At 61.3% G+C, this 57671-nt stretch carries 50 protein-coding genes (1 of these 50 running past the window's edge); 27 read left to right on the forward strand and 23 right to left on the reverse strand.

Annotated features, from left to right (window positions below):
* The 3 genes from ACP_RS14415 to ACP_RS14425 form a co-directional block, all read right to left on the reverse strand.
* Window positions 1-17 carry the 5' portion of a TolC family protein gene (locus ACP_RS14415; RefSeq protein ID WP_041839617.1) on the reverse strand. The gene continues 1276 nt to the left of window position 1, outside the view, so only the first 17 of its 1293 coding nucleotides appear in the window; it begins with the start codon at window positions 15-17; its stop codon lies off the left edge, out of view.
* Between the two features lie 94 nt (window positions 18-111).
* Window positions 112-1080, reverse strand: coding sequence for a tetratricopeptide repeat protein (locus ACP_RS18375; protein ID WP_015898080.1), 969 nt, complete (start codon window positions 1078-1080; stop codon window positions 112-114).
* Window positions 1077-2327, reverse strand: a complete 1251-nt coding sequence (locus tag ACP_RS14425) for an efflux RND transporter periplasmic adaptor subunit (protein ID WP_015898081.1) — start codon at window positions 2325-2327, stop codon at window positions 1077-1079. Before ACP_RS14425 ends, ACP_RS18375 begins: the two co-directional genes overlap by 4 nt.
* A gap of 119 nt (window positions 2328-2446) precedes the next feature.
* Here ACP_RS14425 and queF point away from each other — a divergent pair, with 119 nt between their 5' ends.
* Genes queF through ACP_RS14440 form a run of 3 tightly spaced genes read left to right on the forward strand, consistent with a single transcriptional unit; the run spans window position 2447 to window position 5312 of the window.
* Window positions 2447-2851 carry a preQ(1) synthase gene (gene queF / locus ACP_RS14430; protein ID WP_015898083.1) on the forward strand — a complete coding sequence of 135 codons (405 nt, stop codon included), beginning with the start codon at window positions 2447-2449 and terminating at the stop codon, window positions 2849-2851.
* A gap of 20 nt (window positions 2852-2871) precedes the next feature.
* A complete protein-coding gene (locus ACP_RS14435; protein WP_238525575.1) occupies window positions 2872-4125 on the forward strand; it encodes a spinster family MFS transporter in 1254 nt (417 codons plus the stop codon).
* Window positions 4122-5312: a glycosyltransferase family 2 protein gene (locus ACP_RS14440; protein WP_015898085.1), complete on the forward strand. Its 1191-nt coding sequence runs from the start codon at window positions 4122-4124 to the stop codon at window positions 5310-5312. Before ACP_RS14435 ends, ACP_RS14440 begins: the two co-directional genes overlap by 4 nt.
* 15 nt (window positions 5313-5327) lie before the next feature.
* Here ACP_RS14440 and ACP_RS14445 read toward each other — a convergent pair whose 3' ends face one another.
* Window positions 5328-5891, reverse strand: coding sequence for a hypothetical protein (locus ACP_RS14445; RefSeq protein WP_015898086.1), 564 nt, complete (start codon window positions 5889-5891; stop codon window positions 5328-5330).
* A gap of 94 nt (window positions 5892-5985) precedes the next feature.
* Window positions 5986-7236 (reverse strand): flavodoxin-dependent (E)-4-hydroxy-3-methylbut-2-enyl-diphosphate synthase, encoded by a 1251-nt coding sequence (gene ispG, locus ACP_RS14450; RefSeq protein ID WP_041839618.1) that lies wholly within the window; start codon window positions 7234-7236, stop codon window positions 5986-5988.
* A 190-nt stretch (window positions 7237-7426) separates the two neighbouring features.
* On the opposite strand from ispG, the gene ACP_RS14455 reads away from it, so the two are divergent.
* The 5 genes from ACP_RS14455 to ahpD all read left to right on the forward strand — a co-directional run bounded on the left by ACP_RS14455 (window position 7427) and on the right by ahpD (window position 11394).
* Window positions 7427-8842: a glycoside hydrolase family 30 protein gene (locus ACP_RS14455; protein ID WP_015898088.1), complete on the forward strand. Its 1416-nt coding sequence runs from the start codon at window positions 7427-7429 to the stop codon at window positions 8840-8842.
* A gap of 74 nt (window positions 8843-8916) precedes the next feature.
* The gene (locus ACP_RS14460; protein ID WP_015898089.1) at window positions 8917-9570 is read left to right on the forward strand and encodes a peroxiredoxin-like family protein; all 654 of its coding nucleotides are present in this window, start codon (window positions 8917-8919) and stop codon (window positions 9568-9570) included.
* Between the two features lie 150 nt (window positions 9571-9720).
* Window positions 9721-10152, forward strand: a complete 432-nt coding sequence (locus ACP_RS14465; protein WP_015898090.1) for a Fur family transcriptional regulator — start codon at window positions 9721-9723, stop codon at window positions 10150-10152.
* A gap of 71 nt (window positions 10153-10223) precedes the next feature.
* Complete coding sequence (locus tag ACP_RS14470; protein ID WP_015898091.1) at window positions 10224-10760, forward strand: peroxiredoxin; 537 nt, start codon at window positions 10224-10226, stop codon at window positions 10758-10760.
* Between the two features lie 82 nt (window positions 10761-10842).
* Window positions 10843-11394, forward strand: coding sequence for an alkylhydroperoxidase, AhpD family (gene ahpD / locus ACP_RS14475; protein WP_015898092.1), 552 nt, complete (start codon window positions 10843-10845; stop codon window positions 11392-11394).
* A gap of 533 nt (window positions 11395-11927) precedes the next feature.
* Here ahpD and ACP_RS18380 read toward each other — a convergent pair.
* The 3 genes from ACP_RS18380 to ACP_RS14480 all read right to left on the reverse strand — a co-directional run bounded on the left by ACP_RS18380 (window position 11928) and on the right by ACP_RS14480 (window position 13559).
* Window positions 11928-12095 carry a hypothetical protein gene (locus ACP_RS18380; protein ID WP_169305988.1) on the reverse strand — a complete coding sequence of 56 codons (168 nt, stop codon included), beginning with the start codon at window positions 12093-12095 and terminating at the stop codon, window positions 11928-11930.
* 119 nt (window positions 12096-12214) lie between these two features.
* Window positions 12215-12388, reverse strand: coding sequence for a hypothetical protein (locus ACP_RS18385; RefSeq protein ID WP_015898095.1), 174 nt, complete (start codon window positions 12386-12388; stop codon window positions 12215-12217).
* 148 nt (window positions 12389-12536) lie between these two features.
* Window positions 12537-13559, reverse strand: coding sequence for a beta-ketoacyl-ACP synthase III (locus ACP_RS14480; RefSeq protein WP_015898096.1), 1023 nt, complete (start codon window positions 13557-13559; stop codon window positions 12537-12539).
* Window positions 13560-13741: 182 nt separating this feature from the next.
* Between ACP_RS14480 and msrP the strand changes: the two genes are divergently transcribed.
* The 8 genes from msrP (at window position 13742) to hypB (ending at window position 22719) form a co-directional block, all read left to right on the forward strand.
* The gene (gene msrP / locus ACP_RS14485; RefSeq protein ID WP_015898097.1) at window positions 13742-14710 is read left to right on the forward strand and encodes a protein-methionine-sulfoxide reductase catalytic subunit MsrP; all 969 of its coding nucleotides are present in this window, start codon (window positions 13742-13744) and stop codon (window positions 14708-14710) included.
* Between the two features lie 16 nt (window positions 14711-14726).
* On the forward strand, window positions 14727-15371 hold the full coding sequence (locus ACP_RS14490; protein WP_041839620.1) for a protein-methionine-sulfoxide reductase heme-binding subunit MsrQ: 645 nt from the start codon (window positions 14727-14729) through the stop codon (window positions 15369-15371).
* A gap of 2143 nt (window positions 15372-17514) precedes the next feature.
* Window positions 17515-18657, forward strand: coding sequence for a hydrogenase small subunit (locus tag ACP_RS14495; protein ID WP_015898100.1), 1143 nt, complete (start codon window positions 17515-17517; stop codon window positions 18655-18657).
* A complete protein-coding gene (locus tag ACP_RS14500) occupies window positions 18657-20393 on the forward strand; it encodes a nickel-dependent hydrogenase large subunit (RefSeq protein WP_015898101.1) in 1737 nt (578 codons plus the stop codon). Before ACP_RS14495 ends, ACP_RS14500 begins: the two co-directional genes overlap by 1 nt.
* 3 nt (window positions 20394-20396) lie before the next feature.
* Window positions 20397-21191 (forward strand): Ni/Fe-hydrogenase, b-type cytochrome subunit, encoded by a 795-nt coding sequence (gene cybH, locus ACP_RS14505; protein WP_015898102.1) that lies wholly within the window; start codon window positions 20397-20399, stop codon window positions 21189-21191.
* On the forward strand, window positions 21178-21690 hold the full coding sequence (locus ACP_RS14510) for a hydrogenase maturation protease (RefSeq protein WP_015898103.1): 513 nt from the start codon (window positions 21178-21180) through the stop codon (window positions 21688-21690). Before cybH ends, ACP_RS14510 begins: the two co-directional genes overlap by 14 nt.
* Window positions 21691-21694: 4 nt before the next feature.
* Complete coding sequence (locus tag ACP_RS14515) at window positions 21695-22042, forward strand: hydrogenase maturation nickel metallochaperone HypA/HybF (protein ID WP_015898104.1); 348 nt, start codon at window positions 21695-21697, stop codon at window positions 22040-22042.
* Complete coding sequence (hypB, locus tag ACP_RS14520) at window positions 22039-22719, forward strand: hydrogenase nickel incorporation protein HypB (RefSeq protein ID WP_015898105.1); 681 nt, start codon at window positions 22039-22041, stop codon at window positions 22717-22719. Before ACP_RS14515 ends, hypB begins: the two co-directional genes overlap by 4 nt.
* 52 nt (window positions 22720-22771) lie before the next feature.
* Here hypB and hypE read toward each other — a convergent pair whose 3' ends face one another.
* The 6 genes from hypE to ACP_RS18490 all read right to left on the reverse strand — a co-directional run bounded on the left by hypE (window position 22772) and on the right by ACP_RS18490 (window position 30526).
* Entirely contained in the window at window positions 22772-23896 is a 1125-nt protein-coding gene (gene hypE, locus ACP_RS14525; RefSeq protein WP_015898106.1) for a hydrogenase expression/formation protein HypE, read from the reverse strand.
* Window positions 23893-25020 (reverse strand): hydrogenase formation protein HypD, encoded by a 1128-nt coding sequence (gene hypD / locus ACP_RS14530; RefSeq protein WP_015898107.1) that lies wholly within the window; start codon window positions 25018-25020, stop codon window positions 23893-23895. The genes hypE and hypD overlap by 4 nt, the downstream gene beginning before the upstream one ends.
* Window positions 25017-25283, reverse strand: a complete 267-nt coding sequence (locus ACP_RS14535; protein WP_015898108.1) for a HypC/HybG/HupF family hydrogenase formation chaperone — start codon at window positions 25281-25283, stop codon at window positions 25017-25019. Before ACP_RS14535 ends, hypD begins: the two co-directional genes overlap by 4 nt.
* Window positions 25284-25288: 5 nt before the next feature.
* A complete protein-coding gene (gene hypF / locus ACP_RS14540; protein WP_015898109.1) occupies window positions 25289-27634 on the reverse strand; it encodes a carbamoyltransferase HypF in 2346 nt (781 codons plus the stop codon).
* 217 nt (window positions 27635-27851) lie between these two features.
* Complete coding sequence (locus ACP_RS14545; RefSeq protein WP_015898111.1) at window positions 27852-29156, reverse strand: mechanosensitive ion channel family protein; 1305 nt, start codon at window positions 29154-29156, stop codon at window positions 27852-27854.
* A 98-nt stretch (window positions 29157-29254) separates the two neighbouring features.
* Window positions 29255-30526, reverse strand: coding sequence for an MFS transporter (locus ACP_RS18490; RefSeq protein ID WP_015898112.1), 1272 nt, complete (start codon window positions 30524-30526; stop codon window positions 29255-29257).
* A gap of 110 nt (window positions 30527-30636) precedes the next feature.
* On the opposite strand from ACP_RS18490, the gene ACP_RS14555 reads away from it, so the two are divergent.
* Window positions 30637-31956, forward strand: a complete 1320-nt coding sequence (locus ACP_RS14555; protein WP_015898113.1) for an MFS transporter — start codon at window positions 30637-30639, stop codon at window positions 31954-31956.
* Window positions 31957-32005: 49 nt separating this feature from the next.
* A complete protein-coding gene (locus ACP_RS14560; RefSeq protein ID WP_052294835.1) occupies window positions 32006-32737 on the forward strand; it encodes a hypothetical protein in 732 nt (243 codons plus the stop codon).
* Between the two features lie 530 nt (window positions 32738-33267).
* On the opposite strand, the gene ACP_RS14565 is transcribed toward ACP_RS14560, so the two are convergent.
* Window positions 33268-34314, reverse strand: a complete 1047-nt coding sequence (locus ACP_RS14565; RefSeq protein WP_015898115.1) for a plasmid mobilization protein — start codon at window positions 34312-34314, stop codon at window positions 33268-33270.
* Between the two features lie 109 nt (window positions 34315-34423).
* A complete protein-coding gene (gene ppc, locus ACP_RS14570; protein ID WP_015898116.1) occupies window positions 34424-37267 on the reverse strand; it encodes a phosphoenolpyruvate carboxylase in 2844 nt (947 codons plus the stop codon).
* 422 nt (window positions 37268-37689) lie between these two features.
* Between ppc and ACP_RS14575 the strand changes: the two genes are divergently transcribed.
* A complete protein-coding gene (locus ACP_RS14575; protein ID WP_238525576.1) occupies window positions 37690-39264 on the forward strand; it encodes a glucuronyl esterase domain-containing protein in 1575 nt (524 codons plus the stop codon).
* 70 nt (window positions 39265-39334) lie between these two features.
* Here the strand turns inward: ACP_RS14575 and abc-f are convergent, their stop codons facing one another.
* A complete protein-coding gene (gene abc-f / locus ACP_RS14580; RefSeq protein WP_015898119.1) occupies window positions 39335-41305 on the reverse strand; it encodes a ribosomal protection-like ABC-F family protein in 1971 nt (656 codons plus the stop codon).
* A 266-nt stretch (window positions 41306-41571) separates the two neighbouring features.
* On the opposite strand from abc-f, the gene ACP_RS14585 reads away from it, so the two are divergent.
* Window positions 41572-42972 (forward strand): DUF5666 domain-containing protein, encoded by a 1401-nt coding sequence (locus ACP_RS14585; protein ID WP_169305989.1) that lies wholly within the window; start codon window positions 41572-41574, stop codon window positions 42970-42972.
* 55 nt (window positions 42973-43027) lie between these two features.
* Here ACP_RS14585 and ACP_RS14590 read toward each other — a convergent pair whose 3' ends face one another.
* Window positions 43028-43408, reverse strand: coding sequence for a DUF4267 domain-containing protein (locus ACP_RS14590; protein ID WP_015898121.1), 381 nt, complete (start codon window positions 43406-43408; stop codon window positions 43028-43030).
* Between the two features lie 112 nt (window positions 43409-43520).
* On the opposite strand from ACP_RS14590, the gene ACP_RS14595 reads away from it, so the two are divergent.
* Complete coding sequence (locus ACP_RS14595) at window positions 43521-44105, forward strand: TetR/AcrR family transcriptional regulator (protein WP_015898122.1); 585 nt, start codon at window positions 43521-43523, stop codon at window positions 44103-44105.
* Window positions 44106-44348: 243 nt separating this feature from the next.
* Window positions 44349-45842, forward strand: a complete 1494-nt coding sequence (locus ACP_RS14600) for a DUF1593 domain-containing protein (RefSeq protein WP_015898123.1) — start codon at window positions 44349-44351, stop codon at window positions 45840-45842.
* An 18-nt stretch (window positions 45843-45860) separates the two neighbouring features.
* Here the strand turns inward: ACP_RS14600 and ACP_RS14605 are convergent, their stop codons facing one another.
* Both ACP_RS14605 and ACP_RS14610 read right to left on the reverse strand, forming a co-directional pair.
* Window positions 45861-46856, reverse strand: coding sequence for a PfkB family carbohydrate kinase (locus tag ACP_RS14605; RefSeq protein WP_015898124.1), 996 nt, complete (start codon window positions 46854-46856; stop codon window positions 45861-45863).
* A gap of 112 nt (window positions 46857-46968) precedes the next feature.
* Window positions 46969-47523 (reverse strand): MarR family winged helix-turn-helix transcriptional regulator, encoded by a 555-nt coding sequence (locus tag ACP_RS14610; RefSeq protein ID WP_148215174.1) that lies wholly within the window; start codon window positions 47521-47523, stop codon window positions 46969-46971.
* 115 nt (window positions 47524-47638) lie between these two features.
* Between ACP_RS14610 and ACP_RS14615 the strand changes: the two genes are divergently transcribed.
* The 3 genes from ACP_RS14615 (at window position 47639) to ACP_RS14625 (ending at window position 51003) form a co-directional block, all read left to right on the forward strand.
* A complete protein-coding gene (locus ACP_RS14615) occupies window positions 47639-48169 on the forward strand; it encodes a YceI family protein (RefSeq protein ID WP_015898126.1) in 531 nt (176 codons plus the stop codon).
* 76 nt (window positions 48170-48245) lie between these two features.
* Window positions 48246-49151: a pirin family protein gene (locus ACP_RS14620; RefSeq protein ID WP_015898127.1), complete on the forward strand. Its 906-nt coding sequence runs from the start codon at window positions 48246-48248 to the stop codon at window positions 49149-49151.
* 250 nt (window positions 49152-49401) lie between these two features.
* The gene (locus tag ACP_RS14625) at window positions 49402-51003 is read left to right on the forward strand and encodes an AsmA family protein (RefSeq protein WP_169305990.1); all 1602 of its coding nucleotides are present in this window, start codon (window positions 49402-49404) and stop codon (window positions 51001-51003) included.
* A gap of 2 nt (window positions 51004-51005) precedes the next feature.
* Here the strand turns inward: ACP_RS14625 and ACP_RS14630 are convergent, their stop codons facing one another.
* The gene (locus ACP_RS14630) at window positions 51006-52688 is read right to left on the reverse strand and encodes a hypothetical protein (RefSeq protein WP_015898129.1); all 1683 of its coding nucleotides are present in this window, start codon (window positions 52686-52688) and stop codon (window positions 51006-51008) included.
* Window positions 52689-52986: 298 nt separating this feature from the next.
* On the opposite strand from ACP_RS14630, the gene rpmE reads away from it, so the two are divergent.
* Together rpmE and dusB are read left to right on the forward strand one after the other, a co-directional pair.
* Window positions 52987-53205 carry a 50S ribosomal protein L31 gene (gene rpmE, locus ACP_RS14635; RefSeq protein WP_015898130.1) on the forward strand — a complete coding sequence of 73 codons (219 nt, stop codon included), beginning with the start codon at window positions 52987-52989 and terminating at the stop codon, window positions 53203-53205.
* 97 nt (window positions 53206-53302) lie between these two features.
* A complete protein-coding gene (dusB, locus tag ACP_RS14640; RefSeq protein ID WP_015898131.1) occupies window positions 53303-54499 on the forward strand; it encodes a tRNA dihydrouridine synthase DusB in 1197 nt (398 codons plus the stop codon).
* Here dusB and ACP_RS14645 read toward each other — a convergent pair.
* Complete coding sequence (locus ACP_RS14645) at window positions 54471-56027, reverse strand: PDDEXK family nuclease (protein ID WP_041839623.1); 1557 nt, start codon at window positions 56025-56027, stop codon at window positions 54471-54473. The genes dusB and ACP_RS14645 overlap by 29 nt on opposite strands.
* Before the next feature lie 150 nt (window positions 56028-56177).
* Window positions 56178-57419, reverse strand: a complete 1242-nt coding sequence (serB, locus tag ACP_RS14650) for a phosphoserine phosphatase SerB (protein WP_041839624.1) — start codon at window positions 57417-57419, stop codon at window positions 56178-56180.
* Between the last annotated feature and the right edge of the window lie 252 nt (window positions 57420-57671).

Raw genomic sequence — 57671 nt, forward strand, 5'->3', positions numbered from 1 at the left:
AGAGCCGCCAGGGCCATCCAGGGAATCCGTTTTGCCTTACGCTTTGGCGACTGAAGCATCAACACTGATTCTATCTTTCGAGTCCTGCGATTCTGGGTACGTGGTTCCTTCTCAGGAACGGGGTTTGTAACCGGGAGCGAGCGATTCCGCCATGGCCATTTGCTCCTGAGCCTCGGCCGTCTGCCCCATACGGTTGAGCAGGGCCGCGAGCTGGGTGTGTATGGCAAAGGCCGGGGCATCTTCTGACTTGTGGCTCGAGGCCAGATATTCGCGCAGCCACTGCGCCGCTTCGGGCAGATTGCGACCGGTCTGGATGAGCAGGTGCGCAGCATCGACGCGTGCGATGGTGTGTTGCTTGTCGATGGCCACTCCAGTTTCGACGGCGCGCACCATGGCGTCGATGTCTCCGCGCCGGTGGTAAAAACCGGCCAGATCCATCCAGGCTTCCGCAGGGTCCTGTGAAGTGGCGATCTCTGCCTTCCACTCCTGCTCCGCGAGGGAGTAGTTTTTCTCGCTTTCAGCGATTCCGGCGGCCAGGGCGTGCGCGGCGGCTGGGCTCAGAGGCCGTAGCTTGTTGACGATCGCGCGGGCCTTGCCGAGGCCTCCACCGGCAATGGCAGGAGCCTGCAGATCAAATTGGCCGAGGGCTTCGTAAGCCGCCAAATTAGAGGGATCGAGCGCGACGGCCTGCTGAAATTCGGCGTCCAGCTTGCGGGCCAGAAGGAACGCGGTGATGCGCGGGGCGCGCTGTGCCTCTTCGCCATAGGCGCGGCCCAGCCAGTAATGGGCTTCGCTGCTCTGCGGCGCCTTTGCTACTGCTGCCTGGCAGGAGCTGACAGCCGCGCTCCACTGCCGCTCCTGTAAGAGCACGCGGCAGCGCAGCTCCAGCGCGACGGCATCCTGGGGGTTCTGCGATAGCACGGAGGTGATGCGATTCAGCGCATCCTGGGCGTGCCCGGTGACCAGATCCTGCTGGATCGAGTCCGCCGAAGTTGCGGACAATCCCTGGGCCAAAAAGCCAGCGGTGGTGATGAGCAGCAGACTCAGCAGTGCTGCCGTCCTGGAAAAGGAAAAGCTCACTGTTGCTCCACATCCACCGGCAGTCCGTTGCTCAACGGCTGGCCATTGGTTGCTTCTGAGCCCAGGGCTACCACGTCTCCGTCTTTGAGTCCGCTCACAATCTGCATGTCAGTCAGGTTCAGGTCACCCACCTTCACGGGGGTCTGACGCAGCTTGCCGCGAACCACACGATACACGTAAGACTTGCCTTGCTCTGCATGCAGAGCGTCGCGGGGCACAATGAGCACGTGCTTCAGGTCAGAAACAGTCACCGTCACTGTGACGTTGGTGTTGGGGATCAGCGCGCCATCCACATCATCAATGCTGACCAGCACTTCGCCGACATTGCGGGTGCCATAGGTGATGATGGACGAGGGCAGGCGCGCTACGTGGCCGTGCCATAGCTCGTTGGGCTTGGCATCCCAGCGGATGGTAATGGGCTGCCCGACCGCGAGACGGCCGATTTCCGGCTCGTCAAAGTAGGCGCGCACCTGCAGATGCTCAAGGTTGGCGACCTCAAGCAGCAGAGAGCCGCCATCGACGTATTCGGTCGCTGAGACGGGAAGCGAATATACCGTGCCATCAAAGGGCGCGCGCACATTGCTCTCGCTGACAAGAGACTGCGCGGCGGCATAGGCCTGTTCGGCCTCCTGCACCCCGGCGCGGGCATGCGCAACGTCCATGGAGTTCACGCTGGCGCTGCGCTGCTGCTCAAGCACCTGCAGAGAAGACTCGTCCGCCTGCACGCGCTCCTGCGCTGAAGCGATCTCGCCCGGCGAGGCTGCCCCGGTCAGCTCCAGCTTTTTGAGAGCCGCGAGGTCATGCTTCGCCTGGTTCAGGTCGATCTGTGCTTTGGCGATCTGCCCCTGAAGCTGGAGGCGGTTCTGCGAGGTGCCGCCGGCTTTGGCCACTTCATAGTTCGCCTGCGCGCCTTTGATGCCGGCATAGGCGGTGGCCAGCTTGGCCTGGGCGTTGCTGTCATCCATGGTGAGCAGCAGTTCGCCCTTGGTCACGTGGTCGCCCGCGTGTACATACACGGCTTTGACTACGCCGGGGAACGGCGCGTGAGCCTCAAAGTTGGCCTGGGGCTCGACCTTGCCATTGGTGGAGACCGTGCTGACGAGGTCGCCATAATGCACTGTTGCCACGCGGATGGGCGGTTGCTCGCGCAGTAAGTAACGCGCGACCAGAAAAATGATAATCAGAGCAACCACAAAACCTACAACCAGGGCTGCCGTATTGGACCTTCGTACCGTAGTAGTCGCCATGCGAATCGTGAGTCAGTATATAGGACTCACTTCAGAGGCCCGGAGGATCAAAAAAGTGCAGAGCAGGTGCATCTTTTTGAAACAGGCCCTGCAATGGCCGCCTGCCATACAATAGCGGTATGTCCACCGGCTACACTGACGACCACGCCAAAGCGGGTCTTGATTTCTCATTTCCTGCCATTGATACCTGGCGGAATCAGTTTCCCGCGTACGAGATTCTGATCGACGATCCTGAGTTCACCTCGGTGTGCCCGAAGACCGGCCTGCCCGACTTCGGCGCGATCACACTGCGGTACATGCCGCGCGAGCGCTGCCTTGAGTTGAAGTCGTGGAAGGAATATCTGTTCACGTACCGCAACCTGGGTATCTTTCAGGAAAACATCGTCAACCAGGTGCTGGAAGACGTGGTGAAGGCCTGCGATCCGGTCTGGGCCGTAGTGCGCGGCGAGTTCCGGCCGCGCGGCGGCATCTCCACCACCGTGGAAGCACGCTGGCCTCGCCCCTCCACCGGGCAGAGCCGCTAGGGTTAAAGGCAGGCCACGGCTTGTCTGGCACGAGCAAGACATCTTCGATGCGTGGCACGGGAGCACGCAGCATGGGCTGGCTGGCGCTGGCTCTGCTGACGGGGCTGAACCTTTTCAATTTCATTGACCGTTACGTGCTGCCGGGCGCGCAGCCGCTCATTCAGAAGCAGTTTCATGCGAATGACGCGCAGATGGGGCTGCTGACCAACGCCTTCTTCTTTGTCTACATGCTGGCTGCGCCGCTGACGGGCTGGCTGGGCGACCGGCTGCCCCGCAAACCGCTGATTGTGGCGGGGGCGGTGCTCTGGTCGGTGGCCACGCTGCTGACCGGAGTGGTGCACAGCTACACGGCGCTGCTGATTCGCCACGCGATTGTGGGCGTGGGCGAGGCGACCTTCAGCGTCTTTGCGCCCGCGCTGCTGGCCGATTATTTTCCAGAGTCCGCGCGCAACCGCGTCTACAGCCTCTTTTACCTCACCATTCCGGTGGGTGGAGCGATCGGCTACATCCTTGGCGGCGTGCTTGGCCAGCATTATGGCTGGCGTGCGCCGTTTTATGTCTCGGCGGCTCCGGGGCTGCTGATTGCGCTGCTGCTCTGGTGGCTCGTGGAGGAGGCTCCTCGCGGGCAGGCGGACCGCTACGCCGCCACGTGGGAGCGCAATACGCTGCGCGGTCTCTTCCGCAATAAGCTCTTCTGGAGCGCGACCCTGGGGCTGGCCACCTGGACGTTTGCCGTGGGCGGTCTCTCGGCCTTTCTGCCGACTTTTTTTGTACGCTTTGGCGGCGATTCGGTCGCCCGCGCGGGCCTGCTGGCCGGGGCCATCACGGTGGTGGCGGGCATCGGCGGCACGGCGCTGGGGGGATGGCTGGGGCAGCTCTGGCTGCGGCGTAATGCGGGCGGGCTCTACCTGATCTCGGCCTGGGGATCGTTGCTGGCGATTCCGGCCGGCATGCTCGTATTTTTCGGCCCGCGCGGGCTGCTTTTTCCGGCGGCGCTGGTGGCTGAGCTGCTGTTGTTTCTCGGCACCGGGCCGTTGAATGCTTCCATCGTCAACTCGGTGGCTGCGCCGGTGCGCTCCACCGCGATTGCTTTGAATCTGCTGACGATTCACCTGCTGGGCGACGCCTTTTCTCCGGCGTTGATCGGCCTGGTGTCTGACCATAGTTCGTTGCGCATTGGCATGTCGATGACTTTGTTTGCCCTGGTACTCTCGGGCGGGTTGCTGTTTCTGGGCGGCCGCCTCATGAACTTGGCCGCGAGGGCGGCCGCATGAAGCTTTTCTGGCTCGCTGTCTCCATCGGCAACTGGATGCTCGCGCTCGGCTGGACATGGCGCGTGTTGACGGCGCTCTACCATCTGCCGCGCGTGCCCGATTTGCGCGAAGACCGCTACGCCGCGCCGCCGCAGCAGGATCGCACGCCACGGCTGACGGTGGTGGTTCCGGCCCGAAACGAAGCCGCCGCCGTGGAAGGCACGCTGCGCTCGCTGCTGGCGCAGGAGATGCCGCTCGACATCATTGCCGTCGATGATCGCTCGGAGGACGCAACGGGTTCTATCATGGACCGGGTGGCCGCCGAGGCTCTGCCCGAAGGCAAGACGCTCAGGGTGATTCACGTCACGGAGCTGCCCGAGGGCTGGCTCGGCAAGAATCATGCGCTCGCCCTGGCCGCGCGGCAGGCCACCACGCCGTGGATGCTGTTCACGGACGGGGACATCTTTTTTTCGCCCGACGCGCTGCCGCGTGCGCTGCACCATGCGGAAAGCGTGCGTGCGGACCACTTCGTACTGCTGCCGACGCCCATTCTGCTCACGAATGGCGAGCGCATGATGATGTCGTTCATTCAGGTGGCCGCGGCTGCGGGAGGACGCTTGTGGCGTGTCTCCGATCCGGCGGCAAAGAGCGAGAGTATCGGGGTGGGCGCTTTCAACATGGTGCGCCGCGAGGCCTATGACGGCATCGGGGGCTTCGAGGCCATGCGCATGGAGGTGCTCGAGGATCTGCGCTTCGGCTACCTGGTGAAGAGCAGCGGTTATCAGCAGGGAGTGGCCTTTGGTCCGGGCATGGTGCGGGTGCACTGGGCGCCGGGCATGGTGGGCATTCTGCACAACCTCACCAAGAACGCCTTTGCGGTGTTTCGCTTTCAACTGCCGCTCATTCTGGCGGCGTGCTTTGGCATGATGCTGGCCTTTCTGCTGCCGGTGGTGGGCTGGTTTGGGCCGCTCGAGTGCCGCGTTGCGAGCGCCATGGTCGCGATCACAATTTTCCTGATCTACCGCTTTCATCGCGGCTTCAACGACTTTCGCTGGTGGGGCTTTCTTACGTTTCCGGTGGCCGGCAGCCTGTTCATCTATGCGGTGCTGCGCTCTACCTTGCTCACGCTCTGGCGCGGAGGCGTGGTGTGGCGGGGCACGTTTTATCCGCTGCGGGAGCTGCGGCAGCAGTTGGGACGCCTGCGTTAGAGACGTTTGCGGTGCTCAGTAGCTGTAGCCGCCGTGGAAGGCGGGGTCGCTGACGGGCGCGCGGTTTTGCTCCGCATTGAAGCTCTTCAGCAGTGTGGGATTGGCGCGGAAGCGGTCCTGCTTGACCCGCCTCTCTCGCGGCCGTGCCGCTGCGACTTCGCGGGCATCGCGGCTGCGCACCTGGCCTGCCTTGCGCAGCAGAATCTCGGCGCGGCCCCGGATGGGCTCCACGGTGCCGAGCACTTCAATGTCGGTGCCCACGAATTGCTTCAGGCTGCCGACGCTCTTGCGGTTGCGGTCCAGACTCACGAGGGCGAACTCACAGTCAGCAGCATCGGGGCCGCAGAGGTCGAGAATGCGCGTGCCATCGTCGAGATTGATTTCGCGATAGACATGAGCCCGGATGCAGGCCTTGTGATGCAGGTGATGCAGCGCCTGCGCCGAGGCGTAGCAACGCCGCGCGGCCTGCGCCGTGATTCCGGAACAGGCGAGAACTCCCGCCAGCAAAAAGCCGCCCATTCGGCCCGCGGTGCGGGCGGAAAAGGCGGCGCTGATGGCGGAGGTTCTTCTCAGGCCCATAAATCCTCTTGGGGGAGGGGTATGTGGGCAGCTTAGGAGCAGGGGCCGCAATCGCGATAGATTACGGCCGTACTCGCGAAGAAGAGGGGAAAACTCAGTGGACCTCGACCAGCTCGGCCTCGGATTGCGAGGAGCCGTAGCGGTTCTTCACATAGTCGTCGAGAATCTTCTGGAAGTCGGAAACGATGGTGTCGCCGCGCAGGGTCGTGAGCAGGCGGCCATCCACATAGACCGGCGCTTTGGGCTCTTCAAAGGTGCCCGGCAGCGAGATGCCGATGTTGGCGTGCTTTGACTCGCCGGGGCCGTTGACGACGCAGCCCATGACGGCGAGCTTGAGTTCTTCGACGCCGGGGTACTGCGCGCGCCACACGGGCATGCTCTCGCGCAGGTAGTCCTGAATCTGCTGGGCGAGCTCCTGGAAGAAGGTGCTGGTGGTGCGTCCGCAGCCGGGGCAGGCCGTGACCTGCGGGGTGAAGCTGCGAATGCCCAGCGACTGCAGAATCTGCTGCGCGGTGAGCACCTCTTCAGTGCGGTCGCCGCCCGGCTTGGGCGTGAGCGAGACGCGGATGGTGTCGCCAATGCCCTGGAGCAGCAGCGGCGCGAGGCCGGCCGTGGAGGCCACGATGCCCTTCATGCCCATGCCGGCTTCGGTGAGGCCGAGGTGCAGCGGATATTCGCAGCGCGCGGCCAGCATCTGGTAGACGTCGATGAGGTCGAGCACGCCGCTGACTTTGCCGCTGATGATGATCTGGTCGCTGCGCAAACCGTACTGCTCGGCGGCGGCGGCGGAATCAAGCGCGCTGCGGCACATGGCTTCCATCATGACGTCGCGGGCCGGCAGGGGATTGGAGAGCTTCGAGTTCTCGTCCATCATGCGCGTGAGCAACGCCTGGTCGAGCGAACCCCAGTTGACGCCAATGCGCACGGGCTTCTGATTCTCAACCGCGCACTCGATCATGGTGCGGAAGTTGTCATCGTCTTTGCGGCCGATGGAGACGTTGCCGGGATTGATGCGGTACTTGGCGAGCGCGCGGGCGCACTCCGGATATTTCTTGAGCAACTGGTGGCCGTTGTAGTGGAAGTCGCCGACGATCGGCACGTCGATGCCGAGCTTGTCGAGGCCCTCCACAATGGCCGGAACGGCTTTGGCGGCTTCGTCGTTGTTGACGGTGACGCGCACCAGTTCAGAACCAGCCGTGGCCAGCGCGGCCACCTGCTGAATGGTCGAGGCCACGTCGGCGGTATCGGTGTTGGTCATCGACTGCACGACGACAGGCGCATCAGAGCCGACGCGCACCTTGCCAATTTTGACCGTATGGGTCTTTCTACGCTGCATCTGCGGCATGGGAATCCTCAGGCTTTAGTTTATCGCGAAGGCCGAAGTTCGAGAGGGTTGGACGGGAGGTGGGGAATTTCTATTGGACAGCTCTCAACGGCTTCATTTACCTATGTAAATGCATTTACTGGGCCGTGCGGGAGCCTTTCTGCCCGGCGCGCCGTGTTCCGATTCCGCTTGCCTTGAGGAGACTCTCATCATGCCTGTGACCCGCCGCGAATTTGTTCGCCATGCTGCCGCGACCGCCGCTGTCGCCGCCAGTGCCCCACGCCTTCTGGCGCAGTCTGTGAATGTTGCAAGCGGCGCGCTGGTCGATGCCGGTATGGAGCACCAGGTGATGGACGGCTTCGGCTTCTCCGAGGCCTTTCACCAGGCGCGCAACCTGCAGGATATGCCGGAGCCGGCGCGCACCCAGTTGCTCGACCTGCTCTATGACCAGAAGAAGGGCCTGGGCTTCTCGATTTTGCGCAACATTATCGGCGACGGCGGAGCGGGGCAGAAGTCGCGCAACGGCTCCTCGGGCACGATCGAGCCCGCGCCCGGCGAGTGGAACTGGAAGGGCGATGAAGACCAGCTTTGGTTAATGGGCGAGGCGAAGAAGCGCGGCTGCGGACGGTTTTTCAGCACGGCGTGGTCGCCGCCGGCGTGGATGAAGACCACGCATCAGGTGAATCGCGGCGGCCAGCTTGCGCCGGATAAGTATCAGGCCTTTGCCGACTATCTGGCCGAGTATGTGCTGGGCTACAAGAAGCACTTCGGCATCGACATTTATGCGCTCTCGCCGGCCAATGAGCCGGACTTTCTGGCGCCGTGGCCCTCGTGCATCTGGAGCGGGGAGCAGATGGCGGTCTTTCTGCGAACGGCGCTGATTCCAACTTTTCAGAAGAAGGGCGTCACCGCGCAGATTGTGGTGAATGAAGATGCCCGCTGGATGGATCTGGCGATCAACACGATTCTGGCCGATCCGGTCTGCGAGAAGGGCGTGAGCATTGTGGCCGCGCATGCTTATGCCGACGACGTGACGCCCTACGTGCCGCTGGCCGAGCGCACCGGCGTCTTTCACCAGGCGCTCAAGGATGGCAAGCGCGTCTGGCAGACCGAGGTAAGCGCCGACGGCAAGAACATCACCAACATCACCGACGGCATCTACTGGGCGCGGCTCGTGCACCGGCACCTGGTGGAAGACCAGGTGAGCGGATGGCTGTGGTGGTGGGGCGCATCGCTCGCGGGCAACTATCGCGGCTCACTTGTCGGGTTGGACCTCAAGACAGGGACCTATCAGCTCACCAAGCGGCTTTACACCATCGGGCAGTATGCCCGGTTCATTCGGCCCGGCGCGCATCGCATTGAGGCGACCCAGACTCCGGCTACGGATGTGGATTTCTCCGCCTATCGCGATGAGGCGAGCGGCAAGACCATTCTGGTGGCCATCAACAAGGGCTATGCGGAGCAGGCTTTTCCGGTGCAGTTGAGCGGCGCGACGGCCACTCGCTGCCAGGCGGTGCGGACCTCGGCGAGCGAAAACCATGCCGCGCTGCCGCCGGTGGAGGTGAAGAATAACCGCATCGTGGCCGTGGCTGCTCCCGAAAGCGTGACCACCTGGGTGCTGGCCTAAGGCCAGCGCCCGGTGGGGCGATGTGATCTGCGTTACGCCAGCGAGTGCGCCGAATCTGCGAAGATAGAAGGAGCATGGCGCACCTGCAGGATCAGCTCGACCTCATTACCGAAAACACCCGTAACCTGGTGCAGCCGGAGCGGCTCGCCATCAGCGACCGCGCGGTCGAGGAGCTGTTCACGACCGGCATTGAGCAGCACATTTTGCCTGTGGGTGCGAAGGCCCCGGAGTTTGAGTTGCCGGATGCGACCGGGCGCACCGTTCGCTCACAGGACTTGCTGGCGCTCGGGCCGCTGGTGATCAACTTCTTTCGCGGGCGCTGGTGCCCCTACTGCGTGACAGAGCTGGAGGCATGGCGTGACCTGTATCCGGTAGTGCGCGAGCAGGGTGGGCTGGTGGTGGCTATTTCGCCGCAGACGCAGCGCCAGAGCGACTTCACGGCGGGGCACCACAAGCTGCCGTTTCCGCTGCTGACCGATTTTGAGTGTCAGTTGGCCAGCCAGTTCGGCCTGATGTACTCCGTGCCCGATTATCAGCGGAATTACTACCGCAGCATTCTGGTCAACATTCCTTTTGTGAATGGGGAAGAGAGCTGGCGGCTGCCGCTGCCGGCCACCTACGTGGTGGGGCAGGATGGCACGGTGGTGTTTGCCGAGGCGTATGCCGATTTTCGCGTGCGGCCCGAGCCGGAAGAGGTGCTGGCACCGTTGCTGGCCCGGCAACGATAGTCCCGGCAACGATAGTCTTCGAGCTCCCGGCCAGTCTTTGCATCCTCGGCGGGCGGGAAGCATCTATTGGGTATATGAGACAGGCGGCCGGACGTTGCCCGGGCGGATTTGTCTCGTTCCAGAACGATAATTACTATTAAACAAGAGAAGATGTTGATGCATGCCGCGGAGCAATTTCGGGCAATTTGTGAAGAAGCCGGCCTGGCGGTGACCCACCAGCGGCTGGTGATCTGGGAGAAGCTGGCCACGATGCCTGGCCATCCCAGCCCGGAAGAGGTGTATGCGCAGGTGAAGGAGGAGATTCCCTCCATTTCGCTGGCGACGGTCTACAAGACGATTCATCTGTTTGTGGATACGGGCATCTTTCGCGAAGCGAGCCCGCACCATGGCTCCATGCGGGTGGAAACCAACCACGAGCCGCATCATCATCTGGTTTGCCGCGTCTGCAAATCAATTACCGACATTCCCTCGGAGCAACTCGGGTTTGGCGGACCGCTGGGGGATGTGCCCGGCGGATTTCTGGTGGAGAGGTACGCCGTCGATGTCCTGGGGATATGCGCCGGGTGCCGAAAACCAGCCTGATACGCAAGTTTTCTCTGTAGTCTTCAAGATCAAAATTTAACCAACCCCAACTCTTCAGGAGAGCACTACCCATGCTTACCGTAGGCGAAAAGTTTCCTTCATTCAGCGTGACGGCGACCGTCAGCACCGACAAGAACAAGGCGTTTGAGACCATCACGGATGAGTCGTATGCCGGCAAGTGGAAGATCTACTTCTTCTGGCCGAAGGACTTCACCTTTGTGTGCCCGACCGAGATTGCCGCGTTCGGCAAGCTGAACGGCGAGTTCCAGGACCGCGACGCGCAGGTGCTGGGCGGCAGCATCGACTCAGAGTTTGTTCACCTGGCGTGGCGCAACAACCACGAAGACCTGAAGGACCTGCCTTTCCCGATGCTGGCCGACGTGAAGCGCGACCTGTGCGGGCAGCTCGGCATTCTGGACGTGAATGCCGGTGTGGCGCAGCGGGCAACCTTCATCGTCGATCCGGAGAACATCATTCGCTTTGTGTACGTGACCGATCTGTCAGTGGGCCGCAATCCGCAGGAAGTGCTGCGCGTGCTGGACGCCCTGCAGACCGACGAGCTTTGCCCCTGCAACTGGCAGAAGGGCGAAGAGACGCTCACCGTCTAAGCCAAAGCAAGCCAACCGCGCGCGGCGTCTGGAGCAGCTCCGGCGCCGCGTGCCTGTCTCACAGAACAGAAGGGATCAGGAAATGCCGATCGATACCGTGATGGAAACACTGCCGGGCTATGCAAAGGACATCAAGCTGAACTACTCCACGCTGGTGCGGCAGAACACTGAACTGACTCCGCAGCAGTTGTGGGGCACGGTGGTGGCGAGCGCGATTGCCACCCGCAATGACACGCTGACAGCGGCGGCGCTGGAAGATGGTGCGCAGCACCTCTCAGAGCAGGCGCTCGAAGCGGCGCGTATTGCGGCGGCGCTGATGAGCATGAACAACATCTTTTACCGATTCCAGCACCTGAGCAGCAATGAGAAGTACGCGACCATGCCGGCGCGGCTGCGCATGAACGGCATGCGGACGCATGGCGTGGAGCCTGTGGACTTTGAGCTGTGGTCGCTGGCCGTTTCGGCCATCAACGGCTGCGGCAAGTGCGTGGACAGCCACGAGAAGGTGCTGCGCGAAAAGGGCGCAGGCGAGGATCTGGTGCTGGCGGCCGTGCGGGTGGCCTCGGTGATTCATGCCATTGGCGCGGTGCTCGATGCCGAGAAGGTACACCAGCCGGAAGCGGCGATGGCGTAAGAGCCGACCCCGAGGGACGGAAGCCTTGTCTGAGGGGAGCCGGATGACCAAAGTACCGGAGGAATGCCGGGAGGCGCGGAGGAATCCGCGCCTTTTGCTTTTGGCGCGCAAAAGAGGGTAAATGTGAATGCGGAATCACATTTCAGCGCGTTTTGGGGTGCAATTGTGGAATGAAGTTGTTGAAAATAAGCTATTTACGGGTAAATGTGAATGCGGATTCACGTTTTTAGCGAATTTTACGGACTTTGGCCGTCTAACTCTTTTGGATTGAGATGCTTGCGTGAATGTGAATGGAGATTCACATTGCGCAGTATTTTTTTTTGCCGGCTTTGCAGGGGCGGCGAGCCGATGGGGAAAACCGGGCGCGACCTAGGGATTCCCCTATCTCCAGCTTACCGGAAAGAGGAGGAATCTCCGGCAGGGCAATTTAGCGTGTGCATGGACGGGACGGCGGTGGCGCGAGCCAGAAGGCCGCTTAAAAGGCGCGAAAATCCCCTCGAACTTGTCGTCTGTAATGCTGCGATGGCCGAGGCTTAATGATGTTTCGCCGGCTTGTGAGGATGCCGGAAAAACGTCTGCCGGAAGCGTTCGCGAAAATCCGCGAAGTGGACCGGCATGCCCAGACCCATCCAGAAAATCACCAAAATCAGGCCGATGACATTGCCTGCAATGATGAGTGCGCCAATGACCTGGAGCGTCATGACACTGCTTGGACGGAGCGGTCGCGTGCCGGGTTGCCTTCGCGCTACGAATCTCCGTGTGGAGGGGAGGCGTGGCCTTGCTCTGGCTGTGAGAGGCAACCCCCGAGGTTGCAGAGGGCTTAACGCAGCGAGTGGGTGGAGCGGGCGCGGGCCGGGAACAGCGCGGCGCGGAAGCGCTGGCGGAAGAGAGTGAGGGTCTTCGGCTTGTTGAGTCCGAACCAGAGGACGATGAGGCCGACCGTCAGCACATGGCTGGTGGCGAGAATGACACCGATGATTTCAATGGCAGTCATAACTCATAGTAGATCGGTTGGCGGGATGAAAAGATGCAGAAAAAATGCGGGCCGGAAAGTCTGGAGAAGAATGACACGTGGAGGGTGACAGGGCGGCTTTTGCCTCCCACGGCTCTGATCGAGACGTGGGAGACTCTGGAGGCTGGAGTTAGAACTCCCAGCGGAGGAGGGCTGCGCCTACGGTGAAGCCGGCGCCGACGCTGGCGATGAGGATCAGATCGTTCTTTTTGAGGCGCCCTTCTTCAAGGGCCGTGCCCATGGCCAGCGGAATGGTGGCGGCGGTGGTGTTGCCGTAGCGGTCGATGTTGATGACGACCTTTTCCGCGGGCAGGCCGAGGCGTTCGGCGCTGGCGTCGATGATGCGGCGGTTGGCCTGGTGGGGGATGAAGCAGCCGAGGTCCGCGCCGGTGATGCCGTTGCGCTCAAGCACGCGGGTGGTGGCCTCGGTCATCTTGCGCACGGCGAACTTGTAGACGGCCTGGCCGTCCTGATGGACGTAGTGCATGCGCTTGTCGATGGTTTCATGGGTGGGCGGGTTGAGGCTGCCGCCGGCCGGCATGTAGAGGGAGCATCCGCCGGAGCCGTCAATTTCATGCACGAAGTCGATCATGCCGGTCTCGCCCTCTTCGGCGGGTTCGATGAGGACCGCGCCGGCTCCGTCACCGAAGAGCACGCAGGTGGTGCGGTCGGTGTAGTCGAGGATGGAAGACATGGTGTCAGCGCCGATGACGAGCACGCGGGAGTGTGCGCCGGACTCGACCAGCTTGCAGCCCATTTGCAGGGCATAGACGAAGCCGGAGCAGGCGGCCGAGAGGTCAAAGCCCCAGGCGCCTTTGGCACCGAGCTTGTCTTGCACGAGGCAGGCCGTGGCGGGGAAGAGCATGTCTGGCGTGACGGTGGCGACGATGATGACTTCCACATCGGTAGCGGCGAGGCCGCGCTTTTCGAGGCAGATGCGGGCGGCCTCGACGGCCATGTCACTGGTGCCCTTGCCTTTTTCGAGAATGTGGCGCTCGCGGATGCCAACGCGGGTGGTGATCCATTCGTCGGTGGTGTCGACCATCTTTTCCAGATCGGCATTGGTCAGCACGCGGGGCGGGACGTAGGTTCCGAGCGAGCTGATTTTGGCGCGGCGCGAGGCAGATGGGCGAACTTGCAGACTCAAGGGCACTTCTCCGATCAAAAACGGGAGTTACAGTCCAAAACTGTATTTTCGCTGACGGGGGAGACGGTGTACAGCCGTGTGCATCCGCTGGAGCACTGGCGGGGTTCTGTGGATGGAATCACAACCCGAATGTAACCAACATCCGTTTGGTGTGTCAGATGAGTAGACTCAATTGGGGAGGATTTGCCATGCCTTCAAAGAAGTATGAATTGCCGGAATCGGAGATTACGCCGAAGTCCGTTTTTCTGAACCGCCGCAAGTTCATGATGGGCGCAGCCGTTGCGGGCGTGGGTCTGGCCGCCGCAGCCGGAGTGGATCGCCTGGTGAGCCCCGGGACCAGGGTGCTGGCGGGGACGAAGCTGCCGGCGACGCCGAACCCGAATTATGGCAAGGGGCTGAAGCCGACCTCATACCAGGACGTGACGCACTACAACAACTTCTATGAGTTTGGGACGAGCAAGAGCGACCCCTCAGAGAACGCGTGGCGGCTCAAGACCGAGCCGTGGACGGTTGAGGTGGAAGGGCTGGTTCATAAGAAGAAGACCTTTGACATTGACCAGTTGATGAAGCTGCGTCCGCTGGAGGACCGGGTGTACCGCTTCCGGTGCGTGGAGGCGTGGAGCATGGTGATTCCGTGGGTGGGGTATTCGCTCTCGGAGCTGATCAAGGCGTGCGACCCGCTCTCGACGGCGAGGTATGTGCAGTTCATCTCAGTGGACCGGCCGAACCAGGAGCCGGGGATTATGAGCGTAAATATTCCGTGGCCTTATTCGGAGGGGCTGCGGATGGATGAGGCGATGCATCCGCTGACGCTGCTGACGCTGGGGCTGTATGGCGAGGCGCTGCCGAATCAGAGCGGCGCGCCGGTGCGCGTGATTGTGCCGTGGAAGTATGGCTTCAAGTCGGCGAAGTCGATTGTGAAGATTCGCTTTGTGAAGAACCAGCCGCCGACGACCTGGAACCTGATCGCTCCGAACGAGTATGGGTTTTACTCGAATGTGAATCCGAACGTGGACCACACGCCGTGGAGCCAGGCGCGGGAGCGGGTGATTGGCGCGCCGATCTGGAAGCAACTGCAGCCGACGCAGATGTTCAACGGCTATGCCGATGAGGTGGCGGGGCTGTATAAAGGCATGAATCTGAACACCTACTACTGAGAAAACAGACGGATTGATGCCGAAGAAGCTGATTATTTTTTTGAAGGTGCTGGTCCACCTGGCGTGCCTGCTGCCCATTGCATGGCTGGTGTATGCGGGCTTTGAGAACAACCTGGGCCCCGACCCGACGCACACAGTGACATTCTTTACCGGGCGCAGCACGCTGCGGCTGCTGGCGATTACCCTAGCGATTTCTCCGGTGCGGAAGCTGATTCCGAAGCTGGGCTGGCTGATCCGCTTCCGGCGGCTGGTGGGGCTGTATGCGTTCTTTTACGCATGCCTGCACCTGCTGACGTATGTGTGGCTGTATGCGGGCTTTAGCCTGGCGGCGATGGAGCAGGACATCAGCCAGCGGCGATTCATTGTGGCCGGGCTGGCGGCGTGGCTGCTGATGGTTCCGTTGGCGCTGACGTCGACGAACTGGTCGATTCGCAAGCTGGGCGGCAAGAACTGGAACCGCCTGCACAAGCTGACGTATGCGGCGGCGATTGCCGGGCTGGTGCATTACTGGTGGGGCGTGAAGCCTGGCGTGACGACGCCGATGTTTTTGACGCTGCTGATTGGCGGGCTGCTGCTGGCGCGTCCGGTGGTGAAGGCGATTCGGGAGGGGAAAAACGGGGATCGCAAGCCGCCGGTGGCGGTGGGCGCGGAGAAGATGTAGCGGGGATGGCTGCGTGGCCCCTTCAGGGGCTGCGAAAAAAAACACACACATTAATGTCCCAGAAGTTGTTGATTCTACGTGGCTTGCCGGACATTAGGCTGGTAAGTGCTTTAGAATCAACGCGAATTAACCCCCCGCGGACTGCTTAAAAAGAGAAAAAAGCTCAGAAGAAGGCCGGGCGTGGCGGTCTTTTTCTGAGCTTCTATTTTTATGTTAGCGGAATGAGGGGGAATTCCCGGCGCGGGTGTGGGGTACTTTGGGGATGGGTGAGTGAGTTGCTAATAATGCGCTGATTGAGCTCGGGAGAGTCAGTGGTCAGAGATGGCGACGATACGGCAGGGTGGATTGCGGGAGCATTCCCCGTTTGGTGGTATCTATGCGTGGTTTGGGCGCACAAGCCGAGCTGGATGAGTGATTTCGCGTTTTCGCTGGATGAGCCTTCTGTTCGCTCGTCGCAGGCCGACTGTAACGATCCCACTACGAGGACGGTCGCCCAGCGCGGTCGGCAGGGTTATTCCAGGGACGATCCCGCCGCCCGGGGATTCTTGTACCCCACACAAGCCAAAAGAAGGCTTGTATGGGCCACCCGCCTGCTAACCTGACATGCGCCGATGGTCGTCCGTTGTCGCGAGCAGTCCCATGCACTTATCCAAATAGATTCACGAGTTGCAGAGTGTTGCATCGGTTCTGCTGGGATGGGGTCTATGACTCTGCTCAAGCTAACTGCAGGCTTGCATGGGCACCTGTCTTTCGAGGGGATACTGGCTTCACTCATCTCTTGGGTCGGAAGGTTTGTCTCAGAGGCTAAAGCCCTCTTCTTTTTGTGGGCGGTGCGGCATGGCTGAAGCCATGCCCTGATACGTGGGTACGCCTGGGTGGGCGGAGTTCGGGATGGGAATGCAGGTCCCTCCGCTCACTTCGTTTGGCCGGGATGACAAAGGCGTGAGCTACCGCGAGACGCCAAGAACGCGAAGAAGGGCCGCGAGGGTTTGGCGGGAGAAACTTCGGGCGGCGCTTTGGGACCGCAGCATCGCCGGGATTCTTCGCTTCAGCACCCCAGCGCGCTGCGCACGCCGGGGACCCCGGTTCGCTCAGAATGACGCCTTCTCCATCGTGTGCTTTCCCTCATAGGCTGAAGCCCTCTTCTTTTTATGGATGGTGCGGCATGGCTGAAGCCATGCCCTGATACGGGGATGGTTGGTGGCGGTTTTGCTTGCTGCCTGCGCCTTATTTTGGCCTCCTTAACCCACATCTCTTTGAGATGTGGGGCACCCGGCTTGAATGGGGCACCAAAGATGGTGGGAGAAACCGGGGGCGGTGTTTGGAGGCTGAGGCATCGCCGGGATTCTTCGCTTCCCCACCCCAGCGCGCTGCGCACGCCGGGGACCCCGGTTCGCTCAGAATGACGCCTGCTCCATCGTGTGCTTTCCCTCAGGGGCTGAAGCCTTCTTCTTTTTTGCGGGCGGTGAGTGGCATGGCTGAAGCCATGCCCTGATACGGGGGTTGGGTGGCGGATTTGCTTGCTGCCTGCGCCTTATTTTGGCCTCCTTAACCCACATCTCTTTGAGATGTGGGGCACCCGGCTTGAATGGGGCACCAAAGATGGTGGGAGAAACCGGGGGCGGCGTTGGCTGCTGAGGCATCGCCGGGATTCTTCACTTCAGCACCCCAGCGTGCGGCGCACGCCGGGACCCCGGTTCGCTCAGAATGACGCCTTCTCCATCGTGTGCTTTCCCTCAGGGGCTCAAGCCTTCTTCTTTTTTGCGGGCGGTGAGTGGCATGGCTGAAGCCATGCCTTGATACGGGGATGGTTGGTGGCGGATTTGCTTGCTGCCCGCGTTTTGTTTTGGCCTGCTTAACCCACATCTTCGCCCAAAGGAAGCTCCGGAACGGCGGTGGGCAGCTATTCCGTCACCGTGACGGCGAGCGACGGGTCTGCCACGAACACCCTGACGATTCCGCTCACCGTGCAATGAAACATGAGGCAGAGATTTGCCAGCGGAGGCGATGTGCGCGGCAAGAACCGAAGTGAATGTGGAGGTTAAGGGCAGGAGTAAGAGAAAAGGGTGATGCTCGTCACATCTGCTCGATTCTTCGACTTACTATCCTTTGCACGATCTTGCGGTTCTCAAGGAGATCGGTCATGGACCTGCCCGTTCACAGCGCAGACCAGGGTTCGGTATATGAAGCCTGCCAGCGGCGCGGTATCTCGCGCAGACGCTTTCTGCAGTTCTGCTCAGCAATTACAGCAACCCTGGCACTGCCATCTGGCTACGCCAAGGTGGTTGCAGCCGCTCTTACGGAAAAGCGCAAGCCAACGGTTGTATGGCTTGAATATCAGGATTGCGCGGGCTGTACGGAGTCCATGCTGCGGTCGGCCCATCCGACGATTGAGGACATCGTTCTGGAAGCGATCAACCTGGAGTACCACGAGACGATCATGGCCGGCGCCGGAGCGGCGGCGGAGTCGGTGCTGCAGAAGGTCGTCAAGAATGAAAAAGGCAAGTACCTGGTGATTGTGGAGGGTGCGATTCCGACGGCGGATGGCGGCGTGTACTGCACGATTGGCGGGCGGACGGCGCTGGATCTGGCGCGCGAGGTATGCGGGAACGCGGCCGGCGTGATTGCAGTGGGCGCATGTGCGTGGGACGGCGGGCTGGTGCGTTCGCATCCGGACCCGACGGGTGCGCTGGGCGTGCAGGAGGCGCTGCCGGAGCTGAACGTAATCAACCTGGCAGGCTGCCCGCACAACGTAGCGAACACGACGGCCGTGCTGGTGCATTACCTGACGTTTGGGGAGATGCCGGCGCTGGATCAATACAACCGGCCACTGTTTGCCTATGGACAGATAGTGCATGACCAATGCCAGCGGCGTGCGCATTACGACGCGGGCCGGTTTGTAGAGGCGTGGGGCGATGAAGGGCATCGGCAGGGTTGGTGCCTGTACAAGATGGGCTGCAAGGGGCCGGAGGCGACATTCAACTGCCCGGTGGTGCAGTGGAACAGCGGAACGAGCTGGCCGGTGCGGGCCGGGCATGGGTGCATTGCGTGCGCTTCGCCGCGGTTCTGGGATACCGCATCGCCGTTCTATGAGCGGCTGCCGCATCCGCCAGGATTTGGCGTGGATGTGACAGCGGGCGACATTGGCTGGTCGATTGTGGGCGGGGTGGCAGCGCTGAGCGCCGCGCACGGAGTTGGCCGCGTGGTGCGCGATCATCTGCATCCGCACAAGGAAGAAACTCCGCCGTATGAGGTGAGGGGCTGCCAAGAGGAGGACAAGCAGTAATGGCACGCATTGTGGTGGATCCGGTTACGCGCATTGAAGGGCACCTGCGCATTGAGGCAGAGATGAAGGGCAACGCGGTGGGCGACGCGTGGAGCTCGGGCACGATGTTTCGCGGCATTGAGCTGATTCTTCGGGGGCGCGATCCGCGCGAGGCGTGGATATGGGCGCAGAGAATTTGCGGCGTGTGCACGACGGTCCATGCGCTGGCCTCGGTTCGCGCCGTGGAGGATGCACTGGGAGTAGAGATTCCAGATAATGCGAGGTTGGTGCGCAACATTATTGCCGGCGCGCAGAATGTGCAGGATCACATCATCCACTTCTATCACCTGCATGCTCTGGATTGGGTGGATGTAACGCTGGCGCTGAAGGCCGATCCAGCGAAGACCTCGCAGATTGCGCAGTCGATCTCAGAGTGGCCAAAGTCGAGCACCACCTATTTCAAAGCGGTGCAGGACCGCGTGAAGACGCTGGTAGGCAGCGGGCAACTGAGCCTGTTTGCGAGCGGGTACTGGGGGCATCCGGCGTACCGGCTGCCACCGGAGGTGAATCTGCTGGCGGTGGCGCATTACATTGAGGCGCTGGACTTGCAGCGGGAGTTCATTCGGATTCATGCGGTGCTGGGCGGGAAGAATCCGCACCCGCAGACCTTCCTGGTGGGCGGGATGGCGACGGCTATGGATGGGAACGAGCCGGATGCGGTGATCAATCCGGAGCGGATTACGCTGCTGAATCAATTGGTGGCGCAGGGCAAGACGTTTGTGGATCAGGTATATCTGCCGGACGTGATGGCGATTGCCGGGTACTACAAGGACTGGTTCGGGTATGGCGAAGGGCTGGGGAATTTTATGTCGTACGGCGACTTTACTTCGCGATACCAGAATGATCCGGCGCAGTTCCTGGTGCCGCGGGGGATTGTGCTGGGCCGGGATTTGAGCACGGTGCACAAGGTAGAGCCGGAGAAGATTACAGAGTCTGTGGCGCATTCGTGGTACCACTACAGCGGCGGCGACGAGACGGTGCGGAATCCGTACGAGGGCGAGACGAATCCGGCTTATACGGGACCGAAGCCTCCGTATGAGTATTTGAATGTGGACGAGAAGTACTCGTGGCTGAAGGCACCGCGGTACGACGGCAAAGCGGTGGAGGTTGGTCCGCTGGCGCGGGTGCTGGTGGCATATGCGGCAGGCCACCAGGGAACGCGGAAGGTGGTGGACGCGACGCTGCAGCACTTCAATGCTCCGCCTGCAGTGCTTTTCTCAACGCTGGGGCGGATTGCGGCGCGGGCGCTGGAGGCGCAGCTGCTGGTGAATCAATTGCCAGGATGGGTTGCGCAACTGGATGACAACATGGCGCACGGCAATGTGGCGATTCACAACGGGGAGAAATGGGATCCGGATTCGTGGCCGAAATCATGCCGGGGATTTGGTTTTCATGAGGCTCCGCGCGGGTCTCTTGGGCATTGGATCGAGATCGAAAACAAGCAGATTGTGAATTATCAGGCTGTTGTGCCATCCACATGGAATGCCGGTCCACGAGACGCCAGTGGGCAGCGAGGTGCATATGAAGCTGCTCTGGCGGGGACACCGATCGCGGATCCGGAGCGGCCGCTGGAGATTTTGCGGACGGTGCACTCGTTCGATCCGTGCCTGGCATGCGCGGTACACGTGGTGGGCGCGCAAGGACGCGCGACAACGTCGCCGCTTGGATGCGCGATTCCAGCACTGCAGGAGGTGTGAGCCATGGCGACGCGTGTGGATGCTGTGCCGGTCGAGACGCCGAAGCCGCCCGTGGATGATTTAGTGCGGGTGTATGTGTGGCAGTGGCCGGTGCGCATTGTGCATTGGACGATCTTCTTCTGCATTACCGCGCTGAGCATCACGGGGATGTACATGCACTTTCCGTACCTGGAGGCGCACAGCCCAAATGCGTGGACGATGGGCACGATGCGTTTTATTCACGAGGTGTTCGGATTTGTACTGCTGGCGGCGCTGATCCTGCGGATTTACTGGTTCTTTGCGGGGAACCGGTATTCGCGATGGTTGTCGTATCTTCCTCTGACGAAGCAGCAACATAAGAGGCTGGAGAGCACGATCAGCTACTACGGACTTATTAGAAGGATGCCGATGCCGGAGGTGGGCCACAATCCGCTGGCGGCGGTGTTTTACCTCGGGGTGTATTTTGCGATTGCAGTGGAGTGCGTGACGGGGCTGACGCTGTACGCCACGGTATCGCATGACCACTTTGCGAGCTTCCTGACGGGATGGTTGTCGCACAGCGTGAGTATCCAGTATGTGCGGTTTACGCACTACTTCATCATGTTTCTTCTGATCGGGTTCTTTGTGCACCACCTGTACAGCGCGCTGATCAACGCTTTTGACCTGAAGAATGGAATCATGGGAAGCATCTTCAGCGGATGGAAGTTTATGCAGCGGAGCGTGGTGGAAGAAGAAATGTGCGCAGAACGGGAAGCGCGTAAAGCCAAGCGCGAACGGCGCGAGCAGCGGAGGGCGCGAAGGACGAATGGAAGCGCGTAAACGGATTTGCGTTCTGGGGCTGGGGAACCTGATGCGCACGGACGATGCGGTGGGCATGATGGCTGTGAGTGCGCTGGCGGAAGATCCTGGATCGATGGATGAAGTTTTCTGCGTTGAGGGAAGCACTCTGGGGCTTGATCTCATGCATGCCCTGCATGGGGTTACTCACCTGCTGGCACTGGATGCCGTGGATGTGGGAACAGCGCCGGGAGAGATGGTTCGATTCGAGAAAGATGAGCTGGGAGATATTCCGTCTGGTAAGAGCGTGCATCTGCTCGGATTCGCGGATTTGATTGGGGTGCTCAGACTGATGGGAGATGAGCCCGAAGAGATTGTGCTTTTGGGGATACAGCCTAAGTTGATCGGGTGGGGTACAGAGTTGACGGATGAAGTTCATAAGACTCTGCCCGTGCTCATAGAGGAATCTAGAAAACAGGTCGAAAACTGGCTGGCTGTGAAACAAGTGCCTGCGGACGAGCGCGCGGATGTGATGGTTTGAGCTCATGCATGAAGTGGGAATTGCCAATGCAATACTTGAAGCCGCACAAACCGAGGTCGCCCGTCTTGCAGGGACACGATTGACTCGAGTTGGAGTGAGGATCGGCGTACTTTCAGGCGTGGATATTGATGCTTTGGAATTTGCCCTGGCAGCGTTGCGCAAGGGTACCGAGCTGGAAAAAATTGATGTCGAGCTGCAGAAGTGTCCTCGGCGGAATCGCTGTGCCAAGTGTGGTTGCGAATTTGAAACAGATTTATACAGTGAGCCTTGTCCCAGTTGTGCCAATGAGCAGGTGCAGTTGATTGGCGGAGAAGAATTGGAGCTTGCTTTTGTAGAGGTGGATGAAGCATGAATGTAGTGCCGCAGCAGAAGCTTGTGCTTAGTGAGAACCAGAGGATCGCTAATGAACTTCGTAGCCGGTTTGAGGCGCAGAGGACTTATTGCCTGAACATTGTGAGTTCGCCTGGGTCTGGTAAGACAACTTTGCTGGAGAAGACTCTGGAGCGATTTGACCGGGATGCCCGGATAGCTGTGCTTACCGGAGATCTGCAAACTGAAAACGATGCGAAGCGGCTGGCGCGTTATGGGTTCCCGGTGCAACAGATCACGACTGGAGGCGTATGCCATCTTGATGCGGGAATGATTCTCCGGGCGCTCGATGCCTGGCAGCATGATGAATTAGATCTGCTGCTGATTGAAAACGTGGGCAATCTGGTTTGTCCTGCAAGCTATGATCTGGGTGAAGACGCTCGCATCGTCCTGCTGAGCGTAACCGAGGGAGAGGATAAGCCATTGAAGTATCCCTCGATTTTTGCCAAATCGCATTTGATGATTCTTACTAAGTCTGACCTGCTGCCGTACGTCTCCTTTGATGTTGAGTCCGCGCAACGCAATGCAAAGATCGTTCACCCTGATATTGAAATGCTGACGGTTTCAAGTACTACAGCAGATGGGCTCGATGGATGGATTGGTTGGCTGGCGACTCGGCGCGAAGAATTTCGCCGCCGGCAAATACCGGCAGAGGCGTAACGTCAAAGAACGGTTTGCGGCTTGCGGCATTTAATTTGTTAGATCAGTGTTTCTAGCAAATGCGCGGCATCTGTTCGCCGAAGAGCACATCCACTACGCGCGTTCCACCAATGGATGTCTTCATGAGCACCATATCCCTGGGCTGCCCGGTAATTTCACCGATGATCTGACTTTCTGTTCCGAGTGGATGCTTGCGCATGCGCACTATAAGCTGGTCCGCTATTTGCGGTGCAACGACTGCGAGCAGCTTGCCTTCATTGGCTACATAAAGTGGGTCCAGACCTAGAACTTCACAGGCTCCTCGAACGGATTCGCGGACAGGGATAGAGGACTCATGGAGCCGCATGCCGACGTGTGATTTTCTGGCAATTTCGTTCAGAACGGTTGCGACACCTCCGCGAGTCGGGTCACGCATGCAGCGAATGCCTTTGATGTTGCCGTTCGCCTCAGCTTCATTCAGCATTGCTTCGACGAGGGAATGAAGCGGGGCGCAGTCGCTCTTGAGATCGCTTTCGAATTCAAGATGTTCGCGCTGGGAGAGTATGGTGATGCCGTGGTCGCCGATGAAACCGCTGAGGATGACTTTGTCGCCGGGCTGGGCGCGGTCGGCGGACATTTCTGTGGGGCGGTCGACGATTCCGATGCCTGTGGTGGTGATGAAAACCTTGTCTCCCTTGCCGCGATTCACAACTTTGGTGTCGCCGGTGACAAGTTGGATGTTTGCCGCATTAGCAGCGTCGCGCATGGATTCTACGACTCTGGCGAGGTCTTGAGTTGGGAGACCTTCTTCGAGGATGAACGCCGCGGAGAGATAGAGCGGCCGGGCGCCGCACATGGCGAGGTCATTTACAGTGCCGTTGACGGCGAGATGGCCAATGTCTCCACCTGGGAAGAAGAGCGGAGTGACGACGAAAGAATCGGTTGTGAAAGCGAGGCGCATCCCACCGATTTCAAGAACAGCTTGATCGTCCATACGGTCGAGAATGGGATTACGGAAGCGTTGAACGAAAATTTTGTCAATCAGTTCAGCAGAGAGCTTACCGCCGCTGCCGTGGCCCATGACGATATTCGGATGATCGAATATGGGCAGCGGGCACGAGCCGAAGGCTCCGGTAACGGAGGGGTTTTCATCGGAGGCTGTGGCGGTTGTAGATTGACTGGCTTTGGTGGTGCTCATCGCGATGTTTCTCCGATTGTGACGATGTCTGTGTCTTTCAGGTGGCGGCCGTATGCATAGTAGGCGGCACACGCGCCTTCAGCGGAAACCATGGTTGCGCCGAGCGGATGCTGCGGTGTGCAGGTAGTGCCGAACGCCGGGCAATCGTGGGGTCTCTTGATTCCCTGAAGAATCTGACCGGCGATGCATTGCTCTGGCTCCATTGTCGAGATATCGCTGACCTGGAAGCGGAGTTCGGCGTCGAGGTCGCGGAATTCATCGCGAAGGCGAAGGCCGCTTTGCGGAATGTTGCCGACACCGCGCCACTTGCGGTCACTGACTTCGAAAATCTTTGCGATCAAGGCCTGAGCAGGACGGTTACCGGTACGGTCGAGAACGCGTGAATATTGATTTTCGACGGCATAACGGCCGGTTTCAAGTTGCTCGACGGCCATGAGGACGCCTTCAAGGATGTCCAGCGGTTCAAAGCCGGTCACCACTATGGGCACACGGAAGTGCGCGCTGAGCGGCTCATATTCGGCATAGCCGACGACGGTGCAGACGTGACCCGGACCAAGAAAAGCCTGCACTCGATTCTGCGGCGAGCCAAGGATGGACTCAATGGCGGGAGGGACCAGAACCTGCGATATGAGCAGCGAGATGTTGTCCAGGCCTTGCTGCTTTGCACGCCAGGCGAGCATGGCATTTGCGGGAGCGGTGGTTTCAAAGCCGATGGCGAAGAAAACGACTTGCTTGTCTGGGTTTGCCTGCGCAATTTTGAGGCAATCGAGCGGAGAGTATACGACGCGGACATCCCCGCCCTGCGACTTGATGCTGAAAAGGTCGCCATGTGTTCCTGGGACGCGAAGCATGTCTCCAAAAGAGCAAAAGATAGTGTCTGGACGGCGGGCTATGGCGTGGGCCCGGTCGATCATTTCCAGCGGGGTAACACAGACGGGACAGCCGGGACCGTGAACGAGTTCGATGCCTGCCGGCAGAAGGTGGTCAATGCCATTCTTGACGATGGAGTGGGTTTGCCCTCCGCAGACTTCCATGATGACCCACGGCTTCGTTTGTACACTGCGAATTTTCTGGACAAGCTTTGCAGCAATATCTCCGTTGCGATATTCATCGACGAACTTCATTGTCCATCCTCACGGAGTTCGGGAATGTCGAGTTCGTCGAGTTGACCAAGTTCAGCGAGTGCCTCATAGGTTCGACGGGCTTCGTCCTCATCCACACGGCTAATGGCAAACCCGACGTGCACCAGTACATAGTCGCCGATGCGTGTTTCGGGAACGTATTCAAGGCAGGCATCGCGGGTTACCCCGCCAAAGGCGACACGCGCCATCCGCATGCCGCTCTGGCTGCGGATCTCAATAACTTTTCCTGGGATAGCAAGACACATAGTATTCAGGCTCCACTTATTGTTTGCGTGCGCAGAGTTTCGCAGGCAATCGCGGCTTGCCCGAGCGAGATGCCGCCGTCATTCGCCGGTACGGCACGCGGGAAATAAACTTCAAATCCAGAGGCGCGCAGCGTATTGCGGGATCCTCGGAGGAGCAGTTGGTTCTGGAAGCACCCGCCGCTGAGGCAGACCTGGTTGATGTGGGTCGTTTCGCGAATTTTCCGGCAGACGCGCACGATTGCACAAACAAGGGTGGCGTGAAAACGAGCGGCCATCAGTTGCTTTGGCTCGTTGCTCAATACTTCTTCTATCAGTGCGGCAATCATTGGACGGAAGTCGAGTTGCATAGAAGCATCGTCGATCAGGTTGAAGGGATAAGGCTCGGGCTCCGTAAGATTGGCATCTGCCGCGATGGCTTCGAGTGCAACTGCGGCCTGACCTTCATAGGAGACGGTGGCGTGAATGCCAATGAGCGCAGCGACTGCGTCGAAGAGACGTCCAGCAGAGGAGGTGGGAACGGTATGCAGATGCTGACGCAGCATTGTGTCTACGACGCGGGTTCGCTCCTGAGGAAGCTGGGCAAAGGAGGGAGGCGCAGGCGGCTGGTCGATGAAGGTATCAAGAAGGTAGCTGTATGCGACACGCCATGGTTCGCGCACTGCTGTGTCGCCGCCTGCAAGGTGTACGGTGCGTAGATGTGCTGCGCGTTGGAAGCTGCGGAGGTCTGCAATGAGAAATTCGCCGCCCCATATTGTGTTGTCCGTTCCCAGGCCAGTGCCGTCCCAAGCGACGCCGATGACAGGATTGCGGAGTTGGTGCTCGGCCATGCAGGCCGCGATATGTGCATGGTGATGCTGGACTGGAATATGGCGGATTCCGCTCTGACGCAATGCCCATTGCGTGCTGAGGTAGCCGGGGTGGAGGTCGTGCGCGATGACTTCCGGTTCGATGTGGAAGAGGCGGCACATGCGTTTGCGGGTTTGCTCAAAGAACTCCAACGTCTCGTAGTTTTCAAGATCGCCCATATGCTGGCTGGGGAACGCAAAGCCGGATTTGGTGAGGCAGAGCGTGTTCTTCTGTTGCGCACCGCAGGCGAGTACCTGAACTTCGCCCATGCCGAGCCATACAGGCTGTGGAGCAAACCCGCGTGCTCGCCTGATCGGGAGCACCTCGTCATCGATCACTCGAACGACCGAGTCGTCGACACGCGTGTGAATGCGGCGGTTGTGATGCACGAAGAGATCGGCAACATCTGCGAGTTTGGCTTCAGCCTCGTCGTTGTCGACGGCGATGGGCTCTTCGCTGAGGTTGCCGCTGGTCATGACGAGTGGAATGCTGGCGCCGGCCAGTTCGCGGAGTGCAAGAAAAAGCAGGTCATGCATAGGCGTTGACGGGAGCATGACACCTGTCGTGGGATTGCCCGGCGATACGCTGGCGGCGAGGTTTGCTGCAGTCTTTCGCCGCAGCAGAACAATGGGGCGCTGTGAACTGAGAAGCGCTGTGCGTTCGAGGGGAGAGACGACGCAGAGTTGCTCGGCGGCTGTAATGCCGGCAACCATGATGGCGAATGGCTTCTCGCTGCGGTGTTTGCGACGGCGAAGAGTGGAGACGGCATCTTCACGAGTTGCATCGCATGCGAGCTGATATCCGCCCAGACCTTTCCATGCAATGATTCGACCCGAGATGAGCTGACGAGCAATGTAAGTGAGGATAGCCCGTGAGTCACCGTCCGGGATTTCGGCAGTGGCCGGTGAGAGGCTTAGTTTAGGCCCGCAGACGGGGCAGGCATTGGGCTCCGCATGGAAGCGGCGGTTTGTTGGATCGTTGTATTCGCGGCGGCAGTCGGGACACATGGAGAACTCGGCCATGGTAGTAAACGGACGGTCGTAGGGAAGGTCAATCACGATGCTGTAGCGTGGGCCGCAGTTTGTGCAGTTGGTGAATGGATACCAATTCCGGCGATTGGTTGAATCGCGAGTATCGGCGAGGCAGGCATCGCATAAGCAGATGTCGGACGGAACCAGCGCGAAAGAGGATTGAGAGCGGTCACTTTCACGAATCACGAAATTGCGTTCGCCGATGACCTCGATGATGGCGAGTTGGAGATCGTCAATTCTGGCAAGAGGCGGAATCTGCGCAGGCAGGGTGTGAATGAAGGAGTGGAGAGAAGCCGCTGCTCCTTCGACTTCAATCGTGACTCCAGCGCCCGTGTTGAGAACGTATCCAGAGAGTTGATGCCGCTGTGCGAGGTTATAGATATAAGGGCGGAATCCCACGCCCTGCACGATACCCCGTAGGGTGAGACTGATGCGTGCAGGTTGTCGCGAATCGAGTGCGTGGAATAGATTCATCGCACATCGAGGCTCTTCCGCTGTGTATAGAAATGGCAGTGACGAGCATCACACAGCGTGTCTGATGGAGTCATTGAGGAATCTTCAAACAAAAAAGTAAGCGGCGAGCACAAAGGGCTGCGCAGTGGAAAATATCTTCTTTGTCTCTACTTTTAACCAGCGAGGTACAGCATCACACTCGCTTGTTCGGGATGGATGACACGGTGGATGGTTGGGCTTATTCGCGGTTGGGCGCGGCGGGGTCGGGTTTGGGTTGGCCGCTCAGGTTTATGCGGAAGCCAGCGGGCTGGTAGCCCTGGGGCAGGTAGTCGTCGGGGATGGCGATGCGGTTGCCGTCCCGGATGGTGGAGTAGTGCGGGGACATGATTTCGACGCCGGCCTGGTAGAACTTGTCCTGAATGTTCTGGTGGAGTTCAGAGTAGGTTTGCTGCATGCGGCTGGGCTGGCTGGTGTAGGCGTTGATCTGGTAATGGACGTAGAAGTCGTCGAGCGCGGTCTGGAGCACAAAGGGCACGGGCTGGGGCATGATGCCCGGAGTGGCGAGCGCGGCCTCGGTGAGCAACTGGTGAATCTGACGCCAGGGTGCGTCGTAGCCGATGGTGACGCTGGTGTGCAGGATGAGTCCGTCGCCGCCCTCTTGCACGGAGCCGCTGAAGTTGATGATGTGGCTGTTGAGGACCATGGAGTTGGCGATGGTGATCTCAACATTTTTGATGGTGCGGATGCGGGTGACGAGCAGGGAGGTCTCAATGACGTCGCCGACGGTGTCGGCAATCTGCACGCGGTCGCCGAGGCGGAAGGCGCGCATGTAGGTCAGGATGACTCCGGCAACGATGTTGGCCACGGCTGAGGTGGAGCCGAGGGAGAAGAGCACGCCGAGGAAGATGGAGATGCCGCGGAAGGCGGGCGACTTTGATCCGGGCAGATAGGGAAAGACGACAATGGCGGCTCCGATAAGGAGCAGGAAGCGGGCGATTTTGTAGGTCGGCTCGGCCCATTCGGGGTGAAAGCCGGAGAAGGTGATGTTGCCCTTGCCTATTTCAGTGAAGATGACGCGGGTGAAGCGAATGAGATAAAACGCCGCGACGAGGATGATGAGAATGACAAAGAGGTTGGGCAGGTAGCTGGCGATGGTGCTGAGGACGAGTCCGAGCGCGGAGAGGACGTAGCCGAGCAGGGCCTGGGCGTAGCCGCGCGTCCAGGGGAAGAAGCCGAGGACGAGCGAGGCATAGAAGTAGAGAATGACGAGGACCAGCGCGGTGGTGAAGACTTTGCCGGCCAGAATGATGAGGTTGGCGATGCGGGCGGCGGAGAGCAGCTCATACTGCTGGATGCGCAGTGAGGGCATGCTCTCGCGCCAGCCGTGAATCGTGGCGCGGAAGCGGCGAAAGAGAAAGCGGATGGCGCGCAGGACCAGCACCAGCACGGCGGTGGCCAGCAGCGAATAGAGAATGCCGAGCAATACGGTGCGGGGCAGATGACTCTGCTGCAGCTTGATCCACTCGGAGTGAAAGTCTTTCATTCCAAAGCCTCGTATCGATCGTAGAGAAAGAAAATCGTAACAGACAAGCGTTCGATGGGGCGGCGGGCCGGGTTTGCCGGTCAGGTTTGCGGGCTGGATTATGGGATGGCTTTGGTGGAGGTGCCGGGGGCGCGGAAGCCGGCCCATCCGATGCCGACGATGAGCAGCAGGACGGTGGAGGTGAGCGCGACGCAGGCCGGCCACTGGCCGAGGTTCCATGCGGCGCTGGGGAGGACGCCGCCGGCGGTTCCGCCGAGGTAGTAGCAGGAGAGATAGAGACCGGCGGCGGAGACGCGGGTGCCGTCAGGCGCGGCGAGCCGGACGAAGCTGGCGGCGGTGGATTGGGCCATGAAGACGCCGGTGCAGACCAGGCCGAGGCCGCCGAAGACGACGATCCAGAGATGGTGGCTGAGGGTGAGTCCCTCGCCGAGCAGGCATAGCAGGATGGCGAAGACGATGCCGCGCCGCATGCCGATGCGGGTGATGAGGTATCCCCCAGCAGGGGTGACCAGCAGGCCGATGAGGTAGATGGCGAAGAGATAGCTGAGCGCGGCGGTGGAGAGGGAAAAGGGCGGAGCCGCGAGATAAAAGGTGACGTAGGTGAAGGTGGAGACGAGGGCGAAGAGCATGCCGAAGCCGACGGTGTAGGTGGCGAGCAGGCGCGGGTTGGCGAAGTGGGCGAGGGTTCCGCGGATTTGTGCGGCGAAGCCGGGGTGGGGATGCTGCGGGAGCGGGCGCTTTTCGCGCGGGAGAATGAGGGCGATGAGTGCCGCGCCAGCCGCGGTGGCGAGGCCGAGGAGCAGGAAAGAGGCGCGCCAGTTGAGGTATTCGGCAGTGAGACCGGCGATGAGGCGGCCGAGGAAGCCGCCCATGGCGGTTCCGCTGACGTAGATGCTCATGACGAGGGCGATGGAGAGCGGCGACCACTCCTCACCGATGTAGGTGATGACGCTGGCGAAGATGGCGGGCATGACGAGGCCCTGCAGAAAGCGCCAGAGGATGAGCAGAGGGAGTCCGGGAGCGGTGGCGGCGAGCAGAGTGGGAATGGCGAGCAGGAGCAGGCCGAGGACGATGACGCGCTTGCGGCTCATGCGCTCGGCGATGGCACCCAGAAATGGCGCGGAAATGGCGACGCCCAGCGTGGAAGCGCTGACGGTGAGGCTGACCAGCGATTTTGATGCGTGGAAGACGTGCTCAAACATGGGCAGCATGGGCTGCGTAACGTAGAGATTGAGAAAGGCGAAGATGCCGCAGAGGCAGACGGCGGCGAGCGTCCAGGGGGAGCCGAGGCCCGGACGGGGCGGGGCCGGGGTGGTCTGGCGGGAATTTTTGCCCCTTGTGTGGTCTTGATGGCGGAGGGAGACGTCCACCTCTTAAGAGTACCGGAGCGGTGGAATGTTACCGGAAGGTGTTGAAATGGAAGTGATTCGGGGCTGACGGCTGGCAAAACAGCCGGGGACGATATAAACCTAAGGAGCGTATGCGAGGAGATCGGTCAGGCGGCACCAACGCGGGGAGTGGAGCGGGAGCCGCATTTTTGTCGCGCGACTTTCGGCGCTACCAGATGGCGCGAGTGTTTGTCATCATGGGCGCCGAGGCGCAGGCGCTGGCGGTGGCGTGGCAGATCTATGAGATCACGCACAAGGCGCTTTACCTCGGATACACGGGGCTGGCACTGTTTTTGCCGGGGCTGATTTTCATGCTGCCCGCCGGGCATGCCGCAGACCGCTTTGACCGTAGAAGAGTGATTCTGGTCTGTTACTCGCTACAGGTGCTATGCACGCTGGGGCTGTTTTCGTTTGCGTGGTTTGGGCTGCGCAACATTGCGCTGATCTACCTGGTGCTGTTTCTGGTTGGGACAGGACGGGCGTTCAGCGGGCCCGCGGCTTCGGCGCTGATTCCTCACCTGGTGCCGAAGGAAGTGTTTGTGAACGCGGTGACGTGGGGCGCGACGATTTTTCAGATTGCGAATATCGCGGGCCCGGCGCTGGGAGGTGTGCTCTACACGCTGCCGCTGCACACGCATCTGCACGGGTCGAGCCTGGTGTATTTGTGCACGCTGGCATCGCTGCTGTGGTTTCTGCTGCTGGTGAGCTCGCTGAGTGTGCGCCCGGGGCGCATGGAGCATCGCGCGGTCTCAAAGGATGTGCTGCTGGCCGGTTTTCGCTACGTGATGCAGAAGAAGATTCTGCTGGGATCGATTTCGCTCGATTTGTTTGCCGTGCTGCTGGGCGGCGCGGTGGCGCTGATGCCGATTTATGCGCAGGAGGTGCTGCATACGGGGGCGCGCGGGCTGGGCATGCTGCGGGCGGCTCCGGCATTGGGGGCGATGCTGATCTCGCTGACCTTGACGGTGCGGCCGATCCGGCGGCGCTCAGGCGTGCTGATGTTTGTGTGCGTGGCGATTTTTGGCGCGGCGACGATTGTGTTTGGGGTTTCGCACACGCTGGTGGTTTCGCTGATTGCACTGTTTTTTGTGGGCGCGTCGGACATGGTGAGCGTCGTGATTCGTTCAGCGATTTTGCAGTTGGCCACGCCGCAGGAGATGCGCGGGCGCGTGAGCGCGGTGAACTCGCTGTTTGTGGGCGCATCCAATGAACTCGGTGAATTTGAGAGCGGACTCACGGCTCACTGGTGGGGCGCGGTGCGCGCGGTGATTTATGGCGGCATCGGTTCGCTGATGGTGACCGGGATCTGGAGCGCGCTCTTTCCGAGCCTGCGCAAGGCCGATGAGCTGACGGCTGATGCGCTGCTACGAGTGGAGATGGAGCAGAGCGCGCAGGATGTGCGGCAGCTCTGAACGGCGTGGCGATTCGGTGCATCCAAAGAGGCAGCAAGGGAGAGACGCTGTGAAGACATGGCAGAAGCTGGGGCTGATGGTGGTTCCGGCGATTGTGATTGCGGCGATCGGGATATGGATGATTCACCGGCAGCGAAGCGCTCCCGCGCCGGCGCCGGCTCAGCCGCAGGAAGCGCCGATCTCGGCGGAAGAGGCGGTGTATCCGCGCAAGATGTACATCGACAGCGTGAAGGCGGCCAAGGCGCTCGATGGAAAAACGGTGTGGGTGCAGGCGGGATATGAGGTGAAGTACTTCCCCTATCGCAATCACCGCGTGGACTATGCGCACGCATTGGGCGTGCTGCCGAGCCTTCAAAAACTGCAGGTGCAGGATATTGTGACGGCGCGGCGTCCGGCGGATGTGGCGACGATGATTCCGGCGGGGAATCAACAGGTGCTGGCGGTGTTCACCATGCCGGGCAGCAGCCAGGGCGGCAGCTATGCGACGGCCATCGGGTACCTGAAAGGCCGCGATTCGCAGTTCTATTGCGACACGCTTTTTTACTACGACGACCCGCACCAGATGTATCACTTCTGGCCGGCGAAGGTGTGGAAGGCGATTGACGAGCATCGCGCCGAAGTGGGCATGGATGAGCTACAGACCGCGTTTGCGCTGGGCTTCATGCGGCAGACGAATTCGACAGACGAGGGCAATCGCATCGTGGATTACGACGTGGCCGGGAAGAAGTGGGTGGTGACGTTTGTGGACAACAAGGCGACAAGCGTCGAGGCGCCGAAGTAGCTTTTCAGTTGTCAGTTGCCAGTCCACAGTTTTCAGCGGGCAGTTTCGCGGGTGCCCGGTTTTGATGAGGTCGGAGAGGCTACCGGGTTCTCAGGAAGAGATCCTTTTCATTTTGTGGGAGTTCCTCAGGGGCTGAAGCTCCAAATCCACAAGGCTGGCTGGATGTACGGGCTGAAGCCCGTACCCTTCAACGAGGGTTAAGGCCCTGCCCTGATATAAGAGGCTTTGATTGATTGGGCTTTTCACCCACATCTCTTTGAGATGTGGGGCACCCGGTTCTCTTGGTTTGGCCGGGATGACAACGGGTGGGATGGTGGGTGAAACTTCGGGCAGCATTGGCGACCGAAAGATCCCCGGGATTCTTCGCTTCACCACCCCAGCGTGCTGCGCACGCCGGGACCCCGTTCGCTCAGAATGACGCATCGTTGGAGGGAAAAGATCAGGTCGCCCCGCGCGCGCCGGGAACGAAGGGCTGTTCCCGGGGGCCTGCGGAGCGCGATGCGGATGGCAGAGCGGGCGGGTGCGCCGTGCTATGCGTGGAAGATTTGCGTCTGGCAGTCGGTGCGTGATGGAAAGAAATATTGCTTGAGGCGGCCGAGCCAGTCGCGGCGTGGTTGCGCGGGCAACTGGCGGGCAGCCTGCATGCGCGTGACGAGCACTTCCTGCAGTTCATTGCGCAGCGATTCCACCTCAAGAGCGCACTGGCGCAGGTAGGCGTCAGCGGTGAGTCCGAGTTGCTGCGCGCGCGTGCGCAATGCGTTGCGTTCGGTGACGGAGAGATGCACGGTGACGGTGACGGCGGTGCCGGAGATCTCCTCGGCGTGCACGGTGGCGGGTTGAGCCACGACCTCGGTGACCGTGTCTGAAGTGGCGAGCGGGCCAGCCTTGATTTGCGCCGCGAGAATCTGCTGGAAGCTGGGCGAGGGCTGCAGGTCATACGCGGCCACCGGAGCGGCGACGCCCGGAGAGGCTGCGGAGCTTGCAGATGCTGCTGCTTGTGGCTTCTTTGCGGTTGAGCCGGTGGCCGGTGCTTTGGCTGCGGACTTTGTTTTTTTGCTGCTGCCTGGGGCCGTGGTCTTGCGATGTGTAGCGGCGGCGCTGGCTGCGTTTGGGTTGTTTTTGCGGGTCTGTTGCTGGCTGGGGTTTTGCGCGCGAGTGCGGGTGGCCGTGGATGCGGTGACGGTTTTCATGGTGGATTTCTCCGCAGCCGTTTTTGCGGGCTTTCGGGATTTGGACGAGGTGCTGGCTGCCGCCGCCTTTGCCTCGGGCTGCGCGGCTGGTGTTGGCGCGGCGTCGGGCTGGGGAGATGTGGCGGATGCCGTGGGTTCGGCGGCTTCGTCGTCTTCCCACGGGCGGCGTGTGCGGCTGCGCGCGCGCGACAGCGCTTCTTCATAGCTGAGCTCGCGCGCGATCTGGCGCGTGGAGGAGTAGGCCTGATGCGCGGAGCGTTGAAAGCCCGTAAAGGGCGCGTTGGGATCGTTGGCCGCCGCGGGGCGGCTCTGATCGCCCGTCCATTGCTGAAAGCGTTCCAGAATGGAGCCGATATCTTCCTGCGGAGTTGCCGAGTGTGTTGCCATGAGCGCAGCTTAGGCCAGTTTGGGGTGGAGTCTGAGAGTTTTCTGAGCAGGAAAAACGGCCATTCCCAGAGTGGAAATGGCCGTGTGGAGCTGAGTTCGGAATTGGGAATCAGCCGGTGTTGCGCAGACCGGCGGAGATGCCGTTGATGGTGCCGGCGATGGCGCGATGGATGGCGTCCAGCTCGGGGCTGGCTGCGCCATTGGAGCTGGCGACGAGCGCGCGCTTGCGGCGCAGCAGATCGACCTGGATGAGGCTCATGGGATCGACGTAGGGGTTGCGCAGGCGGATGGAGCGGGCCAGAACGGGATTGTTCTGGAGCAGATCGTCTTGCTGTGCGATGGTGAGCAGCGCTTCGCGGGTGCGCTCAAACTCGGCCTTGAGTTTGGTGAAGACGCGCTCGCGAAGACCGGCATCGGGCACCAGCGAGGAGTAGAGCGACGCGATGCCGAGATCGGCCTTGGCAAGCGCCATTTCCACGTTGCGCACGAGGTCGATGAAGAGCGGAAACTCGGTGAGCATCTCGCGGAGCAGCTCTGCGCCGCCGGGCTTCTGGAGGAATGCGGTGAAGGCGTGGCCGACGCCGAACCATGCGGGGATGAGGAGGCGGCTCTGCGTCCAGCCGAAGACCCAGGGGATGGCGCGGAGGCTGTCGAAGCTCATTTTGCCGCCACGGCGCGAGGGGCGCGAGCCGATCTTGGCGTGCTCCAGCTCAGAGACGGGCGTGGCCTGCTCGAAGTACTGCAAGACCTCGGGGTCGTGGAGAATCTGCTCGCGGTAGAAGTCGTAGGCGAGGCTGGAGAGCTCGTCGAAGGCTGACTCCCACGCGGGCTCAAGCACGCCGGTCTGGTGGCCGTCTGGCTGGCGCGCGTTGGGGCGTGCGAGGGCGTCGAGGGAGGCGGCAATCATGAGCTCAAGATTGCGCTCGGCGAGCACGACGTCGGAGTACTTGAAGTTGAGGACTTCGCCCTGCTCGGTGATGCGAATCTGGCCGTCAAAGGCATCGACGGGCTGGGCGTAGATGGAGCGGTGGGTGGGTCCGCCGCCGCGGCCAACGGTGCCGCCACGGCCATGAAAGAGGCGCAGCGTGATGCCGCACTCATGCGCGACCTGGTGCAGGGCGCGATGGGCGCGGAAGATCTCCCAGGTGCTGGTGAGCATGCCGCCGTCTTTGTTGGAGTCGGAGTAGCCGAGCATGATCTCCTGCGTGTTGCCCCAGGAGGCGAGCAGCTCGCGATAGGCGGGGTTGGTCCAGAGTTCGCGGCAGACCTCGGGCGCGTTGCGCAGATCTTCAATGGACTCGAAGAGGGGCACGGGCATGAGGCCGGGGTCGCCGTCGCGGCCGGCGGGATTGATGCCGGCGAGGCGCGCGAGCCACAGCACCGCCGTGACGTCAGACGCGGAGGCCGCGCCGCTGATGACGTACTGGCGAATGGCCTCGGGGCTGCAGCTTGCCTTGACCTCCTGGATGGCGCGCATGGTGTCGAGCACATCGAGAGTGGAGGGGCTGAGATGCTGCGGAATCTCGACGGCGTTCTCGTTGCTGCCGGCCTGCCATGCGGAGCACTCCTCGAGCGCCTTGCGATGAATGCGGGCGTGCTGGCGCACGTCGAGCGTGTGCAGGTGCAGACCGAAGGTGCGCACGAGGAGCAGGAAGGGATCGACGAGGGTTTCTGCGATGCGTTCGCCGCGATGGGCGGCGAGACTGCGGCGCAGCACGCTCAGGTCTTCCATAAGATCGTGCGCGGAGCAGTAGGGCGGCAGGGCGGCGAGGGAGGCTTCGAGCGAGTCCGCATTGGGCGCGGCGTGGCCGGCGGTGCGCAGCAGGCGCGCGCGCACGCAGGCCAGGTAGCGGCGGTAAAGCTCGAACTGGAAGCGCGGGCCGAAGAGCACGTCTTCACCGACGCGAATTTCTGCGAGGTAGTTGTCGAGCCGCGTGCGCAACTCATCGCTGACGGGCAACTGCTGGGCCGAGGTGGTGAGCAGGTCAATCAACTGCTGCACGCGCGTGAGATAGAAGTCGAGCAGGCGGGTGCGGGCCTCGTGAATGGCCTCGCGGGTGACCTGCGGGGTGACGAAGGGGTTGCCGTCGCGGTCGCCGCCGATCCAGGAGCCGAAGCCAAGCATAAGGGGCAGGCTGGCGGCGTCGAGCGTGAGGCCGTATTCGCTGGCGAGCGCGGCGGAGACCTCTTCATAGAGGCGGGGCAGCGTCTCGAAGATGGAGACTTCGTAGTAGTCGAGGCCCATCTTGATTTCGTCGGCCACCTCGGGGCGGCGGCTGCGCACTTCATCGGACTGCCAGAGCGCGGTGATCTCGGCGGTGACGGCGTTTTCGAGATCCTGCATTTCTTCGTCGGGCAGGGGGATGGAGTCGAGGTGGGCGAGGAACTCGCCGATGCGGCGGCGCTTGAAGAGCACGCTGCGGCGCGCCACCTCAGTGGGGTGCGCGGTGAAGACGGGCACGACGAAGATGCGGCTGAGATAAGCGAGCGCTTCCTCGGCGGTGATGCCGGCCTCGCGCATGGCGCGGAGGGTGCCGCGCAGGGAGCCGCGCTGCGCCTCGGAGTTGTGCAATTGCAGCGAACGGCGGCGGCGCTTGCGGTGGTTGGTCTCGGCAAGGTTGATGAGGTCAAAGTAGAAGGCGAAGGCGCGCGTGAGGTAGTAGGCCTCATCGACGGGCAGGGAATGCACGCCGGCGACGGTGGACTGCATGAGGGCGTCGGCCTGCTGCTGCTGGCCCTCGGCCTGGGTTTCGCGGCGGCGGATGGCGTTGAGGCGCAGATCTTCTACGCGTTGGAAGAAGGCGTCGCCGGCCTGCTCGCGGAGCACTTCGCCGAGCAGCATGCCCAGCGAACGCACGTCGCGACGGAGCGGCGCTTCTTTCAGATCGCCGGTGCGGGCTTCGAGCTCGGCGAGACGGTCAGACCAGTTGGCAGGTTTCCATAGCTGTGGCATCTTGTCTTCCATTATGCGGGATGAGGAGTTTGGGGGCGGGGATGTGTGGTGGGACGGGATGGCAGACTTGTCCATTGGCTGCGCTGTTCCGGCGGTTGGCATCCTAACCCATGTCTCTACGAGACATGGGGCACCCGCCTCATTGGGGGACGATGGTGTTTCTCATGCGGTTAGTATTTTCAGATCTGGGCCACCCGCCATGCGGGCGTTCTAATCCATGGGGCACCCGCGCGGGCAACCTGCAGCCTCACCGGAGGGACCTGAAATTGTAGGGACGCGGGTTGGTGGGGAGAAACTTTGTGCGGCGTCTATGGGCGAGATGCTGCCGGGATTCTTCGGCCACTGGCCTCAGAATGACGCATCGAGGGATGTTGGCCGGCTGAGAAATGAGTGAATGCAAGGTGTGATGGGAATCGGGTAATATGGCGGACGTGATTTTTGGAGGGGTGATGCGGGGATTTCGTTCGGGTTGCGTACTAATGGTGGCTGGCGCGATGGCGTTGGCGGGAGCCAGTGCCCTGGCGCAGAGCGGGCAGCCGGGTGCGCCGGTGCGGATGACGTCAGAGCAGATGCATGCGCGGATGATGCGGCTGTTGGGGATTGAGGCGATGCGGCCGGGGCCGAGCGGGAATCCTGCGGCTCCGAATCATGCGAATTATGACGAGGCGACGGCGAATCCTTACCCGAAGCTGCCTGATGCGTTGACCATGGACAACGGGCAGAAGGTGACCTCGGCGAAGATGTGGTGGACCGAGCGGCGGCCGCAGATTGTGGCCGATTATGCGAAGTATGTGTATGGCGAGGTGCCGAAGCATGTTCCGGCGGTGCATTGGCAGGTGCTGGTGGTGGATCACGAGCACGTGGGCTTTACACCGGTGGTGGCCAGGGAAGTGGTGGGGACGGTGGACAACTCCTCTGACCCGCAGATCAGCGTGAAGATTCGCATGATGGTGGTGACTCCGGCAAATGTGAAGGGGCCGGTGCCGGTGCTGATGATGTTTGGGCCGACGGATTTTCCTGCGCCGAACCAGCCGACGCGGCAGCAGTACCAGCAGATCAACGATGCGATGAAGGCGGCGATGGAGCATGAGAATCCCGCGCTGACGCAGGTATTTGCCGAGCATCCGGCGTGGGAGCCGATGGCTCCGCCGCCGTTCCGGTTTCCGCAACTGAACCAAGATGGCGGACTGCCGAATACCTGGGAACTGGTGCAGGCGGGATGGGGCTTTGCGATGTTGGACCCGCAGAGCGTGCAGGCGGATAACGCGGCAGGGTTGACGGAGGGGATTATCGGGCTGGTGAACCACGGCCAGCCGCGCTCGCCCGAGCAGTGGGGCGCGCTGCGTGCGTGGGCGTGGGGCGCGAGCCGGGGGCTCGACTACCTGAAGACCGATCCGGATGTGAATGGCAGTGAGGTGGGTATTGAGGGCGTGTCGCGCTATGGCAAGGCCGCGCTGCTGACGATGGCGATGGATCAGCGGTTTGCGATGGTGCTGGTCGGGTCCTCAGGCAAGGGCGGTGCGACGCCGCTCAGGCGCAACTTTGGCGAGGCGGTGGAGACGCTGGCCAGCTCAGAGGAGTACCACTGGATGGCGGGCGCGTTTCTGAAGTATGCGGCGGCGAAGGCGAAGTTTGCGCCGATGAATGCGAGCGATATTCCGGTGGACTCGAATGACCTGATCGCACTGTGCGCACCACGGCTGACGTTTATCAGCTACGGGATTCCGGAGCGCGGCGATGCGAAGTGGCTGGACCAGCGTGGAAGCTGGATGGCGACGGTGGCGGCGAGCAAGGTATGGACGCTGCTGGGGGCCAAGGGGTTGGTTCCGCCGGTGACGGAGAATTATCGCGTGGCGCCGATGCCGCCGGTGAATCATGGACTGCTGGGCGGCAAGCTGGCGTGGCGGCAGGATGATGGCGGGCATACGGATGCGCCGAACATGATCTTTTTCATTCACTGGGCGGCGAAGTGGTTTGGGTATCAGCCGCGGGGGTGAGTGGAATGACTCCCGGGTCCGAAACCACGGACCCGGGGCACCCCGGATTTTTTAGAGAACCCGTGTCGCGCTAGACGGAGGCTTCTTCGAGTTGGAGGACGAGTTCTTCCCACTCGGTGGTGAGTTGGGCGTGCTGTTCGCGCAGGGAGGCCATCTCGGCGGTGAGGCGCTTGGTTTCGTCGATGCTGACGAAGACGGCGAGCGCGTTTTCGGCTTCGGCGATGGAGGCCTCGAGCCGGGGCAGCTCTTCTTCGATGGTAATGACGCGGTCTTCCATCTGCTTGAGCTTGATGGGGTTCATGCGCTTTGCCGGTTTCTCGGGCGGGGGCGGGGCGGCTTGCGGTGTGGCGGCGGGCTCGGGTTCTGGCTGGGGCGCGGGAGCGGGTTTCGCCTTCGTCTCCAGATCATTGCTGATGGCGGTGGCCATGGCGCCGGGGCCGCCCTCTTTGCGCCAGAGGTATTCCTCATAGTTGCCGGGGTAGATGTGCGAGACGCCGTTCTCGACCTCAAAGACGCGCGTGGCGAGGCGGTCAATGAAGTAGCGGTCGTGGGAGACGAAGAGGACGGTGCCGGTGAAGCTCTGGATGGCCTCTAACAAAACATCTTTGGCGCGCAGGTCGAGGTGGTTAGTGGGCTCGTCGAGCAGCAGAAAGTTGGCCGGGCTGACGAGAATGCGGGCGAGCGCGTAACGGTTGCGTTCGCCGCCGGAGAGGACGCCGAGCGGCTTGAAGACGTCGTCGCCGGAGAAGAGGAAGCAGCCGAGCAGGCTGCGCAGCTCGGTCTCGGGGACCTTGGGCGCGGTGCGGGAGATGTCGTCGAGCATGCGTGCGGCGGGATCGAGCACCTTGTACTGGTCCTGGGCGAAGTATTCAACGAGGACGTTGTGGCCGAGCTTGAGGGAGCCGCCGGAGGGTGCGTCTTCGCCGGAGAGCAGGCGGACGAGCGTGGATTTGCCCGCTCCGTTGGCGCCGACGAGGGCGATGCGGTCGCCGCGTTCAATGGTGAAGTTGACGTCTGTGAGCACTTCTTTTTGACCGTAGCTCTTTTTGAGGTGAATGGCCTCGGTCACGGTGCGGCCGGAGGCGGGCGGCTGCGGGAAGGTGAAGTGGATGATGGGCTCTTCTTCAGGAATCTCGATGCGGACGATCTTGTCGAGCTCCTTGATGCGGCTCTGCACCTGCTTGGCCTTGGTGGCCTGATAGCGGAAGCGATTGATGAAGGCTTCGAGGTGCTCGATCTGGTCGCGCTGGTTGCGGTAAGCGGCTTCGAGCTGGGCGCGGCGCTCCTGCTTTTGCGTCAGGTATTTCTCATAGTTGCCGTGATAGGTGTGCAGGCCCTTGTTCCAGACCTCGATGATTTTGTTGACGGTGACATCGAGAAAATAACGGTCATGCGAGATGAGAATGAAGCCGTTGGGGTAGCTCTTGAGGTAGTTCTCAAGCCAGTTGCGGGTTTCAAGATCGAGGTGGTTGGTGGGCTCGTCGAGCAGCAGCAGATCAGGCCGGGCGAGCAGCAGCTTGGCGAGTGCGATGCGCATCTGCCAGCCGCCGGAGAACTCCTCAGTCTGGCGGGTCCAGTCAGTTTTGGAAAAGCCGAGGCCGGTGAGCACGGCGCCGACCTGTGCGTCGAGCGCGTAGCCGTCGAGTGCGCGCAGTCGGCCCTCGATGTGGGAGTAACGCTCGGCGGCGGCGGCGTATTCGGGGCCGGAGGGGTCAAGCTCGGCGAGAGAGTGGGCGAGCTGCTCGAACTCCTTCTCCATGGCGCGCAGTTCGTCGAAGACGGAGAGGCATTCCTCGAAGACGGAGCGGCCGGTGAGGGCGAGGCCATCCTGCGGCAGGTAGCCGATGGTCATGCCTTTGGTGCGCTGCACCGCGCCGTAGTCGAGCGAGTCGAGCCCGGCGAGAATCTTCATGAGCGTGGACTTGCCGGTGCCGTTGGCGCCGACGAGGGCGGTGCGCTCGTCGGGCGTGATGAGCCAGTTGGCGTGTTCAAAGAGAAGTTTGTGACCGAAACGTTTGCCGGCGTCGGCGAGCTGAAGCATAAGGGTATTTTATCGGGGCGGATGGGAGTGGAGGAGCCGTGCCATGTGACGAGTGATTTGAGTCACAGAGGAATGAGGTGGCGCGAGAGGTAAATGACAGTACAGAAATCGGCGCGGGTTTTCTGGCTCGCGGCATGGTCCTCGATGACCCGCAAAGGAAAGATGGTGGGGAAAAGCTGATTTCCGAGGAGAATCCCGTGAATCCGCTAACTTCAAGTTTGGCAAATTCCTTCGCGGCTTCCAGATGGAGAAAAGCTGCGGGCGTCGTGAGCGCTGGAGTGTTGGGTCTTCTGGTTGCATGCGGTGGAAGCGGAACAACCAGTAGCAGCAGCGGAGGAGGCGGAACGACGCCGCCACCCACGAGCAATACCATTCAGGTGAATATGGGAGATGCTCCGGCGGACTGGATGCTGGCCTTTTCGACCTCTGTCACTTCGATGTCGCTGAATGGCAGCAACGGAACGGTCACCGTCAGCAGCAGCCCTACCGCGATGGAGATGATGCAACGGATGGGGACAATGCAGCCTTTCGCCATGCTGTCCGCTCCTCAGGGAACATATAATTCGGCTTCGATTGCGTTTGGCAACTGCAGCGTGACGTACATCGATCCGGTAACAAAAACGCTGATGAACCAAACCATCCCAGGCCCCTTCCAGGCAACGGTGACATTCAGCTCGCCGGTGACACTTGGCCTGACTCCCATGGCTTTCAACTTCGATCTGGACCTGGCTCACTCTGTGACTGCGGACAACAGTGGCAACCTGAACTTTTCTCCGCAGTTTCATTTTTCGAGCGGAATGCAAAGCGCCGGAAGCGGGAACAACCCATTTGATGGCGGCATGCAGCAGATGATGGGCACGATCAGCAGCACTGCGTCAGGCTCGTTCATTATGACGCCCGCGCAGGCGGCGCAATCCTTTACGGTGATGACAAATTCCTCGACGCAGTTTGAGGGAATCGCCAATGGCATGGGCATGATGGGTTCAGGGATGGGAGTTCTGGTGACTGCCAGCCTGCAGCCGGATGGCAGCCTGCTGGCGACGCGGGTGCGATCGAGGATGCAATCCGGCGGCATTATGGGCGGCGGCATTGTCACGGAGGTTACAGGCACGCCAGCGACCCAGTTGAGTCTGGTGATGCAGAACGGCGCGGGCGCCAGCATGATGACCGCTTATCTGTCCCGAACCATCACGGTGAATATTGGTTCTGGCACTGCGTTTACGGTAGACGACGATCGAGTGGATTTGACCGGATTGCCTTTCACTCCGGCGTTTGACGCAAGTCATGTCTATGCCGGGCAATCGGTGATGCCGATCAATCCTTCTGGCGGCATGATGGCCGGAAGCGGGATGGGCGGCGGCATGATGGGGAATTCGGCCGGCACGATGACTGCCTCCCAGATTTATCTGGAAGAGCAAGGCTTTCGAGGGACGGCGAGCAGCGCCATTGTCCCAGGGAACTCCACCAGCTTTACGCTGATGCTGGATCCTCAGAGCGCGTTCACTGGATTGACCGGGGCGACGACGATTCTGGTTTATCAGCAAGCCAGTACCAACGTGGAATCCAGTGAGACCATCGCCAGCGGGGCAACGCTTCGTGTTCATGGACTGCTCTTTCAGAATGCAGGGCAATGGTCTCTTGTGGCATCCACGATTGCTTCGGAGTAAACCGGCCGGGAAGATAGCCCCAGGCCGCCGGATAGCGGCCGTGGGAGGCGTGGGCTCAGAAAATATTGATGAGGAATAAGCCGGCCACCACCATGACCGCGAAGGTCACGCCGTGGATGGAGAAGGCTGCGCGCCGGGAGCCGCCGGAGCCGAGCACGTTGCACATATCGCCGAAGGCGGTGAAGGATTCGGCGAGAAGCGCCACGCCCACGGTGCGCGGATTGGTAGTGAACATCAGGGACAGGACGACCAGGCCGGAGACGATATCGCGAATGCCTTTGAGGCGCAGCCATGCCCGGGTTTCGGGGTCCGGCGAGGGCAGCTTGAGCCCGAAGGACGGGGTCATTTTTTCTGGCGATGCGATGTAGAAGCTGCCAATGACGATGATTCCGGCAGCGAGGAGAGCGGCGATGGCGAGCGGGATGGTGGTGTGCATGATATATCTCCTTTAGAAAACCTAGCAACGCTATAAAAGATGTGAGGCGCCGGGGAAGGATTCAGGATAGCGCAATATTTTCTAGCGATGCTATGTTGGACTCATGGAGAACATGGCACCCACAAGCCGAATTGCGGAAAGAAAGCAGCGCGACCGGCAGGCCCGGCGGGAGCAGATCATCGGGGCGGCGCGGCGTATTGCAGAGACGGAGGGGTGGCCGAGTGTGACGGTTCGCCGTCTTTCCGACGAGATTGCCTATAGCCAGCCGGTCCTGTACTCCCACTTCGGGAGCCGCGAAGGGATTTTGGCCGCGGTTGCGATTGAGGGATTTCAGGAACTGAGCGTTGCGCTCGAAAGGGCGAAAAAGCGCGCGAAGGGGGATGCGGGGCTCGAAGCATTTGCGTCCGCATATCTGACGTTTGCGTCGTCTTCGCCCGCGCTGTATGAAGTGATGTTTTCGCTGAGCCTCAACGTCCCCTTTGCGGATTCGGCGACGCCAGACGCGTTGCAATCGGCCTTTGCGCAACTGATGGAACTATTCGAGAGCCATGGTTCCAAGGCGGAGGTGATCGCGGAATTGTTCTGGGCCGGGTTGCATGGGCTTGCCGAACTCAGCAGAACCAAGCGGCTCCCTCGCAGCCGCGAGAAAGAGCGGCTGAGGGCGTTTGTGAGGCTTTTTGACCGGCACGCCGCATAGTTTGAGCGGTTGTGGGGCTTTCATTTTCGGTGCTAAGCGCGAGAGCCGGGGCCAGGCTGGAGTGGAAGGAGCGAGGTGTTTCGGAATCGTCTGGATTTGTAGGGGCGCGCTTTCGTGTTTAAGGTTGTCTGGAGTGCCCGCGAGCCTGCGGCGTGTGTGCGAGAGACGGAGCGATGGTCTCTCTGTGAAAGAACTGCAGGGACGCGTGCTTGCCGCACGCATTGGACTGCGAGGTGTTTTCGGATGAATCGCCGTGATTTTGCTGTGCGTGGACTCGTGTCCATGATGGGTTTGAAGCTGGGTCTGTCGCCTCTGCGCGCGATGGGCGAGGTTCGCGCACTTGGGACGGGCGTGCCTGGCGGGGATGCCGGACAAGAGTCCGGGAAGAATCGCCTGATCGTGATGACCGATATCGGAGCGGACCCGGATGACACTGAGAGCACCTGCCGGTTGACGCTTTACTCGAATGAGATCGAGATTGAGGGGCTGATTGCGACGACTTCCGTGTGGAGGCCGGCGCCGGAGCCGGACCTGATTCTAGAGGTGCTGGAAGCGTACAGTAAGGTGCATGCCAATCTGCTGCTGCATGATCCGGGTTATCCCTCAGCCGAGCGGTTGCGGTCGATGGTCAAGCGTGGGCTGGCGAAGTATGGCATGAAGGGCGTTGGCGAGGGCATGGACTCGGAAGGCTCGGAGTGGATTATCCGGAGCCTGGAGCGAGAGGATGCGCGGCCGCTTTGGGTGACTGCATGGGGCGGCACGAACACGCTGGCCCAGGCGCTTTACCGTCTGAGGAAGACGAAATCGGCCAGCGAGTTTCAGCGCCTTATCAGCAAATTGCGCGTCTATGCGATCTCGGATCAGGATGACAGCGGACCCTGGATTCGCAAGAGCTTTCCTGAGTTGTTTTACATTGTCAGTCCGGGGGGCGATTACAGTACCGCGACATGGCAGGGCATCAATCGATTTGTGCCGGGAATCGACAATACCTCCATTAGCAATGCATGGCTGGCCAAGAATATTCAGCAGGGTCATGGGCCGCTGGGGGCGGCTTATCCGGATGTGGCGTATGGCATGGAGGGAGATACTCCTTCGTGGCTGGGGCTGATTCCGAACGGGCTGAATGATATGGAGCATCCTGACTGGGGCGGCTGGGGCGGGCGCTATGAGCTCTATCAGCCCGTGGTTCCGATTACGAATCCCAAGACCTTTCTGGGGGGAGTTCCTATTCCGCAGGAGACGCGTCCGATCTGGACGAATGCGGAGGATCGTTATACGCCGGCGGTTCATGGCGAATATGGCCGGGCCATCGAGCCGGGGAAGGCCACCTTCAGCGGCAATCAGGTTACGGTATGGCGATGGAGAGACGATTTCCAGAATGATTTTGCGGCCCGCATGGACTGGACCACGAAGAGCTACCGGGAGGCCAATCATCCGCCGGTGGTCATTCGGCAGCAGCCTTCGGTGATCCATGTACGCTCGGGCAGCCAGTTCAGCCTGGGAGTAGAGGCGACCGACCCGGATGGAGACAGCCTGACCTACTACTGGTTTCCCTATCCCGAGGCCGGTTCCTACCGCGGTGAGGTGGAGTTCAGCGCTCCTGATACGAGCAGCATTTTTGCCACGGCTCCGAAGGTGGAAAAACCGGAGACGCTGCATTTTATTATCAGGGTCACGGACAAGGGCACGCCGCCACTGTCGCGGTATCAGAGATTCATTGTCGCGGTTGCGCCTTGATGAGCGCAGAGTGATTTGTCAGGCGCCTGCAGCCGCAATGGCCTGCGCGTTGGCGGACAATGTAGCGGCGTCGAGGGGCGGAATGGCTCCGCGCTGGGAGGCGACCCATGCGCCCCAGCGGTTGCCGGCTTCGTTGAGGATGGGCAGGGGCGCTCCGTCGAGGTAGTAGTGGACAAGGGCGGCGGTGAAGGCGTCGCCTGCTCCCACGGTGTCGATGGCGCGGCTGTGCAGGCCCGGATGATGGTGCTGATCGCTGTGGGTGACCAGCAGGCTGCCTGCGCTGCCGAGCGTGATGCAGACCAGTTGCAGAGCCGGGAATGCGTCGAGCAGGTAATGCGCGGCGTGCTGGAGCGGCAGGCTGGCGAAGCGAGCGGGCGCCTGGAGCAGGGCGAGAAGCTGCGGAGCTTCCTTGTGATTCATTTTGAGCAACGTGGTGTGGGCGAGCGAGTCGCGCAGCATGGGTGCGTCAAAAAAGGGCGGCCGCAGGTTGACGTCAAAGACGCGGAGGCACTCCGGCTGTGTGGCGGTCAGAAACTGCTGGATGGTTTTGCGTGAGTGCGGATTGCGCTGGGCCAGGGTCCCGAAGCAGACGGCATGCGCCGCGCCGGCCAGCGAGCGCCAGGAGGGGCTGAAGTCGAGGAAGTCCCAGGCGGCGGGCTGGGGGATCTCATAGCTGGGATTGGCTGAGTTGAGAGCCTGGCCGTGCGCGTGGCGTTTATAAATGACGCGGGCGAGGCCGGTGGGGTGCTCGGTGTCTGTTTGCAAAAAGTTGAGATCGAGCGGCAGGCAGGCCAGCTCGTCGTGAGCATCCTTGCCCGCGTCATCGACGCCGAGGCGGCTGGCGAGGATGCCGTGGTCGCCGAGGCGCGCGGCCATGACGGCAAAGTTGGCGGGCGCTCCGCCGAGCTGGCGGCCTTCGGGGTGGCAGTCCCAGAGGATTTCGCCGAGGCCGATGACGCGCTTCTGCTCGTAGAGCAGCGAGGAGGGTTCGGATTGGGGGGCGCGTTGTGGCATCAGAATGGGAAGAGGCGGGATTTTCCTCGGACGTCTTGCTTCTATCGTATGCGCGGCAAACGGGAATAAGGAACGCCGGCGCGCGAGACGGGGACGGCGCGGCCGCCGGGAATTACCGCTCGGAGAGGCGCTCGGCGGCGGAGTGGCCCCACTTCCTGAGCAGGCGCATCAGCTCGCGGCGTTCCTGAGGGCTGAGGGCGGCGGCGGTCTCTTCCATGTCGAGACGGTGGCGGCGGAAGGCGCACTGGATGAGATCGCGGCCCTCGGAAGTGAGCTCGACGAGGCGGGCGCGATGGTCGGTGGGGTGGGGCATGCGGCGCACCAGGCCCCGGCTCTCAAGCCGGTCGACGGCGGTGGTGATGGAGCCGCTGGTGAGCAGAATCTTTTTGCCGATGGTGTTGACCGGCTGCGGGCCCTTGTGGAGCAGCAATTCAAGAGCGGCAAACTCGGAGAGGCCGAGGCCGAGCCCCGCAATGCTGCGATGGGCGTTCTGCCCGACAGCGCGCTGGGCCTTCCAGAGGATGAGCCAGGTGTGCAGGCCGCTGAGGTCTTCTTCCGGCGGGGTGGCGCGCTCGGGCGCGGGTGCTCGCACCGGTTCCGGCTTTGTGCGTGGCCGGGTGCTTGCGGGTTCGGCAAGAGCTGCGTGCGTGGGAGGTGGTTTCTTCATGCAGTCTGTCACTATTTTTTCACGGAATCGTTTTGGCGCAGGGTGCATCTATCTTGATATCAAGATATTTTTGAGGGGCGCTGAGCGTCCCCAACCAACCGAAGAGGAGAGCTATATGAAGACTGTTTATAAGATCGATCCGGCGCACTCGGGCGCGCAGTTCACGGTTCGCCACATGATGATCAGCAATGTGCGCGGCGGCTTCAGCAACGTGCAGGGCACGATTGAGTATGATCCGCAGAATGTGGCGGCGACCAGCATTGAGTCCGTGATTGACGTGAACACGATCAACACGCTCGATGCGCAGCGCGATGCGCACCTGAAGAGCCCGGATTTTCTGCATGCCGAGCAGCACCCGACGATCACCTTCAAGAGCAAGAAGTTTGAGAGCGCGGGCGACGGCGAGGCGAAGGTGACCGGCGACCTGACCATTCATGGCGTGACGAAGGAAGTCGTGCTGAACGTGGAGGGCCCGACGCCGGAAGCGAAGGACCCGTTTGGCAATGTGCGCATTGGCGCCTCGGCCACGACGAAGATCAAGCGCAGTGAGTTTGGCCTGACATGGAATGCCGCCATTGAAACCGGCGGCGTGCTGGTGGGCGATGACCTGAAGATTGAGCTGGAGATTTCGGCGATTCGCGCGTAAGTAGTGAGAGCAAGACAACCCACTCTCTGTGCGCTTTGGCGTACAGAGAGTGGCCGCAGGGCAAGGAGGTATCCTTATGTCTCTCAGAGCACCCCGGGAGATTCTTGAGACGAAGACGACGATGGAAGGCGCAGGAGTGAAGCTGGAGCGCGCCTTTGGCTTTGGCAAGACCAAGGACTTTGATCCGTTTCTGCTCTTCGACGATTTTCGTAACGATGACCCCAAAAATTATCTGGCGGGGTTTCCGTGGCATCCTCATCGCGGCATTGAAACGATTACCTATGTGCTGGCGGGCGAGGTGGAGCATGGCGACAGCCTGGGCAATCGCGGCAGCCTGACCGGCGGCGACCTGCAGTGGATGACGGCGGGCAGCGGCATTCTGCATCACGAGATGCCGAAGGGCGATGCGCAGGGGCGGATGCATGGCTTTCAGCTCTGGGCCAATCTGCCGGCCTCGCTCAAGATGACCGCGCCGCGCTACCAGGACATTCCTTCGGCTGCGATTCCTGAAGTGACGGAGGACGACGGCACGCATGTGCGCGTGCTGTGCGGCGAGTTCTGGGGCCAGCGCGGGCCGGTGGAAGGCGTGGCGGCGGATCCGCAGTACATTGATGTGTCAGTGCCGCCGGGCAAGAAGCGCCGCCTCAAGGTGGATGTGACGCGCAATGCGTTTGCGTATGTATTCGCAGGCGCAGGCACGTTTCGCGACGCCTCAGAGCCGCGCGCGGTGCTGACGGAGCAGGCGCACGCGCCCGAGGCCGCGCCGGTGTACGACGCGAAGAATCACACGATGGTGCTCTTTGATCGCGGTGATGAGATTGTGGTGCAGGCGGGGCCCGAGGGCATTCGCTTTCTGCTGATCTCAGGCAAGCCGATCGAGGAGCCGGTCGCGTGGTACGGGCCGATTGTGATGAACACGCAGGAGGAGCTGCGCACGGCGATGAGCGAACTGCAGAGCGGGAAGTTCATCAAGCATCCCTGAGCCGGAACGGAACTGGCAATGGAAGGGCGTCTCGTTGCGAGACGCCCTTGCTTTTTGCCTGCATGAGCCGTGCGGTGCAGGGATTCATCGGCATCCAACCGCAAAGGATGGCGACGCTTCTAACTTAGCCGTAACCCGCCGCGCGGAAGGGTGGCTATGCATGGGCCAGAACGAAAGGAACGACGAGCAGCCACTGGAGCGACCCAGGCGGCGGTGTGGCCGCTGGTGCCGCGTTGCGGTGATTGTAACTGTGATAGTGGCAATTCTGCTGGGTATTGGCCAGTGGGTGGTGAACAACGCCGAGCCGATGCTGCGTCGAAGGATTGTGGACTCACTCTCGGCGCGCCTGAATAGCCGGGTGGTTCTGCAGCACTTTCATGTTTCGCTGGTGGCTGGGTTGTCGGCGACGGGCAGCGGGCTGCAGATTTATCCGAACGATATGCCGTCAGGGCGGCCGCTGGCGACGGTGGAGAAGTTCTCCTTTCATACTCACTGGCATGATCTGTTTCGCAGCCCGATGAACATTGCGCTGGTGAAGGTGAGCGGGCTGCATCTGAACATTCCGCCGAAGCAGGTGCGTCAGCAGGTGAAGGCGCTGCACCCCATGCGCGGACAGAAGGGCTCGCACAAGCAGAGCATCAACGTGGATCGCGTGCAGGTGGATCACGCGGTGCTGAACATCATGAGCAGCAAGCCGGGCAAGCCGCCGATGATGTTTGTGATTTCGAATATCCGGATGGGAGCGGCGGAAAAGGGCAAGGGGCGGCACTTTACGGCGCAGCTCATCAATCCCAAGCCGGTGGGCGCGATTGCCACGGATGGTTATTTCGGGCCGTTTCATGCGGACGATCCGGGGCAGACGCCGGTCTCGGGCGATTACAGCTTTGCGCATGCTGATCTCGGAACCATCAAGGGCATCGGCGGCATGCTTTCGTCCAAAGGGCATTATCAGGGGCAACTGAACCACATTGTGGTGGATGGCGAGACGGATACACCCGACTTCAGCCTGAGCACGGCGAATACACCGGTGCCGCTGCACACTCAATTTCATGCGATTGTGGATGGCACCAACGGCAACACCTATCTGCAGCCGGTGAACGCCATGCTGAACCACTCGAAGATTGTGGCGCGCGGTGAGGTGGTGCGCGGCCCCGGCGGCAAGGGGCATGAGATTGATCTGAAGGTGGAATCAGGGCCCGCCAACATTGAGGACTTTTTGCGGCTGGCGGTGAAGACGACGCCTCCGTTGATGAGCGGCGCGGTGACGCTGCATTTTTCGTTGAAGATTCCGCCGGGCAAGGTGTCTGTGGTGAAAAAGCTGCAGTTGGATGGGACCTTTCAGTTGAAGAATGCACACTTCAACAATCCGAAATTTCAGGCGGCGGTGGATGAGCTGAGCCTGCGGGCGCAGGGGCGGCCGAAAAAGGCGAAGACGATCGGCAAGGCGCGCAAGCAGGGGAATCTCGATCAGGTGCAGATGCCGGATGCGGCCTCGCAAATGCAGGGGCACTTTTACCTTGGGAATGGAAAGCTGAGGCTGCAGCATCTGGTCTACACGGTGAAGGGCGCGGTCGTGGGGCTTGACGGCGTGTATTCGCTTGACGGAAAGCAGTTTGACCTGCATGGCGTGGTGCGCACCTCGGCCAAGGCATCGCAGATGGTGACGGGCTGGAAGCACTGGGCGCTGAAGATCGCCAATCCGTTCCTGTCAAAGAAGAATGCGGGGATGCAGGTGCCCATCCAGATTCACGGGACGCGCTCGTCGCCGCACTTCGGTCTCGACTTCAAGCATCGCCATGAAGATGAGAAGGCGCTGCCGAAGGGCAAGCGGGTGCAGCCTCCGCCGCAGTAGGCTCAGCGCGCTTCTGCCGACGGCTCAAGAATGATGTCGCAGTCGCGCTCTACATAGCCGAAGCGCATGAACTGATAGCCGCAGAAATCGTGGGTTTCGCTGTAGCCATGCTGCTTTGCGTAGGCCACGATGCGATAGCGGTCGTTCTGCCAGATACTGTTCAGGCCGGCACCGGGCCTTTTCCAGTCGTAACTGACAGCGCTGTCGCGCGGGCTCCAACGGAAGCCGCCGACAACGATGATGCGCGGGCGTTTTGCGATTGCGATGGGGGCATCCCGGTCGATGTGCTGGTGTTTGCTCCATAGCCAGTAGGGCGAGCTCTGGTTGGCGTAGATATTGCGCCGGAAATACGGAAGCACGTTGATGGAGTGATAGTAAAAGCCATCCACGGGGACGCCGGAATACTGCTTGAGGAATGCGGCGGTCGCGGTGCTGGGAGCGGAGGCGGTGCGCGTGCTGCGCCAAAGGGCATGGGCGGTCCAGGCGATCTGTTCGACTGCCATCAGCACCAGCAGGGCGGTGACGATGCGATGCCCGCGCGTCAACGGCTGCGTGGTAGAGGGCCACACCAGCCAGAGCGCGATGAAAAAGCCCATCATCATCATGCCGCAGTGCCTTGGCTCCAGATACATGCTGCTGAAAATCAACACGAGCACCAGATAGGGCAACAAGCCGGGCCATCCCATCGGACCCGCTTCGAGGGTCGGGGGTGTGCGAATGGCCAGCCAGCAGAGCGCGCCGAAGAGCAGGAGTCCGTAAAGGCCCGCGTCTGACAGCGGAAAAGTGATGGTGCCGAGAATGCGCGCGGCTCTTTTGTGGAGAGACTGGAGCGGCGTGCGATGGTGGCGCGGATAGGGTAAGGGAACCAATTGATCCGCCGCGGTAGTGGCCGAAGAGTGGGGCTGGTACTTTGCCGCGAGGGGCCGGCCAAGGAGCTGGGCGTCCATTCTTTTGGCCGATTTGACGATGTTTGTGGCGGCTGGCCAACTGTCATCCGGTGGCGGATATGCCGAAAAAACGGCCACACTGACGCCGGTGAGCAGGATCAACGCCGCTGCGATCCCGGCCGGGTTGCGCCCGAGGCCTGCGACGCCGGACCGGGACCGGGAGCGCCATGCCTGCATCAGGGCTACGGCCGCCAGTCCCAGAGCAGCAAGAAAGCCGTGCAGTGAGATGTTGGCGCACAGGGCCAGAATTACGGCGAGAAGTATGGGACGCTGTGCGCGGTTCCGCAGCAGCGCCGCCGCTGCAAAGCCTAGCGGCGTGAATAACACATAGCTGCGAGCGATGACGGCGTCCTGATAAGCGAGCCAGAAGGTGAGCGGCAACAGCAGGCGCAGTATGGGAGGAAATGGCGACCAGCGCAGGAAAATCGCGATGCCGGCCAGCGCCATGGCTCCCGTCGCCCAGGCCATGCCGGAATAGCTCACGTGAAGCAGAATCAGCAGATGCAGGAAGCAGTGCCACAGAGCGGGGCTGCCCTCATAGCGCACCCCATGCGCCACAATCTGCCAGAAGCCCATGGAGCGGGCGATCAGCCACGCCTGTGCTTCGTCAGCCCACGGGTCGTGCCATAACAATCCAATGCTAACTACGGCAGCGTCAAGCAGCAGAGCCAGCGTGTCCCAACCGCTCCAGCGGCGAGGCCTGTCGCCGGCCTCGGCAGAGCGCTCCATCCAGCTCATGCGTATAAATACGTCTCCTACATTCCCGTGGGAAGTTCAGTTGTCTGAGCCGATTCTATACATGCTCAAAGCCAGATTGCCATGCGGGAAGGTAAATACTCCGATGGTTGACTTAGGGCGATAACGTAAGTTGATGAAACGCAAGGTGTAGGAAGGTGGAGCGCGGAGGGTCTGGCGGGACGAGCATGCCCGAGCGGGGGCGGTTTTGCGCCTCGGGGCCGGCCGTGAGCCTTTTGGGTTGCCCTGCGCATCCAATATGGGTAACATAAGAGAATTGCAGGAAAGGTCTTTTCGAGTCATGCCAAAGCAGAATATTCATCCGAACTACAACGAAATTCATGTCAAGTGCGCCTGCGGGAACGACTTTACGACGCGCTCGACCCATCGTGGTGACATCCACGTGGAAATCTGCTCGGCTTGCCACCCGTTTTTCACCGGTAAGCAGAAGCTGATCGACACCGCGGGCCGCGTGGAGCGCTTCCGCCGCAAGTACGCCAAGGTCGAAGCCGCCAAGTAACGCGCCGGCGCAGCACAGAACCCAGAAGCCTCCGCGTTGGCGGAGGCTTCGACGTGTTTGCCGGGAATGCAGGGCCTCTTCGATGAAGAAGCGATCGATGAAGAAGCAGTGGGACAATCCGGTCGAGTACACCATGCCGGAGGGCGTGCGCGTGCCCGCGTCGATGGATATCGGCGGGGTGGTGGTGGCTCCGGCAACGGTGCTGGCGCCCATGGCGGGGGTGACGGATACGGTGTTCCGCCGCTTCATCCGGAACGCGAGCCTGTTTGCCGAGGGCGGCGCGGGCGCGGCGAATGTGGACCGCGAGGTGACCAACCAGCAGTCCGGCTGCGGGCTCATCATGACCGAGTTCACCTCGGCGGATGGGTTGTCGAAGATGCGCGAGTCCAAGCGCAAGCGCTACCTCACGTTTTATGAGGACGAGCATCCCATTGCGGCGCAGCTTTTCGGGTCGAATCCGGAGACGCTGGCCGAGGGGGCGCGCATTGTGGAAGACACCGGCTTTGACATGGTGGACCTGAATCTTGGCTGCCCGGCCAAGCGCGTAGTGGCGTGCAACGGCGGCAGCGGCCTGCTGCGCGACCTGCCGCTGATTGCGAAGATATTTGAAGCAGTGCGCGGGGCGGTGAAGATTCCTTTCACGGTCAAGTTCCGGCTGGGCTGGAACGATCAGCACATCATTTGCGTTCCGCTGGCGCGGCTGGCCGAAGAAAGCGGGCTGAATGCCGTGTCACTGCATGCTCGCACGCGCGAGCAGGGCTACTCCGGTCAGGCACGGTGGGAGCACATTGCGGAAGTGAAGGATGCGGTGCGGATTCCGGTGATTGGCAACGGCGATGTGCGCACGCCGGAAGATGCCTGCGCGCTGGTGGCGAAGACGGGCTGCGACGGGGTGATGATTGGCCGTGCGGCTCCGGCGAATCCGTGGATTTTTCGCCAGATTGCACAGTACACGGCGACGGGCCGCTATGACGAGCCCAGCGAGGCGGATCGCTACCAGATGATTCGCACCTACTTTGAGATGCTGCTCGACGAGGGCCGCGAAGATGAGCATGCCTCGCGTGCGGCCGAGGGCAAGATGAAGCAGTTTGCCTCATGGTTCACGCATGGAGTGCCGGGTGGTGCGGGGTTGCGCAAGTCCATTTATGAGGCAAAGACGGGGCCGAAGATTCTGGATGCGGTGGAGCGGTTTTTTGAGACGCGCCTGAGCGGGGAAGCGCTCGAGCCGTTGCAGCGGATGGAAGATGTGCCGGAGGATTTTCCGGCTATGGATTCGGCCGCCTGCGCAGGATGACGCGCGGCGTCGTTCGCCAGTGCTCGTCGAGGCCGATGACCTGCCACTCGATTTCGCGGGAAAGATACTGCAGCACGACCGGATAGGTAGGGTGCAGACGGAGCGCGGGCGCGATCAGGTAAAGCATTGGATCGTCCTGGGATAACTCGATTCCGGTAAAGTAGCCATGACGTTGCAGCTCGCCGGAGCGATGCAACGTGCGCACGCGCATCCAGTAGTCGAGCGCCTGCAAGGGCAGGTGCGGGTCTTCTTCGGCTTTCAACTCCATCACGACGAGACGGCCATTCCGTGTGACGGTCAGCAGGTCCATGAGGCCGCGATCGGCCGCGGAGAGAGCGGGCACCTGCTCATAGAGAAAATCGCCGCGCAGCATGGGGTCGATTACGCCGGGATGCTGGCGCAACTGCGATTCCAGCCACGGTTCCGGCTGCATGCGATAGAGCGGATTGCGCAGGTTGCCACCGGGTTTGCGGTCTTCAGCCAGGCGCGCGGCCAGATCGAGAAGCCAGGATGCGGTCTCTTCTGTGAGTTCTGTTTCACTGCGGCCCGCGCCGAAGGTGATACGGTCGGCGAGGCGAAAGCTGCCTGGCAGTGGCTCATGGCGCACGCGTGCATATTCTAGGCCATGCAGCAGAAGCGCGACTTCAGTGGCAGAGCGCGGGCGAATCTCGGTGCGAGTGCGCAGGGATTCGGGCAACTGATCGAGCAGAGACTGAAGTCCCTCGCGCATGCGCGCCATGGCTGCCTCGGGATCAAAGGCGTGCCTCACTTCCATGGCAAGATTGCCCGTGTCGGTGATTTCCAAAGGCGTCAGCTCGTCGTTGTCTTCGCTCAGCTCGTAGAGTTCCCACTTTGCCAGATCGCGGCTGAGCCACCGCATGCGTTCGCGTGCGCCCTGGGCCATGCCGCGCGGCAGGAACAGACGCAGCCCTTCGACGACCCGCTTTTTTGCGAGGCGTTCGCGGCAGGCCTGCAGCCATAAAATGCCCAGCGTGACGGCGTTGGTGATGGTGGACGCATCTTCCTGCGCGTTGACGCCGAGCACTGCCCAGGCTGAGGGTCCGCGCGCGAGCAGTCCGCGCGCGTAGGCGGGGCCGAGGCTTTGCTCCATGTCGAGCGCGGTGGAGAAGGATTCAGGAGTGCCTTCAAAGTGGGAGGTGACCACGCGCTGGAGCCGCTGCAAATATTGACGCCGGCTGGAGTCGCGCGCCGTGGGGGTGCGGCGCTCCTGCTCGGCGAGCATGAGCAGTGACTGCGGCCTGGTCTGGCCGAAGCGGCGTGTCTCGATGAGCAGCGAGTTGCTTCTTGCGCGCATGCCGGTCACGGTGCGCACCAGATTGCGCTGATCAGACCAAAGGTGCAGCATGCAGCGGTTATGCTCACTCGTGACCGAGTAGCGGGCCAGCCGCATGTCGAAGAGCATCGCGCCTTCTTCGAGCACGGCGGCGGAGGGATGCTCGGCGAGGAAGGCTTCCAGGCGCTGGGCGAGTTCTAATGGCGTGAGGGCGGCGGGTGCTTGCGTGATCATGATGGATCTAAAACCCGTGGCCTCGATGTCTGCGCATCGGTGAGGCGGCACGGAAAAGTAGCACGCGAGTCTGGGAGAAAAAACGCGGCGAAGGGTGAATGCTTCGCCGCGCTGAGGTCACTATAGCGGAAGTGAATTGCGTGCGGCAGGTTACTTTGATTCCGTTGCTTCGCTCGCGCGCAGATCGCGGTCGCGCACGCCGATGAGATAAAGCAGACCATCCAGGCCGAGCCATGAGATGGACTGGCTGGCCTGCTGGCGCACGCGCGGCTTGGCGCGATAAGCAATGCCCATGCCGGCCACGCTGAGCATGGGAATGTCGTTGGCTCCGTCACCGACGGCAACGACCTGTTCGAGAGAGATGCTCTCGCGCCCGGCAATCTCTTTGAGCAGCGCGGCTTTGCGCTCGCCATTCACAATGGGCGGAATCACGCGGCCGGTGACCGTGCCATCTATGATTTCGAGATCATTGGCGTACACGTAGTCGATGCCAAGTTTCTGTTGCAGGTGGTTGGCGAAGAACTTGAATCCGCCGGAAAGAATGGCGGTTTTGTAGCCGAGACGGCGCAGCGTGCGGATGAGGCGCTCCGCACCCTCGGTCAGCGGAATGGCATCGAGCAACGTGTAGACCCGCTCGGCCGGAAGGCCTTTGAGCAAGCTGACACGGCGTGTGAAGCTCTCGTCAAAGTTGAGTTCTCCGCGCATGGCGGCCTCAGTGATCTTCACGACTTCATCGCCGACACCGGCCATTCGCGCCAGCTCGTCGATAACTTCGCCCTGGATCAGCGTCGAGTCCATATCAAAGGCAAAGAGGCGGCGATTGCGGCGGAAGATGCTCTCATGCTGGAAGGCGATATCGACAGAGAGCTCTTCAGCGGCGGCGGTGAACTCCGCGCGCATGGCTGCCTCGCGTGAGAGGTCGCCGCTGGCAGAGATCTCAATGCAGGCGTTGGCCGCGATGTCAGAAGCAATGTGCTGCGTGAGCGGCTCAATGCGATAGACGTTGAACGCGTGCGCCGCGAGGATGGCGCTGACTCGCGCGAGATGCCGTGCAGTGACAGTGCGGCCAAGGATGGTGATGAGAAAGTGGGGCTGGTAGGAGTCATGCAGCCAGCGTTCGAGCGACTCCTGCGAGACCGCGGAGAAAGATGGCTCGAGGCGGAGATCGCGCGCATGCTCAGTGAGCGTGATCTTGAGCGAGGTGACGCTCTTGCTTGCCGGTATCTCGATGAGTATGCCGAGGGCGAGCGTCTCGTGCACGACCGCCTGGCCGATGTCGAGGATGTTAACGTCGTGAGCCGCCAGCACATGCGTGAGATCGGCAGTCAGCCCGGGCCGGTCAGGCCCGGAGAAGTGAATCAGCAAGTAAGAAGGGGTGGACTCTGCGCTCATATCTGTCCCGAATATACCGGACGAGAGGAGCCGATGACACACAGGATCGCATCCAAGCTCCCGACATTGGACGCTGATGCCGTGGGAGGGTTAGGCGGCGAGGTGGTGGGATTAGTTTTCCCGCGGAAATAATTGAGCTTGTGCAGGCAACTCGCAGAGATACGGAAGATATGGAATTTTGTGTCAGCTGCAAACAACATTTTCCGCCATGGTTCCATCCGATGAGCAGATGTATTCCGGGCGCAGTGCGGG

It is taken from the genome of Acidobacterium capsulatum ATCC 51196, assembly GCF_000022565.1.
GTDB lineage: Bacteria > Acidobacteriota > Terriglobia > Terriglobales > Acidobacteriaceae > Acidobacterium > Acidobacterium capsulatum.

Bases quoted from the DNA above. Each gene is read 5' to 3' on its own strand.
- ACP_RS14425 (WP_015898081.1), bottom strand. From the start codon at position 2,327: ATGGCGACTACTACGGTACGAAGGTCCAATACGGCAGCCCTGGTTGTA.
- queF (WP_015898083.1), top strand. From the start codon at position 2,447: ATGTCCACCGGCTACACTGACGACCACGCCAAAGCGGGTCTTGATTTC.
- ACP_RS14440 (WP_015898085.1), top strand. From the start codon at position 4,122: ATGAAGCTTTTCTGGCTCGCTGTCTCCATCGGCAACTGGATGCTCGCG.
- ACP_RS14445 (WP_015898086.1), bottom strand. From the start codon at position 5,891: ATGGGCCTGAGAAGAACCTCCGCCATCAGCGCCGCCTTTTCCGCCCGC.
- ispG (WP_041839618.1), bottom strand. From the start codon at position 7,236: ATGCCGCAGATGCAGCGTAGAAAGACCCATACGGTCAAAATTGGCAAG.
- ACP_RS14455 (WP_015898088.1), top strand. From the start codon at position 7,427: ATGCCTGTGACCCGCCGCGAATTTGTTCGCCATGCTGCCGCGACCGCC.
- ACP_RS14460 (WP_015898089.1), top strand. From the start codon at position 8,917: ATGGCGCACCTGCAGGATCAGCTCGACCTCATTACCGAAAACACCCGT.
- ACP_RS14465 (WP_015898090.1), top strand. From the start codon at position 9,721: ATGTTGATGCATGCCGCGGAGCAATTTCGGGCAATTTGTGAAGAAGCC.
- ACP_RS14470 (WP_015898091.1), top strand. From the start codon at position 10,224: ATGCTTACCGTAGGCGAAAAGTTTCCTTCATTCAGCGTGACGGCGACC.
- ahpD (WP_015898092.1), top strand. From the start codon at position 10,843: ATGCCGATCGATACCGTGATGGAAACACTGCCGGGCTATGCAAAGGAC.
- ACP_RS18380 (WP_169305988.1), bottom strand. From the start codon at position 12,095: ATGACGCTCCAGGTCATTGGCGCACTCATCATTGCAGGCAATGTCATC.
- ACP_RS18385 (WP_015898095.1), bottom strand. From the start codon at position 12,388: ATGACTGCCATTGAAATCATCGGTGTCATTCTCGCCACCAGCCATGTG.
- msrP (WP_015898097.1), top strand. From the start codon at position 13,742: ATGCCTTCAAAGAAGTATGAATTGCCGGAATCGGAGATTACGCCGAAG.
- ACP_RS14490 (WP_041839620.1), top strand. From the start codon at position 14,727: ATGCCGAAGAAGCTGATTATTTTTTTGAAGGTGCTGGTCCACCTGGCG.
- ACP_RS14495 (WP_015898100.1), top strand. From the start codon at position 17,515: ATGGACCTGCCCGTTCACAGCGCAGACCAGGGTTCGGTATATGAAGCC.
- ACP_RS14500 (WP_015898101.1), top strand. From the start codon at position 18,657: ATGGCACGCATTGTGGTGGATCCGGTTACGCGCATTGAAGGGCACCTG.
- cybH (WP_015898102.1), top strand. From the start codon at position 20,397: ATGGCGACGCGTGTGGATGCTGTGCCGGTCGAGACGCCGAAGCCGCCC.
- ACP_RS14510 (WP_015898103.1), top strand. From the start codon at position 21,178: ATGGAAGCGCGTAAACGGATTTGCGTTCTGGGGCTGGGGAACCTGATG.
- ACP_RS14515 (WP_015898104.1), top strand. From the start codon at position 21,695: ATGCATGAAGTGGGAATTGCCAATGCAATACTTGAAGCCGCACAAACC.
- hypB (WP_015898105.1), top strand. From the start codon at position 22,039: ATGAATGTAGTGCCGCAGCAGAAGCTTGTGCTTAGTGAGAACCAGAGG.
- hypE (WP_015898106.1), bottom strand. From the start codon at position 23,896: ATGAGCACCACCAAAGCCAGTCAATCTACAACCGCCACAGCCTCCGAT.
- hypD (WP_015898107.1), bottom strand. From the start codon at position 25,020: ATGAAGTTCGTCGATGAATATCGCAACGGAGATATTGCTGCAAAGCTT.
- ACP_RS14535 (WP_015898108.1), bottom strand. From the start codon at position 25,283: ATGTGTCTTGCTATCCCAGGAAAAGTTATTGAGATCCGCAGCCAGAGC.
- hypF (WP_015898109.1), bottom strand. From the start codon at position 27,634: ATGAATCTATTCCACGCACTCGATTCGCGACAACCTGCACGCATCAGT.
- ACP_RS14545 (WP_015898111.1), bottom strand. From the start codon at position 29,156: ATGAAAGACTTTCACTCCGAGTGGATCAAGCTGCAGCAGAGTCATCTG.
- ACP_RS14555 (WP_015898113.1), top strand. From the start codon at position 30,637: ATGCGAGGAGATCGGTCAGGCGGCACCAACGCGGGGAGTGGAGCGGGA.
- ACP_RS14565 (WP_015898115.1), bottom strand. From the start codon at position 34,314: ATGGCAACACACTCGGCAACTCCGCAGGAAGATATCGGCTCCATTCTG.
- ppc (WP_015898116.1), bottom strand. From the start codon at position 37,267: ATGCCACAGCTATGGAAACCTGCCAACTGGTCTGACCGTCTCGCCGAG.
- ACP_RS14575 (WP_238525576.1), top strand. From the start codon at position 37,690: ATGGCGGACGTGATTTTTGGAGGGGTGATGCGGGGATTTCGTTCGGGT.
- abc-f (WP_015898119.1), bottom strand. From the start codon at position 41,305: ATGCTTCAGCTCGCCGACGCCGGCAAACGTTTCGGTCACAAACTTCTC.
- ACP_RS14590 (WP_015898121.1), bottom strand. From the start codon at position 43,408: ATGCACACCACCATCCCGCTCGCCATCGCCGCTCTCCTCGCTGCCGGA.
- ACP_RS14595 (WP_015898122.1), top strand. From the start codon at position 43,521: ATGGCACCCACAAGCCGAATTGCGGAAAGAAAGCAGCGCGACCGGCAG.
- ACP_RS14600 (WP_015898123.1), top strand. From the start codon at position 44,349: ATGAATCGCCGTGATTTTGCTGTGCGTGGACTCGTGTCCATGATGGGT.
- ACP_RS14605 (WP_015898124.1), bottom strand. From the start codon at position 46,856: ATGCCACAACGCGCCCCCCAATCCGAACCCTCCTCGCTGCTCTACGAG.
- ACP_RS14610 (WP_148215174.1), bottom strand. From the start codon at position 47,523: ATGAAGAAACCACCTCCCACGCACGCAGCTCTTGCCGAACCCGCAAGC.
- ACP_RS14615 (WP_015898126.1), top strand. From the start codon at position 47,639: ATGAAGACTGTTTATAAGATCGATCCGGCGCACTCGGGCGCGCAGTTC.
- ACP_RS14620 (WP_015898127.1), top strand. From the start codon at position 48,246: ATGTCTCTCAGAGCACCCCGGGAGATTCTTGAGACGAAGACGACGATG.
- ACP_RS14630 (WP_015898129.1), bottom strand. From the start codon at position 52,688: ATGAGCTGGATGGAGCGCTCTGCCGAGGCCGGCGACAGGCCTCGCCGC.
- rpmE (WP_015898130.1), top strand. From the start codon at position 52,987: ATGCCAAAGCAGAATATTCATCCGAACTACAACGAAATTCATGTCAAG.
- dusB (WP_015898131.1), top strand. From the start codon at position 53,303: ATGAAGAAGCAGTGGGACAATCCGGTCGAGTACACCATGCCGGAGGGC.
- ACP_RS14645 (WP_041839623.1), bottom strand. From the start codon at position 56,027: ATGATCACGCAAGCACCCGCCGCCCTCACGCCATTAGAACTCGCCCAG.
- serB (WP_041839624.1), bottom strand. From the start codon at position 57,419: ATGAGCGCAGAGTCCACCCCTTCTTACTTGCTGATTCACTTCTCCGGG.